Genomic DNA, 57,671 nt, shown 5'->3' on the forward strand with positions numbered 1-57,671 from the left:
CGGGGTCCTGATGCTACCTACAGCAGCTGTATTGGTTTATGACATACATCGAAAGAAGGTGAGAGGATTGAGCCGATCAAAACAACAAAATCATGTGGTTGTGCTTGGAGATTCCAACGAGATTATAAAATCAATTGTAATGGAGATGGACAAGAAGTATGAAATCTGCCTTGTTTCAGAATTGTATGAAACAAATCCTTTCAAAGAAAGGGTTCACTTTGTAAAGGGAGATCCTCTGGAAAAAGAGGTGTTAAGGAAGTCGAATATCGAAACTGCCAGTCATGCTATTATTGCAACTGAAAATGACAGTACAACCATCCTCGCCACAGCAATGGTTAGGGAATTAAACCCTGATGCAAACATCATTGCAACTATCGTGTCTGAAGAAAAAGTGGAGACTATAAAAACTATAGGTGCAAATCATGTGATCAATACCGATTCTGTAACCGGCCGGTTACTTGCATCAGGTGTCCATGAACCCAATGTCGTGGATCTGATATCAGATATAACCAGCTCCCTTGAAGGTCACGATGTTATAGAAGTTAACTTCCCTGCAGAATTGCACGGAAAAACAATTGAGGATGCAGTAATGCACCTGAGAGTAAATAGAGGAATGACACTTCTTGCTTTGAACAGGAATGGGAAAAACATGGTTAACCCCCCGCTTGAAAACATCATTGAAAAAGGGGATAAAATGGTTGTTCTGGCCAATTCAGGTAAGACTAACTAAGTCTTACCTGTCGGCTATTATGTAAATTGATATTTCGATTAATATTAAATTTCCATCAGCTTCAATATTATCTATTGGATTTAATATATACAATCAATGTTTGGAGAAGAAAACTTGAATCATGATCTAAAGGGTGACCTGGAACGCAAAGCCATACATGTACTCTCAGGTCTTCTGTATATCCCACTTATATACATTTCAGGTGATTTTGCACTTGAAATTTTAATACTGCTTACATTGTTATATGTTTTTGCAATACTAGTAGTTTTAATTCTTCGCAAAATGCATTACCAACCCGTTTGTGAAATGACAGAACGTTGGAGTCGTCGACATGAGAATTACATTCCTTTAAAACCAACACTTTTATTGCACATTGGTATTAGCATATCGCTGTTACTTTTTCCAACCTCTATCCTCTATGCTTCAATCGCGATAACTGCCCTGGGAGATGGGATTGCAACGATTTCTGGAAAAATGATCGGTAAGAATAAACTGCCCTATTCCAAAAGGAAATCATTTGAAGGAACAATTGTAGGAGCATTAGCTGCTTTTTCAGGAGCAGTATTTTTTGTTTCATCTCTGCAGGCACTTGTAGCAAGTACAGGAAGTATGCTGCTGGAAAGCATAATCGGGAGAGACATGAAGACTAATTCTTCTATGAGGCAAGTACTCAACCTTTTGAAAAATGACAATCTTATACTACCTATCTTTTCAGGTTATTTGATGATGTTAGTAGGATGAATTTAACCCCTTTGTATAATAAAAAGGACGTACCCTATATACATCGTCACAAAGATTATTGCTTCCCATCTTTCTAAGCTGTGTTTTTTTCCTGTAAACATGAATAAAAAACACAAAAACGTTGCTATGGCCAGGATACTTAGATCTGTGTTGACACCTGTGGGCACCATCAAAGGAGAAATCGTTGAAGAAATTCCCATTACAAGGAAGATGTTGAAAATATTCGAACCTATTATATTTCCCATGGATATGTCCATTTCCTTTTTAATAGCAGCAGAAACCGAAGTTACCAATTCTGGTAATGACGTCCCTGCTGCTATTATTGTTGAAGATATAAGAAAATCACTAATCCCCATATCTCTTGCAATAGAAACTGCACCATCCACAGTCATTCTTCCACCTATGATCAATGAAGTCAATCCACCTATAAGCATGAGTGAAATATTCATCCCCGAATATTTTTCGACTTTGTTGGAAGGACTGACTTTATTGTTTTTTATGGATTCAAATATGTAATACACGAAAATTAAAAAGAAAAAAAGCAATATGAGTCCATCCACTCTAGTAAGGACATTTATTGAATCATCAGCTAAAGCAATTTTGTTTGATAAGACCACCAAAACAAGGACAGCAAGCATTGAGAGAGGAATTTCTTTCCAAACAGTTGAACTTTGTACAGATAAAGGCGCTATTACCCCCGCAAGACCTAATATTAGAAGAGTATTGATAAGGTTACTCCCTATAATATTTCCAAATGCCATTCCGCTGTTTTCCTGAAAGGAAGCCATAATGTTTACAATAAGTTCTGGTGCAGATGTTCCGAATGCGACAACTGTAAGACCGATTACCAATGAAGATATACCAAGCCGTTTGGCAAGGGCAGACGCCCCTTCAACAAACCAGTTACCTCCCATATATAGAAAGACGATTCCAAGAATAATAAGCAGGTAACTTATCATGGTTCTTCTCCAATGTCAGTTTATACAGCATCATTGAGTTACTATATGTATAACCCCATTTTGATGCCATTCATTCCATTTAAATATGATTAATACACAACTGTTTTTATAGTAAAAAAGTTCCTTGATTTTGTTTGTACTGATCTTTTATCATTGTCATGGGTTTATATGTATATAAGAATCATGGATTATTTTCTAGAAATTAGTATAATGTTTCTATATGTTATATTTCAAAAAAGTTGTAATATTTTAGAAAAATTAACTGCTCTTTTAGATTATGGCAATTACCAAAAAAAATATTAGTTTGGGATTCATTGGCGGCCATGATGATACGAAAAAATCTGCTCATAACCTTGGCATTGCTTGGAAGTATTGTCCTTTTTAGCGGTTGTGCCGAAATAAGCAATCTTTCGACAGAGAAATCTGTTGAAAAAGGCGATATTATTACAATGAATTATACTTTGATGGATGAAAATGGTAATATTATTGAAACATCCATTGAAGAAATTGCTGTAAAAAATAATATAACTCCACCGGCATCTCCACTTGAATTTAAAGTTGGCTCAGAAAAAATGCTTTCTGGTATCAATGAGGGGGTTATAGGTATGGTTGAAGGAGAGGAAAAGATCTTGAACCTTTCAGCAAAGGAAGCTTTTGGACCCTATAAGAATAATCTTGTACAGGCTGTCACGATTGACAAGTACCAAAATGTGACCGGTACAAATACAACCCCTTCAGAAGGTAAAAAACTGAAAACACAGATGGGTATCATTACAATAAAGGACGTAAATAGTACTCATGTTGTATTGGATGCCAATTCTCCACTTGCAGGTGAAAATGTAGTTTTTGATATAACAGTGGAATCCATTGAAAAAGCGAATACTACCTCTACTAGCTTTGAGAATTCTACTGGAGATGGTAATGCTTCTAAGAATTAAAAACCTACGTTATTTTGAAGGAAATTATATCTGCTACAATCAAAGTTAACAATTTCCTCTCAATTATATTTTTTAAATAAAAATATAAAATAAAAAGTAAAAACATTCTGTTTTTAAAATATAAATCAATTTGGTCTAGTTCCCAGTTTCACCTCCGTTGTCATCTTTTCTCCGTTTCTATAGTAATCAACCTCTATAGTCTCTGATGGCCTTTTTTTGTCGATATAGGTAATTATTTGATCACTTTCATACATCTTTTTATCATCGATTGCAACTATGATGTCACCATTGACAAAAGCCATTTGATCATCGATTTCTATACTTTTAGCACCTTTCAACCCGGCATCATAGGCCGGTCCATCCTCAATGACGGCAGCGATCATAACACCTCTTGCAGCTTCATCATTGAGATTCATAAAATCTGCCATTTTAGAACTTACAGGAAGCATCTGCACCCCCAGCCATGAATGTTCATATTCACCTTTTTCAATTATAGCATTCGCAACTCTTTGGACTTTATTGGAAGGGATAGCAAACCCAAGATTATCCCCGCTCTTTGCTCTATTTACACCAACTACCTGACCTGAAAGGTCAACTAAAGGGCCTCCAGAATTTCCTGGATTTAAAGGGGCATCTGTCTGTATCATGTTTGGGATTGAAAATCCATTGGAAGTAGACATTGTTCTTCCTGTGGCACTAATTATACCATGAGTTACACTACCTTCAAGTCCATGTGGTGTGCCTATAGCCATAGCTATTTGTCCGGGCTTTATTTCGGATGAATTAGCCATTGGAAGTGGGTGAGCTGTGAAATTTTTATTAGAAGGATCTTCTTTTACCTTCAAAACTGCAATATCAGAATATTTATCGGTCCCAATAATCTTGGCTTTTCTTACGATATCGTTGCTGAAATATACTTCTACTGAATCAGCATTATCCACAACATGCTGATTTGTAATTATGTGTCCTTTTTCATCGTAAACAAATCCCGATCCTCCACTTTTAAATTGATTTCCGTTTATTTCTCCCTGTACTTTTACAGAAACCACAGAGTCAATAATTTGTTGATATAATATTTTATATGTTTCACTTGAATTTTTATTGGAACTTGTTGCATATGTTACATTGTCTATACTATTTTCTCCGGCAAAATCAACAGTACTGCCTCCCTGATAAAAAAATGTCATCAAACCTACTCCAAGCACAAATCCTATCAGGAGAAATAGTACTGCTGCTAGTGGCAGCATTTTTCCTGCTTTCCCTCTGAATAAAGATATTGGCTTTCTCATAATAGTCCCCACTGAAGGCGATATTAATATTTTTTACGGCCAATTGCAGAATCCTTGTTATAATCTTCTTTTTCAATTACCAGACTTTCTTTTTGTTTTCCTGTAAATCTCTAATAAGCATATCAGTATTATGCTTGATGGTATCCATCAGTAATGTCAATACCTCATCGCCACTATCTGTATGTTCACCATACTTTTGGCAGTTAATGTCATGCCGCATTTGCTGCAGAACCCAGCAGTTGGGCCGGTGGTGGTGTCACAGAGGGGTACATTTTATAAGAATTAGTCTCTGTTTCTCATTCTCTTCATTCTCTTTCATCTCCCTTGCGATTCCAAATTCGGAGATTATGTTTAGTTTTTTGCTCACGTCCACATTTTCTGTGTAAGTTCCAGGATAAACATTGGTCGTATTGCTATAATTTGCTGCGTTTATGGCATCATGTATCGTGATGTAAGTAGTTGATCCTTGAACAGATCCAGTTGGCCATCAAGTAGGTCAAGACCATTGCAGTCAACATTGGAATATCAAAATCCCAGGGGAATGACATACAACCAATTGTGTGATCTTAAGGCCATGGGATATATCGAAGAAAAAGATGAGTATTCGATAACAGAGGCAGGAAAGATTGCTGTAATCTGATTTTTTCAGCTATTAAATCGTGAATTTGTGTAAAGTCCATTTATAGCATAGGGGATGTTTAATTACCTAAAAATTAGAAAATAAAGTTATTTATATAATTTTAGCAAAAACTCAAATTTAATATCTTTATTTTCCAGTTTATCTTAAATAGATTTCAATTAATTTTAACCATGACACCTTTTCAATATGATAAGCTAGATGCATAATTAATATAACTGATTTTTTTAAACTGAATCATATAAAGTTTATTAATTTTTAGAAGTTGTGGTTTTCTAGCCTACCTATAATTCCGCATATTATTTTGTAATTGTTAGATCATAAAATACACCTAGATGATACCAGAAAATCTTGTAAAAGACGATTTTTTCAAATTGAATCCCCATAATATATAAAGATTTAAACCAATTATACAGTATGAGGAAAATTACAACTAAACAGTTAGCAGAAGACTTGGACTACTATAAGGTAATTGATATAAGATCCATTGACGCCTATAATGGATGGAAAGAAGGGGCAGAGGCAAGAGGCGGACACATAAAGGGCGCAAAGTCACTGCCCTATAAATGGCTACACTATATTGACTGGATAGAGATAGTCAGAGTTAAAGGAATCCTGCCAGAGGATTCTCTGGTAATTTATGGGTATGACAGCCAGAGAGTAGAAGAAGTAGCAAAACAGTTTGAAAGGGCCGGATACTCCGACGTAACTGTTTTCAACGATTTTTATGAATGGGCAGAAAAAGATTTGCCCATGGAGCATCTTGAAAGATATAAGCATCTGGTTTCAGCGGATTGGCTTAACCAATTGATCACAACAAATAATGCTCCCAAATACAATAATAATAAATTCGTGATATGTCATTCTCATTACAGGAACCCTTCGGATTATGATGAAGGCCATATTCCCGGAGCAATCCCAATTGATACAAACTCCCTTGAGTCTCCAGAGACATGGAATCGCCGCTCACCTGAGGAATTAAAGAATGCACTGGAAGAGGCAGGCATAGCACATGATACAACAGTCATACTTTATGGAAAATTCTCTTCACCAAATAATGATGATCCGTTCCCTGGAAGCAGCGCAGGCCATCTCGGTGCAATGAGATGTGCTTTCATCATGCTTTATGCAGGTGTGAAAGATGTGCGCATACTCAATGGCGGTCTTCAGTCATGGCTGGATTCTGATTATGAAATAACTACAGTTCCTTCTAAAAACGAGAAAGTATCGTTTGGAGTTGACATCCCTCAAAAACCCGAAATTGCTGTTGACCTTGAAGAAGCAAAAGATATTCTTTCATCCCCTGACAAGAACCTGGTGAGTGTCAGAAGCTGGAAGGAGCATATTGGAGAAGTAAGTGGTTATAATTATATTGAAAAGAAGGGGAGGATTCCGGGAGCATTATTCGGTGATTGCGGAACAGATGCCTACCACATGGAAAACTACAGGAATCTGGACCATACCATGCGTGAATACCAGGAAGTTGCAGCTAAGTGGAAGAAGATCGGAGTCACCCCCGACAAGCGCAATGCATTCTACTGTGGAACTGGCTGGAGGGGCAGTGAAGCCTTCCTTAATGCCTGGCTCATGGGCTGGAATAAAGCAGCTGTCTATGACGGCGGATGGTTTGAATGGAGCAATAATAACCTTCCTTTTGAAACCGGGGTCCCTGAAAAATGATCATAGACGATTTTATGCCCAAAGTTGGAGAAAGTTCCATCCGCGAAGAGCTCATCAATTGCCTGAGGGGAAATCCAAAAACACTTCCTTCTATGTATTTTTACGACCATCATGGGTCTGAGTTATTTGAAACAATCACCAAACTGGACGAATATTATCCTCCAAAGGTCGAGGTCCCATTGCTCAGGTCAACTGCTCAAAAATTGAAACATGAATTGGAAAACTGCGATCTTGTAGAGCTTGGAAGCGGGGACTGTTCAAAGATTTCTGTATTTCTTGATGAAATACCAGAAGAGATTCGCCGGACTATAGTATATTACCCGGTTGATGTATGCAAACAAGCTATAGAGAAATCTGCCTGTAATCTTCAGGACAGGTATCCTGAAATGAATATCCATGGGATTACTGCCGACTTCCTTGGGCATATTGAAAAAATCCCTGCAAAAAGGAGACGGTTCTTCTGTTTCTTCGGAAGCACAATCGGTAATCTTACTGAAGAACAAGCAATGAAATTCATGACAGACCTTGGCAAAGTCATGAATAATAACGACAGGCTTCTTCTGGGAGTGGATATGGTAAAAGATATTGACATCATCGAAAAAGCCTATAATGACAGCCAGGGGATTACTGCAAAATTCAATAAGAACATACTGAATGTTGCAAATGATCACCTTATGACTAATTTCGATCCGGAGGAATTTGAGCATGTTGCATTCTTCAATAAAAAATATTCCCGAATCGAGATGCACCTGAAGGCAAAGAAAGACCTGGAAGTAACAAGCCCCTTCTTAAAAAATCAGATAGTATTCAATAAAGGCGAGACCATTCACACAGAGAACTCCCATAAATATACTGTTGACGGTATCAATAAAATGGCAAATGCTGCAGGACTTTCTGTGGAAAGCATCTTTAACGATGATAAGAAATGGTTCTCCCTTGTTGAAATGGTGAAACAATGACAGGTTTTGCAAAAGATTTCCCAATACTTGATAAAGAAGTCTATGGAAAACAATTGGTTTATCTTGATAACGCAGCAACAACCCAGAAACCAAACTCTGTGATTGATACCATATCTGATTTTTATAAGACAGATTACAGTAATATCCATAGGGGAGTGCATTACCTGAGTGAAAGGTCCAGTGAGAAGTATGAAGAAGCAAGGAAAAAGGTAAGTGACTTCATAGGTGCTCGCAACCCCGGTGAAGTGACATTTACTGCCGGGACTACCGATGCTATAAATCAGGTCGCACGTTCGCTTGAACCTTCCTTAAAGGGAAATGAAGTCCTGGTAACAGGTGTGGAACACCACTCAAATATCGTTCCCTGGCAGATGGCAGGAGCAAAACTAAGGGCAATTCAGATGGATGAGGATTGCAATTTGCTGTTGGACTCTATAGATATCACAAAGGAGACAAAATTGATTGCTATAAGTCATGTCTCAAATGTTCTTGGTTCTGTAAACGATATCAAGAAGATAACTGAAATTGCAAAGGATCATGATGTCCCGGTTCTGGTGGATGCAGCCCAGTCAATACAGCATTTGCCCCTGGATGTAAAAAATATCGGTTGTGACTTTTTGGCTGCTTCGGGTCACAAGATGTATGCAGATACCGGGGTGGGAATGCTTTATACAAGCGATCGCTTCAGTGATCTCATGCCGGCAAAAGGCGGAGGAGGTATGGTTGATAAAGTAAGTCTTGAAAAAACAACATACCAAGAGCCTCCTTTAAGATATGAAGCAGGCACACCGCACATTGCAGGAGCAATAAGTATGGGTGCAGCAATTGATTACATGCAAAAAAGAGGTCTGGATAATATAGAAAAGCATGAGAGTGACGTTTATTCTTACGCAAGAGACAGACTGCTGGAGATGGATAATGTGACTGTTTACGGAAATACTGACCGGATGTGCGGGTCAATCTCCTTTAATCTGGATCAGGTTCACCATTATGATGCAGGTCTGATAATGGATAAAATGGGAGTAGCTGTGAGAACAGGGCATCATTGTGCCCAGCCATTGATGAGATCCTTCGCAATAGAAGGCACAGTACGAGCAAGTTTTGCATTGTATAATACAAAAGAAGATGTGGACAGGCTTATTGAAGGGATTGAAAAAGTAGAGATGATGTACACGTGACAGATGCTATCCAGGATGAAATAATAAGGGAATTTGATGGCCTTGAATGGCTTGACAGGTATGACCTCCTTATCACTTCGGCCAAAGAACTTGAACCCATGGATGAAGATTCCAGGACCGACGAAAATACAATCAGCGGATGCCAATCCAGAGTTTGGATTCAAAGTTATAAGAGAGATGGCAAACTGAACTTTAATCTCGATAGTGATGCCATGATAACCAAAGGGATCATGGCCCTTTTACTCAGGGTCGTAAACAATCGGCATCCTCAGGAGATTGCAAACATTGATCTTTACTTTATTGAAAGAATCGGATTGAAATCAAATCTCTCACCCGCAAGATCGAATGGATTGGAGTCAATTATCAAGAGGATAAAAGAAATCGCTAAAAATGAGTTTGACCAGAGCACCGTTCAATAATGACAATATAATTTCATAATCCCGGTCATAGAGAATCTGCATTTACAATAAAAACCAAGAACACAGCCAACAAAAATATAAATTATTAATCATTATGAATACTAGAGGTTGAAACAATGGAAGATGACTACGATGAACTCGACGATGTAATTATGCAGAAACCATCAAAAGGTGAATCTGTCAAAAAAGAGCATGACATGTTAAATAAAGCTGCATCCCATCCATTAAGAAGGGAAATAGTCAAAACTATAGGTGCTTTTGGAATCAACACAGATGAATTATCCGCAAACATCGATGAAGAGCCTTCTGTACTGAAATACCACATCGATTTCCTGCTCAACGGGGAACTGGTCAGGATTGAAAATGATGAATACAGGCTGACAGACAAGGGCATTGAGTTACTTTCCGACTGCCAGTCCGGTAAATCAAATCCTAAATGTTAAAATTGGTTTGTAAACTTTCCAGATATAAATCTCCACAAACCTCTTTAACTTTAACACCAATTGGAGTTATGGAGGAGTTTTATGAGTTGTGCTATTTGCGGAGCAGAAGCAGACAGTGAATACTGCAAGAAATGTGAAAAAATCCTGGATGAAATTATTCACCGTGTCGGTGAAAAACGCTGGAGTGCAATGGATGATTGCAGCTACATTTACCCTATGATCAAAAGAGCTGCAAAGGGGGAGCTATCGGTCAACGATATAATTAATGCAATGGAAGTAGAAGACTAACCTCAATACAGGGGAGTGAGATTTCATGAAAGAATTTACACCGGATGGTCTGGCCAAATACAATGGGAAAGACAGGGATGAAATCTATGTTGCCTATAATGGCAAGGTCTATGATGTAACAAACAGTGAGTTATGGATGGCCGGGGATCATCAGGGCATGCATGAAGGTGGCATCGACCTTACAGAAGAAATGGAAGAGGCGCCTCATGAGGAAGACGTATTCAATGAATTCGAAATAATCGGCATATTTGTGAATAATCATTGAAAGTACATCGGGGATGTTTTACCAAAAGAATCCCTTTCTTTTTTCCTTAAAGGAAATTCCTGCTGGCTGAAAGGACAAGATATATAAGACCACCAGCAAACTCCATTATATGGACAAATACAGACTCATCTGCCCAAAATGTGGCAAAACTTATGGCAAATATGACATGCTATGCCCCCTTGATGGCTCCCTTTTAAGAACTGAATATTCAAAAAAGCAGTTCGAATCCTGTGACCTTCCCGGAATATGGAAATTCTACAATTGGTTGCCTGTGGAAGGCGTAATCAAAAAAGGTAGCAGCAAAACAAGAACCTACAAAAGTGAGAAACTTGCTGATAAACTCGGCCTTGAGAACCTTTTCATAAGCTTTAACGGTTACTGGCCTGAAAAAGAAGCCTATATGAGAACCTGCAGTTTCAAGGACCTGGAAGCATATCCCACTATGCAGAGGGTAAGCGAGCAGAAAAAAGAAAGGATACTGGTAGTTGCCTCCGCTGGCAACACTGCCCGGGCCTTTGCACATGTATCTTCTATTACCGGACTTCCTCTGCTTCTGGTAGTACCTGAAAATGCCTTGGAAAAACTCTGGATTCCTGCAAAATCCACATCTTCCATCTGTGTTGCAGTGGTAAAAGGGGATTATTATGACGCTATCTCCATTGCCGCACAAATCACCGATAGGGAAAAATTCATGCCGGAAGGCGGTGCCAGGAACGTAGCACGCCGTGATGGCATGGGAACAGTAATGCTGGATGCAACACTGACCATGAAACATCTGCCGGACCACTATTTCCAGGCAGTGGGCAGTGGAACCGGCGGGATTGCTGCCTGGGAAGCAGCTATGCGCCTGAAAAAGGACGGCAGATATGGAGATAAATTGCCACAGTTACATCTTGCCCAGAACTTCCCCTGTGCTCCATTGATACAGTTACATGAGGGGGTTGCTGTGGATCCGAAATGTCCAGAAGGAATGTACGACACCGTGTTGTTTAACCGCAAACCTCCGTATGCGGTGGGCGGGGGAGTGAGAGATGCCCTTGAAGCCACAGGAGGGGACCTTTACGGGATTACCAATGAAGAGGCCGAAGAAGCCAGGTTGCTATTTGAAGAACTTGAAGGTATCGACATTATGTACTCAGCAGCTGTGGCCACAGCTGCCCTGATAAAAGCTGTCAGGAATACAAAGGTATCAAGATCAGAACTCATAATGCTCAATATCACCGGCGGAGGAGTTAAAAGAGCTTTAAAAGAACTTGCCACAATCAGGCTTGAGCCTGATCTCGTAGTATCCCCTGAAGACAGTGAAGCGCCCGCTAAAATCATACAAAAAGCTGAAGACAAATTCGAATAAAGGAATGAGGCTACATGGACCCGTCCGAGGAAGTATTCAAGGGTATAAAGGAATCAGGTATTGATTTTGTTGTCAGCGTACCGTGTGCCAACCTCCAGAAACTCATTCCCATGGTCGACAGTGATCCGGACATAATCCACGTTCCCGCCACCCGGGAGGAGGAAGGCATAGGAATCTGCGCCGGGGCCTATATGGGAGGGAAAAAACCGGCCATAATGATGCAAAATTCCGGAATGGGAAATTCCATCAATGCCCTGGCATCTCTCAATCGCCTATACAACATCCCTTTACTGATAATTATAAGTCACAGGGGAATTGAAGGAGAGCCCATCTGCGCCCAGGTACCAATGGGTGAAAAAACACCTCACCTACTCGAAGTCCTGGATATACCTGCATACAAACCACATCTTGTACAGGCCAAAAAAACCATCGAAAAAGCCACTAAAAAAGCATTTGAAGAAGGAAAGCAAGCAGCTATCCTGTTGAGTATAGGTTTCTGGAGGGAATCATGATACGCTACGGTGCACTTGAGATTCTTGCTGAAAAAGAGGGAGATAAAGATACTCTGATCATTGCAAATATCGGATTCCCCTCAAAAGAATTATACGAAATATGTGACAGAAAGGCAAATTTCTACATGCTTGGTTCAATGGGCCTTTCTTCTTCCATCGGGCTCGGGCTGGCCCTGGCAAGACCGGACAGGAAAGTTCTCGCAATTGATGGTGATGGGTCGGTCCTGATGAATATGGGAAGCCTGGCAACAATAGCCAACCAGCATCCGGATAATTATCTCCTTGTAATCATCGATAACGGTGCATATGGCTCTACGGGCAATCAAATAACTGCGACAGCAGGATTGACAGACCTCAAAGAAGTTGCTTTGGGAGCCGGCGTACAAAATGTTGCCATGGTGTCCGATAAGTCAGACCTTAAAGAGAAACTGGATACAATGGATAGTGGTGTCCTGGTAGTAAAGACCGAACCCGGCAACAAGAAGGTGCCTGTTATCCACCTCTGTCCTGCAGATATAATTAAGCGGTTTATGGAGATATCCTCTCCACCATCCCATTCAAGATGAATGTACCGTCCTTTATACTGTCCCTTAATTTTTCAGCCATTATGAGTGCACGTTTGCGATCTGACTGGCGCACAACAATAGGGACATCCATATTTTTCCCTTCATAATCGAATTTAAGACTGCCCAGGTCTGCCCTGAAAACATCGCTACATAGAGTGGAGCAGAGACCGCAGTTAAAGCATGTGTGCCTGTTCAGTACTACTTTGTCCCCGTTGAAATAGATTGATTCCATAGGACATTTTTTCATGGGTTCACATACATCACATCCACGACATTTGCCGGGATTGAAAGCTACCTCAATATCTACATCTTTCCATGCATCTGCATAACTTGTTATTGCAACCTTTACCCTGCGATCAGCATCCATCACAGGAAGCGGGATTTCACCATCTGTTTGCCTTATAGCATCGAATACTGAATCATCAACTACAGGCACTGCAACTGCCCAGGAAACAATGCATTCCGGACCTGCAGACGTAGCAAAACCTCCCATATAATCAGCCTCCATGGAATGCATATCCGCAGTTGCTATCAGATTGGGTTTTTCCGGGCTGCTACGCGTTCCTGAACCCAGGATGAAACCTTCCGCACCATTGAGAAGAATGCGACTTCCCACGCCGATACCATGGAGCTGTGGGTCGTTCTTTACAGGGTTTATTTGCCCACACCCCGACAGGGTGGCTTCGGTGGCATCTGGTGCAAAAGTGGTTGCATGGAAAATAGTGGAAACAGTAGACGGAGAAAAATTCACAAAGGCACTGTAATTCTTAAATGCATGACGCGTTGCAAACAGCCGGGCGTATGGCATATCTTCAATGGATACTGTATCTGAATATTTCTTCCCTTCATCGGTAACTACATCGACATCCACAGGATTACCTTCCACAATATCCCGGAAAAGGTGGCCTCCTCCGTAATTTTCCCTATCATGGCTGTGTGCAGTACCAAAAACCATCAAGTCCAGGATACCCAGCCTTTCATTGGGACATGGACCCACATGGGAATCCACTCCATTTATGGTTACAGCTGATGCGCGGGTGAATTTTTCCCCGGTTTTTACCGGAAATGAGAGGACTGCATAAGTTCCACTCATTATCGCTCTGGTGGCAGCAGTCACCACATCAACATCCCCAAAACCAACATCATCCCCTGCATCAATTATATCACAAACTTCCTGAGAGGTGAGAACTGTTGCTTCTTTACGGTTAATTTTCTCAAGAATAGGCCCTACTTCCCGCTCCATATTATTCCTCAGTATCTTTTGTGTTTTTTTCACTTAGATCCGTGAAAAAGTCTCCTATTTCTTTCATATCTTCATGACTTCCCAGTAACACAAGAATATCCCCTTCCAGAATACGTATATCCCCTCCGGGATTTGTGATAATTTCCACCCCTCTCCTAATTGCCAGGACTGTAATTCCGAATCGTTGTCTGAGGGAAAGGTCTTCAAGGGTCATCCCTACCACATCAGCCCTCTGTGGCACACGGAGAGAGACTATATTCACATCCGGGATGTCAAACTGCATTTTCTCATAACTTAAGGGGTTATGCGAAATACTGCGAAACATGTCATATCCATCAGCTCTGACATCTTCTATAAATTTTTTTATCTGGTCCTCCGGAACAAGGTAACGTCTGAGCAGGCGGACAAATATTTCCACAGAAGTTTCAAATTCTTCCGGTATAACCTCATTAGCCCCCTGTTCATAGAGTGGACCCATCTCCTGTAAATAACGTGTTCGTGCAATGATATGAATGTTGGGGTTCATTTTCCTTGCAAGCCAGATTACTCTGCGGGTTGCCGTTGCATCGGAGATACCAACAATCATTATTTTTGCCGAATCAATATCAGCCTTTTCGAGTACACCTTCCTGGGTCGCATCCCCATAAAAAATATTTTCTCCTTTTGAAATACCTTCTCTTACACTTTCTGGATTGGTTTCAATAACCAGATAAGGAATACCCGCTGCCTTTGCAGCTTTTGCCACTGTTTTACCATTAAAACCAAAACCTACGATGATAAGATGGGAAGACATTTTTTCCTTTTTATCGTACATCTTTGTGACATCTTTACGGGCAAAACCGTACTTGAGCTGATGTGGTATAGGTAGTTTGAGAATATTGGCAGCCACAGAAGGAGAATAGGAAATGGAAAAGGAAGTAGCTGCCATTGTGAGAATGGAAATATCCAGAAACATTTGGTATAGGTAGTTGTCCAGGAGACCATACTCAACCCCGAAATTTGAAAGGACGAAAGAGAATTCACCCACCTGAGCAAGTGCCATACCGGTTAGAATGGAATTGCGAAGGGGATATCCCAGAACAATAGAAACAAAACCACTGACAATTCCCTTGAATAACATAACCCCAATAGTTACAAGTAATATAAGTAAGGAGTTTTCCAGAAAAAATTGTACATTAAGCAGCATTCCTATTGATACGAAAAAAATACTCAAAAAAACATCCTTAAAGGGCAGAATATTGTTCAGTGCCTGATGACTGTATTCAGATTCAGATATCACAAGGCCTGCAAGGAAAGCCCCCAATGCCAGGGACAGTCCCGCCCTGTAAGTAAGCATGGCAATAGATAGACATATGACAATCACAGACAGCAAGAACATTTCAGGATTACGGGTTTTGATAATGTGATGTAGGATATGGGGGATCAGCCATCTGGCAAAAAACATAATGAATATAATAATTGCCAGAGATTTCAGAAGAATCATAATAATTGAGTTTGCATCATTTCCACCAACCCCTGCCAAAAACGGAGTTGCCACAATCATTGCCACTACAATGACATCCTGGAACAATAATATAGAAAGGATTGTGCGACCGTGCAAGCTATGCAATTCGGCTCTTTTTTGGAGTGTCTTGAGCACAATTGCTGTACTGCTCAGAGATATCAAAAAGCCCAGGAAAAGGGATTCACTGAAACCAAAACCAAGATATGTAGCTGCAAAAAGAGTTCCAAGGGTTGTAAAAAGAACCTGAAGTCCTCCTCCAAGTATCACAGAACGCTTCATATTCCAGAGTTCTTTTAGAGATAATTCCATTCCGATGGTAAACAGCAAAAGAATAATGCCTATCTCAGCAAGGATATTGATATCATCAGGATTATTTATGAATCCCAGCCCATCAGGACCCACCAGAATACCAGTTACCAGAAACCCGACTATAATAGAAATATGAAGTTTGTTACATATATAAAGCACAAAAATAGATATTCCAAAAACAATGATAATATCATTAAGTATAGCCAATTCCATAAAAATGAATTATGAAAAGATATCTAATAAAGATATTCATTTCAGAGATTTCTAAAACTGGAAGCAAGCCCATTCTAAATACTAGAAATACAGTGGTTTTGCAGGACAAAATCCTTATGTGGCCGATGCCAAACAATCTATAGAGGATTCTGATCAACGTTCCTCTTCCAGAACTTCTATAAAATTTGTTCTTATTATCACTCTACTAGCCTGTTTCCCGGACAATTATTCTGAAATATCTGCTTATTTTTAGATAGCTTCCGCCCTCAGTCCACCACCTTTTTTCTTTTTAACATCCTCATTTGATGCAAATTGAAACAAAACGCCGTCACCATCATCGCATTAATTCACAGATTTAATGGGAGTTCCAAATTTTCAATCTGAAACAAAACACATTCATGACCTTTGTGTTTTTATGACCAAAATTACATTAGCAAAAAATCAATGTAATAAATAATAATATGTCAACAAGAATAAAGGGAAAGGCCCTTTACAGAGCCTAAATTTAGCTGTTTTATATTCCTTCTCTTCATAAATTATCCTTGAACAGGTAATGGCAGGTTTAGGGGATTTTATGCAATTATCTGGCTACAGGTCTTGGTTCAGGACGCCTGTGGGCATTATAATAAATCATTTCTCAGCCGGTTTCCTGAAATTACATCTTCTTCAGTAACCTCTACTTCTTTAATCATACTTGTGTTTGCATCTGCTGTGATACTATAGTTTTCTACTTTAGCATTGTATGGTGTGCCTGTTGTTGAATATGGGAGGGTTAACTCATACCATCCAGATTCATTTGTGGTAGCTGTATTCCAGTATTCAAAAATGCGTCCATTACTCAGGGTTACATTTGTTTTTGCATGGACTTCCCTGTCAGGTCTGGCAAACCCTTCAACTGTGGCGCCGGGTACATATTCAAAAATTTTGATGTTACTGATGTTTTCATAGTTATCGATTCTGGATCCAAGATGCATACTCTGAGAAGTACTGTTGGATTCATATATCAGCCGGAGATTGCTAATTTGTGCGGTGTCTGAAATATGTAATTTTGCCAGGTTCGTATCCATGAATTGCTCACTCATGTAAAATCTTTCGAATTCATTATTAGTAAAAGAATTACCTGTTGCAATATTCATTATATGTGTGAACTTTTCTGCAACCATTGAAGTGTCAGTGATTACATATCTTACATTTCTTTTCTTCAATATTGATACGCATTCCGATTCATTTGAACTTGCAAAAAATCTGGCTGAATCTTTCAGTCCTGTCTGGAAATTATTGGCAACAGGCGGTCTTTCTGCCATATAGAGAATCCAGTTCCCATAGTCCCACCAGCTTAAGACCCCGTATTCAGGTTTTTCTACAGGGTCCAGATAATATGATGTTTTTGGGCTGTTGGATTCCAGCCAGTCAAGGGATTCCTCCCAGTCAGATGGTGGAACCCCGGGGTTTGTCAGGATACTGATAGTAGGTCCAAAGAATAGCAAGCCTACAACTAAAATAAATATTATTGAAATGCATGTGCCATACCCAATTTGCCAGAAAGAAATATTAGATGATGTGTTTTTTGACCGTTTTTTCTTTTTCTTTTTGTCCTTGTCTGAGTCATCCTTAAAAAGATCAAAGACTGCAATTATAAAGTATCCTGTTAATATTGCGATGTTTATGGAGAGCAGATATGTAAACCTTGTCTGGGATAATGCAAGTATTGTTACAATAAAGGACCAGATTATGAAGAATACCATTTCCGGGGGATATTTATCTTTGATTGCATTTCTGAGGATAAGGCTAAAACCAATTACTGCAGTTATGCTGAATATGACGAAGGTATGCCAGAGAGGGGTTAATGTAAAACCATCGTCATAGATGAGCGGCTGTGCTTCGGTGATCATTCCGAGGACTTCTCCCCATCCTAAAAGATAGAGAAGGCCTGAAGTCAGGCTTTGATATAACTCCGGTGAGATGAATGAAAGAGCCGCTGTTCCGGTACCGGCCACCATTATGACAACCACAGGATAGTACCACCATTTCAGACCCTTTGAGCCGATAATCCAGGAGATTGCTCCAAGTACAATTATGGATGCCAATAGGACCGCCACATACAGTACGTGGAACCAGGAAAGGAACATTCCGCTGAATTCGTAACCCGGGCGGATCAGGGTGGAGATGAAAGGTGTGATAACAATAAGGGTCACCAGGTAGGTGGTGAGTGTATTGATCACAAGATATTCGGAGGATACCTTCTGCCGTAGATCTAGCATGAACTGGACCAGCGCATACAGTACAATCAGGCCGATAAATATGGGCGATCCCAGCCATGTGAATACAGAAAGAGCCAGGACGATGCCTGCGGCCCCTGCAAAAACCAGTGGTTTTGCAATTGACCTCTGTGAACCTATTTTTTTGATGCTGGAGAATGAAAGATTTGCATCCTTTCCGTACTTCAGGGAGAGCATGAAAAGGGCATATGCGGTTGTAGAGAGCAGGATTTCGGCCACGTGATGATCGGTAGCCCCAACTCTTGAGACTGCCAGGTGCGCCGGTATAAGGGAAATTACAGCCGCACTTAAGAGGGCTGTCCTTTTATCAAAGAGGCTGGAGGCAATAATATAGATGGGTATGATGGTCAATGCTCCCAGCAGGGCGGGAAAAATAGCACCTGCGACCTCGATAGTATGGATGTCCGGGTTCCCGAAACCAAGTACCATAGCAAACAACGCAGCTGCCTGATCATAAAGGGGAGGCCAGCCTATATCAAAACCATATGGGTAATTAAGATATGAATCAAAGGTTAAAGTAGAGGGAAAGTTCAGAGTAGTGTATATAATTCGTCTCATGTGGTAAAAAGGATCCATCCCGGTAAAGGTTACCTTTCCATCTGCAAAAACTGTCAACGAGGAAATTGCTCTGATGGCAAAGGATGCCAGTACCAGAAATAAAAGTGTTAGTTTGCTGTGTATAATTTGGTTGCGATCGATCATAGGCTCAGCCCAATAGCATTCTGGCTGATTATAGATCTGCACATATAAATATATTTCCAGGTCATCTAAATAATATATAACAATCTTTTAATATCTAAAATTTCATTCTCTATCTTCCCTGATGTAGGTATGTATATCTGAATAGTGGATGCAGATCTAAAAACAATAATATTATGATGGTGCAGGATTTCTCTCGCATAAATGTGGGTGGCTGTGAATGTACTGTTTAAAGAGAGATTATGAAACCAATAGTATATATTTATATAACAAAAAATATTCAATTGTGTGTAATGTGTTCCCAATCAAAAGGTAATAATTGAGTGAATCATCAATGGATTGAGGTCATAAATATTAAAGGAGAAAATTCATGAAATGGAAAAATCGGAATGTGTTGATTACAGGTGTAAGTGGTTTTGTGGGCTCTTACCTGGCCCGGTATCTTATTGATTAGGAGGCAAATGTATACGGGCTTATCAGAAGAAAAGCAGACGGTACAATTCCAAAAAATATAAGCTACAAAAATATCCAGAATGGAATTAATTTTGTTGAAGGAAACCTTGAGGATATCACGGGATTAGCTCATGCTCTGGATGTTTCACAACCGGATGTGATCTTCCATCTGGCAGCTCAATCCTTTGTACCCCGATCATTTTCACACCCCATTGAAACATCTCAGATTAATTCACTTGGTACACATAATTTATTAGAGGCAGTGCGAATTAAAGGAGTAAATCCTACTATTGTCTTTGCAGGATCCTCCGAGGAATACGGCCTTGTGTTTAATTCAGAAGAACATTACAGCCTTATGAAAGAAAAATATGGCAAAATATTCCCGGAACCTGAGATCCCTGAAGTCCCCATAAAAGAAACAAACCCCCTTCGTCCAATGTCTCCCTATGCTGTCAGCAAGGTATATGGTGATTATCTGATGAGGAATTATCATTATACATATGGTCTTAACACTGTCGTATCAAGAGCATTCAATCATGAAGGAGCAGGCAGGGGTATCATGTTTGTTACATCAGTTGTGACAAACCAGGTAGCGGAATTAAAATCCGGAAATCTGGACAAAATAACCATCGGAAATGTCAATGCATTTCGTGATTGGTCTCATGTGATGGATATAATTAATGGTTATTGTGTACTTGCTGACAAGGGCCAGTATGGGGATGTGTACAATCTGGGATCCATGCGCACAACATCTGTGCTGTCCTATATCCTCCTGAGTCTTGAAAATGCAGGTATGCCTGTTGACAGAATTGAAAGTATGAATAACAATAAAGTTATTGATAATCCAATTGATCGGGATTACTCTGAATTTTATGGTGTAGCCTTTGAGAAAACCAACGTTGATAAAATGCTTCTTGAGGGTTCACTGGAATTCTTACTTGAGGATAAAGGGATAATTGCTCACTGCGGTGAGAAGAGGGTCCCTATTGAATTTAATCCGGAAAGATTCAGACCTTCTGAAGTTCCAATTCTCTTTGCTGATACGACAAAGGTGCAGGAACTTGGATTTAAGGCTACATACAGTGTTGAAGATATCATAAGAGACCAACTTAACTATTTTCTGGATGAGAAGAAGAGAGCATGAAGATAGCAATATTTCATGATTATTTCGGAGCTATTGGAGGCGGGGAAAAGGTTGTTTCCACTATCTCTGATTTATTTGATGCAGATGTAATTACTACAGACACCGACGCGGTGGATAAACTGGGTTTAAAGGGGAATGTAATCTCCCTGGGAAGTACCAGAAAAATCCCTCCATTAAAGCAGATATCTGCAACCAGGAAATTCTATTTCAGTGATTTTTCTGAAGAATATGATTTTTCGATTTTCACCGGTAACTGGAGCCATTATGCAGCTCATACGCACCATCCGAATATGTGGTATTGCTATACTCCTGTCAGGGCCTTTTACGATCTATATGACAATTTTTTGCAAAGACAGAATTTTGTAAAAAGACAATTATTCAGAGCCTGGGTGTATGGCCACCGGCATCTGGATCAACATTCTGTGAAAGATATTGACAATATAGTTACTATATCAGGGAATGTCCAGAGGCGAATTAAGAAATATCATAAAAGAGATTCCGAGATAATTTATCCTCCAATTGATGTTTCTATGTTCAGGTGTGAGGAATATGGCGATTTCTGGCTTTCTGTGAATAGATTGTATCCTGAAAAAAGAATTGATTTACAAATAGAGGCTTTTAGGAAAATGCCTGATGAAAAACTTGTAATTGTAGGCGGGTATGCAAAAGGGGATCATGCGGAAAGCTATGCCAGAACCCTGTATAATGACCTTCCCGAAAATATTAAAATAATTGGGGAAATTAAGGATGATGAACTTAGAGATCTCTATTCCAGATGCAGAGGTTTCATTTGCACTGCCATTGATGAAGATTTTGGACTAACCCCTGTAGAAGCAATGGCAAGTGGAAAGCCGGTTGTTGCAGTAAATGAGGGAGGCTTTATGGAGACGGTAACGGAGGATACAGGTCTACTGGTTGATGCAAATTATAGAAGTATCAAAGAGGCTGTACAACTCATATCGAAGGAACCTGATATGTACCGGGATGCATGCATTGAGCGTTCAAAAATGTTCGATGTATCAATCTTTGAAAAACAGATTAAAAATGTGATTAATAATGGTCTTCAAGCACCTGAATAATCTTTACGCTTACAGGGAACTTATCTGGCAGCTGGCATGGAGCGAATTCAAGCTCAGATACAAGAATTCAATTTTGGGATATTTCTGGTCCCTTCTGGAACCCATGCTGATGCTTACAGTTCTATACGTAGTATTTTCCAATCTAATGAGGGTGCAGGTGGAGTATTTCCAGCTTTTCCTGCTTCTTGGTATAATTCTCTGGAACTTTTTGAGCAGGGCGACAAGTATTGGGATGAATTCCATCGTCGGGAAAGCGGATATGATTAAGAAGATCTACTTTCCCAGAGACATCTTTGTAATTTCTTCCTGTATAACAGCCCTTCTAATGAGCATATTTGAATCCCTTATATTCATTTCATTTATGGCTATCTTCAGGGTTCCGATATCTACCAATTTAATTTATGTACCATTTATCCTGATTTTCCTCTTTTTTATATCTCTGGGTCTGACCCTGGCACTTGCTGCACTGAATGTTTTCTACAGGGACGTACAGTTCATCTGGCAGGTCATTTTGCAGGCAGGATTTTTTGCGACACCTATCCTTTATACTATAGATATATTCCCGGCATACCTGCAGAAAATAGTATTGTTGAACCCGGTTGCAATAATGATAATATCAGCCCGTCATACCATCATATATTCATCGCCTGCTACAGTCGGGAATCTGACATTCATGCTGATTTCATCAGTAATTTTCCTCATTATGGGTTATGCTATCTTTAATAGACTGGAACCAAGATTTGCAGAGGAGATTTAATGCCGGCAATTGAAGTTGAACATTTATACAAATCATTTCGCATTCCCCATGAAAAAAGAAACACTTTATTCGAAGCATTGACCGGTGTTTTCAAGCCTGCACCCTATGAGACATTTCAGGCGCTGAAGGATATCAATTTCACAGTTGAGGACGGAGAAGCAATCGGTATTATTGGTGAAAATGGAAGTGGTAAAAGCACTCTGTTAAAACTAATAGCCCAAATCCTGGATTCTACCAGAGGGAAGGTGAATGTCAATAGAAAGGTCACACCTTTCCTGGAGTTGGGGGTGGGTTTCCAGCCTGAACTTACAGCGGCAGAGAACGTGAAGATCTATGCCACAATTATGGGGATGCCAAAAAAAGAGATCGAGAGCAAACTGGATGATGTTCTGGATTTTGCAGGACTTGAAAGATTCAGGGATACGAAATTGAAGAATTTTTCCTCGGGTATGCAGGTAAGACTGGCTTTCTCAACCGCTATACAGAACGACCCGGAGATCCTCCTGCTCGATGAGGTCCTGGCTGTAGGGGATATGGAATTCCAGCAGAAATGCCTGGAGGTACTAAAACAGTACAGGGAAAAAGGAGTTACAATTGTATTTGTCTCCCATGACCTGGGTTCTGTGCGCAGGTTCTGTGACCGGACATTGCTTCTCAACCACGGAGAACAGGTGGCTCTTGATGATACTGAGAAAGTGATAGACCAGTATGTATATGGGGAAGACGCTTCTAACATGTCTAGCAGTGATACAGAAGCAGATACATCCCCTGCAGAAGAGAATTCCGAAGAAAGTACACACCAGAGTAATAAGAAGGTGGAGATTACCGATGTTAAGTTTTACGACAAATTCGGGAATGCATCTAACAGGTTTAATTCGTCTGATCCGATGGTGATCAGAATATTTTATAATGCCCATAAGAAGGTACTGGATCCGGTATTTGGTATTTCACTTTATTCAGAGAATGGGGAACATTTGTTCGGTACAAACACAGAGTTAAGAAAAGTATCAATCGATCATGTAGATGGCGAGGGGTATATCGATCTTGAGGTTGAGAAGATCCCGATGCTTACGGGTCAGTTCCTCCTGACAGTTGCAATACATACCCATGATCAAAAAACGTATGATTGGCATGACAGGCAATATGCATTTGATGTGATCCCGACAAGTATGGATGCAGGACTTATTGAGATTCCCTGTCAATGGAAGATATGATGGAAGTGAGATAATGGACACATTTGAAATTCACGATGATGAGATTGATGTTGAAGAGATCATGAAAAAGATCAAAGACAATATCCGCATGAGAAAGGAAGCTGGTGTTTATCCACAAGACGGGATAGAAATGGGTCCTGCCGGGAATAGCCCTGAATGTAGCACAAATGTTCAGCGAGACCTTGAATACATCAATGCAAACTGGGATATCCAGAACAACAGTTATTTCATCAGTTCACATCGGCCTGTTGTAGGGAAGCCTCTGGTTAAAGGGCGAGAGCTTGTTCATGGTGAGGTGAGAAGATATGTCGATCCCATTATCTGGAAACAGACCGAATTCAACGGAAGCACTGCCCGTTATCTCAACAATGTCAATGAGAAAATCAATGCTTTTGAAAATGTTATAGGTAATGAGATAGAGCAATTGAGACCTGAGATTGATGATAAGATCGAGCAGTTGAGACCCGAGATTGATGATAAGATCGAGCAATTGAGACCCGAGATTGATGGTAAGATCGAGCAGTTGAGACCTGAGATTGATGATAAGATCGAGCAGTTGAGACCTGAGATTGATGGTAAGATCGAGCAGTTGAGGCCCGAAATAGATGGTAAGATCGATCAGTTGAGGCCCGAAATAGATGATAAGATCGATCAGTTGAGATCTGAAATCAATGATTTGATTGAAAGTCAGGTTAGTTCCGTAATTTCTTCGATGAACTCAGACATCGAGAATAAAGCGTGGCTTGCCAATATTTTGGAAAAAAGAAATTCAGATAATAAACCTATTAATTTTGATGATGAAATATCAAAAGAAAGTTCGATTAATTATTTTACATTCAGTGAAGAAGTAAGCAAAGCATGGACAAAAGAAGGTGGAAAACCTATTGATGTCCCTAATATGTATGAGGACTTATTGCCTTTTTTTAACAATTGCAATAATGTATTAGAAATTGGATCGGGGACAGGTTATTTTTTACAATTGCTCAAAAATAATGGTGTCGGAAGCTATGGTATTGATATAAATGAGGACTATGTTCTATATTGTGAAAAATTAGGGTTAAGTATTCAAAATATTGATGCATTGAGTCATTTAATGACTATTGATGATAAATCAATAGATGGTATATTTATGGGACAAGTTGTTGAACACTTAAACATTAATGAACTATTTCAAATATTAAAATTATGTTATGAAAAATTGCAATTTGGATCATATATTGCGATGTCTATGCCAAATATATTGAGTGTTTTAGTCTCAACGAATTTGTTTAACATGGATCCTACTCATGAAACCTATATTCATCCAGAGGTAATTAAATTTTTATTAAAGTCATGTGGTTTTAGAGAGATTCAAGAGAATTTTTATCAGCCGGTACCGGATGAAAGCAAATTAAAAAGAATCGACCCCAGTAATATTCCAAACGAGCAAATAAATAATGAAATTTTGGAAACTTTAAATTTCAATATAAATTTTTTAAATAATTTTTTGTTTGGGTACAGGGATTATTTAGTCATTGGAAAAAAGTGAATATCTATGCAGATTAATCAGGTCTTACCAGCTTTGAGTTGCCATGATGCGGTGAGTAATGATGCAATTGAAATCATGAAATTCTTGCGAAAGCAAGGATTTGATTCCAATATTTATGCAAAACATACACATCCTAAAGTGTCAAAATATACAAAATCGATAGATAAATACCATGGAAACGATCAAAACATTTTGATTTATCATTTTTCATTATATAGTGAGGATGTGACCGATTTTGTTAAAAAATTGCCTGACAAAAAAATATTACTCTATCATAACATAACTCCTCCCAAATTCTTCGATGGACTTTGTGAAACATTAAGCTATAGTTGTGCGAAAGGCTTAGACGAACTTAAAGATTTGTTCAGACATTTCCAAGTTGGAGTTGGAGTCTCTGAATATAATCGCCTATGTCTTGAAAATTATGGCTTTAAAAATACCGATGTTTTACCCATATTAATCAATATAAACAAATTTGAATCACATAATGAAAAAAACCTTAAAAAAAGATCTTATATTGATTCTACAATTAACATTATATTTGTAGGTAGAATTTCACCAAACAAGAAACATGAAGATATTATTAAAACATTTTATTATTATCAGCGTTACATAAATTCAAATTCAGTATTATATCTTGTTGGAAACGAACAAATATCCAGCTATTCAGAATATCTAAGGAATCTAATCGATACATTAGGACTTAGAGATCATATTATATTTACTGGAATGGTAACAGATGAGGATCTTGTAGAATATTATAAAAAAGCACATCTCTTTTTGTGTATGAGTGAACATGAAGGATTTTGTGTTCCTCTTTTAGAAGCAATGTATTTTGAGATTCCCATTATCGCTTACAATTCCACTGGGGTTCCCTATACATTAGATAATTCTGGAATTTTGGTTAATAAAAAACAATATAATAAAATAGCAGAATTAATTAATCTTTTAATTGAAGAAAAGGTTATTCGTGGAAGAATAATACAAAAACAAAATGAAAGACTAATGGCTTTTGATAAAGAGAAAACTGGCAAGAAGTTGATTAAGATTATTGAAGGTTTGAATAATAAAAATTAATTCAATGATATCAAATATGGTGTTATGAAATGCAATATCCGTTTGTTTCTATTGTTGTTTGTACTTATAATCGTAGTAACTATTTAGATGGATGTATTAAATCATTATATAAGCAAACATATCAGAATAGAGAAATTATTGTTGTAAATGGACCCTCAACTGATGATACAGATTGTATTTTGAATAAATTTAAAGATGTTCTGGTAATTAGACAAGAAAAGTTAAATGGATTATCTTATGCAAGAAATTTGGGTATAAGTTACTCTAAAGGTGATATTATTGCATTTATTGATGACGATGCAACAGCTGATGAAAATTGGTTGAAATATTTAGTTGACAAATATACTAATGATTCTGTAGGAGGAGTTGGAGGTCTTGTTTATGGTCCTCAAAAGTCACATATTCAATTTGCTAATGGTGTTATCAATAAATGTGGGATACCTAATGCAGTCAGAGATGATACTAAAAAGTTAAGAAAAGGTGAGTTCCAAATACTTATGGGAACTAATTGTTCATTTAAAAAAAGTGTATTATATGAAATTGGTGGATTCGATCCATACTTTAAATATTATCATGATGAAAGTGACCTTTGTACACGGGTAATTAATAAAGGCTATCAAATTGTGTATCAAAGAGAATCTTTTGTGATACATGATATGGTGGAAGGTCATAATAGAAAGTCACCTTATGATCTAAACTGGGCTGAAATAATAAAAAATGTTATTTATTACACAATGAAAAATTTTGGTAACACGCTTTCTTCTTATACAACACGACCTGTTTATTCTTTATATTGTTGGATAATATATTTTGTTACACCATTCTTTAACAATGAACTTACTTTAGGTTCTATATTAAATATTTATCAACAAATATTAAAGGGTGCGTTTCGAGGTTATAAAGATGGTTTGAGTTTGAATTTATTTGATAAAAATAAGGATATTTCATATCTCGATTTTAACATAGAAAATGAAAAGAAATCAAAAAAACATTCTATAACTGAATATCCTATTAATATTGAAGCAAATGGGTTGAGTAATAAGCTCAATATCGCATTGTTAAGCCAAGAATACTCTAAAAATTGTAATGGAGGAATATGTCGATATACACATGATTTAGCACATGGACTCGCTGACCTGGGCAACGAAGTGCATATAATTTCCAAATCTGAAAATGATAGGGAATATGATTATATGGATGAAAATGTCTTTGTACACAAAATTAATCCTCAAAAAATAGATTTTTTACCTTTGTCACCTGAGATGGACATCTCTCACAAAAACATTTCCTACAGCTATGAAGTATGTCTAAAATTGAATAATTTGATTGAAACCAAAAATATTCAGGTTGTTGAAGCTCCCTTGTGGGATGCAGAAGGGTTCGTTTTCTCTCTTATAAAGAACATTCCGTTAGTTGTTCGAGTTGAAACTCCATTATTCAAAGTAAGCGAAATCCAAAAATGGGATGTAAATAAAGATTTTAAGTTGGCAAATTGGATGGAAGGAGAAGCTGTAAGGCGTGCTGATCGAGTTATCGCAATCAGTAGTGCCATTGGAAAGCTAATTTGTGATCATCACAACGTCTCCGAAAATAATATCGATGTCTCTCCTCTTGGAATCGACCTTCCTATTGAAAGTCAGGCTTTTGACGATCAAGATAACGATATTCTTGAAGTGTTGTTTGTTGGTCGTCTTGAGAAAAGAAAGGGAATTGATACATTATTTAGAGCGATTCCTGCTGTAGTCAGGCGGATTACGAATGTTCGGTTCACTATCGTGGGTAGTGATACAAAAACAGCATCATTTAATGGTTCATATAAAAAACATCTATTAAACATTCTCGATAAAAAATATCATAAATATGTATATTTTATTGGATATGTTTCTAATGATGATCTTGAAAACTATTATAGAAAATGCAATATCTTCGTAGCTCCTTCTCTTTATGAGTCATTTGGACTTATATACTTAGAAGCGATGGCGTGGGGAAAGCCTGTAATTGGATGTGATGTTGGTGGTGTACCGGAGATTATTGTTGATGGCGAAACAGGGATTATTGTTCCTCCTGATGATGCCTCATCACTTGCTGATGCAATCTTAGAGTTACTTGTCGATGAAGAGAAAAGAAAGATTTTAGGGGAATTGGCTATAATGCGGATGAAAAAAAAATATGCGAAAGATATTATGGTAATGAGTTCACTGAATATATATAATTCAATTTGCAGAAAAAGAGGAATTCTATGAAAGAATATTTAGATATTGCATCTAAAATTTCAAGTCCTATTCAAGTGGAAAACGATATTAATATGCGACTTGTTGAAAGAAGGTCATTAAATCGTCTTTGTGATATTGGGGATTGGGAAGTAGGGGGTGCATTAAGTCAGATTATGAGTGATTTAAAGGAAGGTAGTTACATCCATAGAAAATCTTGGGAATATGCTATGTGTATATATGGACTTGAATCCCTTGGAGTTGTAACCTCAGAAAGTCATGCAATAGCGGTAGGTGCAGGTTATGAAAGACCATTGTTTTATTTTGCAAACAAAATTGAAAAGATGGTTGCAACTGATTTGTATAACAGTCCTTCGAATGAAGGTGATCCAAGTATGTTGACTACACCGTCAAATTTTGCACCATTCCCTTATTTAAGAGATAATCTCAAAGTTTCACAAATGGATGGAACAAATTTAGAATTTAATAATAATACTTTTGATTTTGCATTTTCACTTTCATCTATTGAGCATTTTGGTAGTAGGGATAACATTATAAAAGCCATGTCAGAAATGTTCCGTGTTTTGAAACCGAATGGTATTTTATGTTTGGCAACCGAATTGATTCTCAATAATGCTCACCATCCAGAATATTTTACTTTCAATGAATTGAAAAAATATATTCTTCAATCAACTGACTTTAAACTAGTTGGAGGAGATATTGATTTCAGGATATCTAAATCTCTTCTCTTAAATCCTATTGACTTAGATTTAGAAAAGAATCTTAACATAAGTCCGCATATTGTACTTAAGCAGGGAAATGTAATTTGGACTTCTATCATTTTATTTATGGAAAAAAAGTTGGTTGATTAATTATAAATTTGATGTGGTAGGTAGTTTAATATTTGAGAATACTGGAGTAATTTCACATAAGATGGAGTAATATTTCCAGTATTTCTTATTTCTCAAAAAAATTATATATCATTCATATAGTAAAATAAGTTTTTCGTATACAATGTCCCATTCATATTTCCCGGCCTTTTGAACTGTATTTTCTACACACATTTTTTGGAATGAATCATCTAATAGTATCTTCTTTAAAACAGAATCGATCTGATCAGAATCAAGTTCTACAACAAATCCATTAACACCTTCATCAATCAGGTCCTGTGCTGCATTTCTCTTTTCACTAACAGTGATAACAGGAACCCCGCATGCGAATGCTTCTATTACGATTATTCCGAAACCTTCACGGCTTGAAGGTAGGACAAATACTCTGGAAGATTTGATCCGGGCAATGAGGGCATCATATTTCAGGAACCCGGCAAACTCAACATTATCGGCTATTTCAAGTTCCTGGGAGAGTTTTAACAGCCTGTCCTTTTCAGGCCCATCTCCGATGATGCAGCATTTAAGTTGCGGGAGGTTGGCTTTTAATCTGGCCACTGCATTTAATAGAACATCGATATTTTTCTCTTTTATGAGCCTGCCTGCAAAAATTATGTCGCAAGTTTTGTTTGCAGGTTTTATACCTGTTATTTTCTGGAGATTGATTCCGTTCGGAACAACCTGTATCTTTTCCGGGTCCGTTCCAATAGAGATGAGTTGTTTTTTTGTCCACTCTGAAACAGCAATATTTTCTGATGATATTTTCGCAACAATCCTCTCTATAATTTTCCCAAAAAATCCCCTCCTCCCCATATACTCATACCAGTAGTCATCCCAGACCTCATGCCATGTGAAAAAGGCCGGGGTTTTTCTGAGAACAGATACTGTCCTTACGGTGAAGCAGGAAAAATACGGGAAGACACTTACATCAATAACATCAAATTTCTCTTTTAATAAAGGCTTGAAGAGTTTCACTGAAAAAATCAGGGCCTCAGAGATCGACCGCTTTCCATTGATATACAGTTCCCTGGCCGCACATACGCCATGGAGGGTCATACCCTCGTATTCAATAATATTCTCGCCTTCCCACCATTTGACCCCAAAAAGATGGACTTCGTCTCCACGTTCAGCAAGGCGTTTTCCGATCTCATAAATGCGCTTTTCAGCACCCCCTTTGACCCAGGGGTATATCGCATCATAGACAAAAGCGACCTTCAAGAAATCACCTATCAATATCGGTACCAAGAAGCATTACACTCAGGAAAATGGAACCAAAGATCATCTGCAGTCCCAGTGCGGCAAGTACCATTACCACAATAGCGATTTCGACCTCTGACAGGGACCCATAGCCAGTGCTTGCCCAGGTATACACAATCCAAAGGCCCAATATAAAGCTCAGTATCAGCAAACCGGAGCCTATGAACAGCTCCTTTTCCAGAGAGTGGTAACTTAACATCTTCCTGAATACGTCATTCTTTTTATGGTATATGCCATGAATAAGACCATAGGCCTTCATATAGGAGCCAGTGGCGAGTATCTGTCCGCCCACAATAAGCAACATACCTCCCAGAATAAAAGAATGCAGTCGTGTTTCCACTACATTACCCTGCAGGAGAGAAAGAGCAGTAAGTAAAAAGCCTACCAGAAATACAAGAAAGCCCGGCACAAACATAAATTTCAGAGGTTGATACAGCATCATGAATCTTACATGCCGCCAGCCGTCCTGCAGCGACCGGAGTTTGGACGGGGCATAACGTACATGATAGCTGATAGGTACCTCTTTGATCCTCAGGTCATTATAGGACGCCTCTATGACCATCTCCGAGGCAAACTCCATGCCATGGGTCTTGAGTTTCATCTTATCAAGGGCTTCCCTTGTAAATGCCCGCATTCCGCAATGTGCATCCGATATATCTGTTTTAAACAATAAATTCAACATCCGGGTCAGCAAAGGATTCCCAATATACTGGTGGAGCCACGGCATGGCCCCCTTTTGAATATTACCTCTCAACCTGCTTCCAATAACAAAATCCGCCTCTCCATTGATCAAATACTTCATAAATCCGGTTAATTCTTCCAGATCGTAGGTATTATCGGAATCCGCAATCGCAATATAATCACCTGTTGTGCTTGAGAGGCCCGCCATATAGGCATTTCCATAGCCTTCCTTGCCTGAAATGACCCGGGCACCCATGGATGCAGCAATCTCAGGAGTCATATCAGAAGAGTTGTCAACCACGATAATCTCCCCCTCAAGGTTGCATTTTTCAAAAACCTTCTTCGCTTTTGTGATGCAGATCCCAATGGTCTTTTCCTCATTCATGGAAGGCATCACAACGGACAATTTGGGCATGTGGATTGTTAATGAATATGTTGGTTTAAATATTTTTTTATGAACGCAAAAAGATGAATTCAGTTACCCAGAGATAATACACGTAAACTTAGTAACAATATATCTAAAGACATCTGGTAATTTCAGAATTATTGTTAGTTTCAATATTTCCTGGAATTTCGAGGATTTCTACAGAGCCATATTTGATATGCTTAACTAATTGTATCTTTCCTATCTGTTTTGCCTGTTGGATATATCCATTTCAAGTCAACTACCCCTCCCTTACGGCAAGGGGCTTGAATGTCAATTAAGCATTCGTCCGGGTGGCTGACAAGCACCCCTGAGATTCCAGGATATACCTGTAATCCCGTGTTCTGTGTTCAATATTCATTGCATCTATCAGATCGGCATTGTTCTCATACCAACATCTATACCCATGAAAGTAGAAGCATCTGTTATTTGTTTATCAGGAACTTCTTTCTCCACACATAAATGGAAATAATAATCTCCGTCTTTATGTTTTACAACTTTGGATGCCTGATATTTCCATGAACCATCAAAATACTGTTTAGCGTAATCATAATTCAAAATGGAATAAGATTTTCTTCCATTAATAGTGGTTATTTTGACCGTATCTTCACTAACAGTAAAATCTCTTTTGTAAGAAAAAGTCATTGATGACGGCGAAAACTCTACTTTTTGCCCTTTTCTGTTTATGTAATGTTTTGTAACATCCTGCAACTTGTCGTGGGATATTACAACTCATCTGGGATTTTAATTTTAATATTTCACGAAGATAGAAGTAAACTTCTGTAATTTCATTGCTGGAATCGGTTTACCTTTGTCAAAAACAAATTTGGAAGCATAATTCATTCCATCCGAATATTTCTGCATAGTTTCCACCAAATCATTATCAGGATTTGCCATTTTCAGGATAACTGTTTTAGTAAGAAACATACACTACTATATTCACTTACTTATTATAAAAAATTACTTTTCTGAATATCAGGCGCATTCCTCTCCTACCTTACGGAAAGGAACTCCTGCTCGATGAGTTGAAGTTACTTTTGACAATTCGTATTTTTGACTAACTTCGAAATTATTCAGTTTTTGAATATATCATTGAATTACTGCAATTATTCTACCAGGCAATTCCACTCCGATCATCTCTTATAGTAAAAATAATATCAATGATCAAATCATTTTGCAGCAAAAACATTAGCATTATCCGCAGGGTCGGTCCATGTCAGAAAAAGCAATACAAAAGATACTGGTAACAGGTGGTGCAGGTTTTATCGGCAGCCATCTGGTAGATCGCCTGTTGTCTGAAGGTTATGAAGTCACAGTTTTTGATAACCTGAGTTCAGGGAACAAGAAATATATCGAACCCCATCTAGACAAACCAAATTTCACATTTCTGGAAGCCGACCTGCTAGATGAACCCGCTATCAACAAAGCCTGCTGTGGCATTGATATGGTCTATCATGCTGCTGCAAACCCCGATGTCCGGCTGGGTGTGGAAAATACAAAGGTACATTTCGACCAGAACATCAGGGCTACCTACAACTTGCTGGAGGCCATGCGCAAAAACGAAGTGCCAAATCTTGCCTTCACATCAACCTCCACAGTCTATGGTGAAGCAACAGTAATACCAACCCCGGAAGATTACGGCCCACTTGTCCCGATTTCCCTCTACGGTGCCTCCAAACTGGCCTGTGAGGCTCTGATTACTTCATATTCCCATACTTTTGACATGAACTGCTGGATATTCCGTTTTGCCAATATCATAGGAAGCCGAAGTAATCACGGCATAATCTTTGATTTTATCAACAAACTTCGCGCCAATCCAAAATCCCTTGAAATTCTGGGAGACGGTAAACAATCCAAATCCTACCTCCACGTTCCAGAATGTGTCAAGGCCATTCTCTTTGCAGTTGAGCATTCCAGAAACACAGTGAATATCTTCAACATCGGTTCAGAGGACACCCTCAGTGCTACAGAGATAGGTGAAGTTGTGGCTGAAGAGATGGGTCTGCAGGACGTTGAATTCACTTATACAGGTGGTTCACGTGGCTGGAAAGGTGATGTGCCGAAAATGAGACTGGATGTGGCGAAGTTGAGGGAGATTGGTTGGAATGCCCGATGTACTTCTCAAGAGAGTGTGAGGAATGCTGTGCGGGAGTTGCTGTGAATTAACATAATATATAAATACACAATGCAAAATACCATAAATCAATCAAAGTAAGTAGAATCTCCAGTGATTATAATATGAAATCGATAATCCTTGCCGGTGGAACTGGCACACGTCTCTGGCCCCTGAGCCGCTCGCAGTATCCCAAACAGTTCTTGAAGTTTGGAAAACATTCCCTGTTCCAGGACACTGTATTGCGCTGTCTTGAGATATCGGATATTTCTGAAATTTTCGTGGTCACCAATTCAACTCAGCAGTTTTACATCAAGGGTCATATCCAGGAATTGGGATACGATCTGCCGGAGGAAAATCTTCTGATCGAGCCTGAAGGCAAAAATACCCTGCCAGCCATCTGTTTTGGGATGAAGGTGATCGAGAAAAAATATGGCAAATCCACTGTAGGGGTCTTTTCATCGGACCATGTAATGGCTTCCTCTGCAATGCAGATTATTGCAGAGGCAGAAATACTCGCAGAAAACCATCTGGTAACCTTCGGTGTAACTCCCACATCGCCTAACACCGGTTATGGTTATATCAAACCTGCAGAACAGATCAATATGGGCTTCAGGGTCTCTGAGTTCAGGGAAAAGCCGGATGTTGAGACTGCAGAACATTACATTGCAGAAGGTTGTCTCTGGAATAGCGGGATGTTCCTTCTTAATACTGAAACTTTTTTCACAGAGATCAAGAAACATGCTCCAGAGTTTTATAACGCTTTTAATTCCTCGGCAAACATGCAGGAAACATACAACAATCTTCCTTCGAAGTCGGTGGATTACGGCATAATGGAAAAATCCGACAACGTGGTCGTGGTCCAGCTTGATGCAAAGTGGAGTGATCTGGGTAATTTCTCTGCCATCTATGAAGAAATGCTAAAGGACCAGGAGGGTAACGTGATTAATGACTGTGACCAGATGAACCTGAATTCCAGTAATAACCTTATCCACTCAAAACCTGGCAAAATGGTAAGCCTCATAGACACAAATGACATGGCAGTGGTGGACACTCCTGATGCCCTTCTCATCTGTCCCAGAAACAGCAGCCATAAGGTCAAGCAGGTAGTTAACCAGCTGAAATCCAGAAACGATCCCAGAGCCAGCATCGGCCAGACTGTCTACCGGCCATGGGGGTCTTATACTGTGCTTGAATGGTCTGATGCTCATGTAATCAAAAAGATACGGGTTTTGCCTGAGCAAAAACTCAGTCTCCAGTTACATTATCACAGGAGTGAGCACTGGGTGGTTGTGACAGGTATGGCAGAGGTCCATGTAAACGGCGAAGAATTCTTTGTCAGGCCAGGCGAGAGTACCTTTATCCGTGCAGGAGAGAAGCACAGGCTGGGCAATCCTAGTACTATCCCACTTGAAATCATTGAGGTACAGCTGGGAGAATATGTGGCAGAGGATGATATTGTCAGGTTTGACGATGAATATGGAAGGAATTGATTCAATCTTTCTTTAGGCTCTACATCAGGCCAAATCCTAAAATATTTGCAACAAAAATATCAGATACACTAAAATATATCGTCTGCCATTGCATCTTCATACTTAATACCCAGATTGCTTCCAAAAAAATCCATTATTCTAAAGTATTGCTAGATGATTTTACTCCTGTATATGTATTAAGCACTGATTATAACTTTCTTTTTTGGATTACTAGGTCAATCAGTTCCAAAATATCATATACTGATATGAAATCACTTGTCTGTTTTCTATCCCCTAAAGTGGTCGGGGATTGTTTGGCCTTTATACTTTCTATGAATTTTGAGATTAGCCCCAAAGAAGGGTTAGAGGAAATCATGTTGGAGATTGTAGATATTGAAAGGACGAATACAAACTATAATAGGTATTCCAAAAGAATGGTGATACACCTAGCGTATTTTCATCAGCCAGTTTACTTACTCAGTAAGGGGATTTGAGTTTAAATATGATATCAATAAAATAATCAAGGTAACCAGTTTTTTCTTTTGTGTTTTTCGCTGGAATTACGGATAGATTAAACTTCTCTTTTTTGTTTATGATAGAAAAGGATACGTATGAATAGAAAGATTTCGGTCTCTGTAGAAACTCTTTCTTCTAACTTTCACTAATGTATTATTTATATAAGAAAAGTCCCAATGTAATTTTGGCTAAAATAAACACAAAGGGAGTGAATATATTTTGTTCCAGATTTAAGATCTGGAACTCCCATTATATCTATAATTGAATGGCATGTCAAAAGATTAATTAAAATTTATCGATTCAGTTATGTCTGTAGCTGGAGGATCACATCTTTCGATTTAACTTCAAGAATGACACAACCTGAATGCATGGCATATGTCATGCCCTGAAAAAAAACGGATCTCATACCAGTGGTACATTTTATTCTCAAGTATGCATCAAAAATTACTGGAATATTTCTGGGTGATTTATGCATCCGGCAGTATTCGACTCCTCAAAACCGGACAATCACAATTTACCTCACTCACATCCGTTTTTCGTACAGGCCTTTACCGTTGCAGTGCTATCATCCCTTTTCTTCCCGGTCCCCCCGATCTCCAGCACCTGCTCTGCCTTGCTTCCATAACGGTAAGCAGCAATTCCCTTACACTTCAACCGGTAGGCCAGCATGTAGATCTCCCGGAAAGCCTCCTCCGTAGCCTCATGAGGCAGGTTCACGGTCTTGGCAACAGCATTATCCACATGCTTCTGGAAAGCCGCCTGCATCCTCACATGCCAGCGGGGTTGGATCTCCAGGGCGGTGGCAAAAACCCGTCTGGTATTTTCCGGTATATTCGGACTGTTCTGGAGGGATCCGGTTTCGGCAACTTCCTCCATCAGCTGTGTGCTGTAGAACCCGTGTTTCCTTGCCATCTCCTCAAAAACAGGATCGATCTCTGTCAGCCGGGTTCCCATCACATTGCGCCTGTAGGTGAGGGCAAACATCGGTTCAATTCCTGAAGTGGTATTTGCAATTATGCTCAGGCTGCCTGTGGGGGCCACGGTATTCACCGTTGCATTGCGCATTGCAGGATAATCCCTTGCAAGAGTACTCCTGTGAAAATTCGGGAAACTGCCCCGTTGCTCACCGAGTTCCACAGATTTTTGCACGGCTTCTTGCCGGATGAACTTCATCACTTCTTCCGCTGTCGCGATTCCTTCCTCACAATCATAGGGAATGCCCAGGCGTGCCAGCATGGCGGCAAATCCCATAACACCCAGGCCGATCTTGCGGTTTTGTTTTGTCCTCTGCTCGATTTCCGGCAGGGGATATTTGTTGGCATCGATCACATTATCCAGGAAATGTACTCCTGTATGGACCGTTTCCTTCAATTTCTGCCAGTCGATAGCCCCTCTCCTGACCATCCGTGCCTGGTTGATCGAGCCGAGGTTGCAGGATTCATAGGGCAAAAGAGGCACCTCTCCGCAGGGATTTGTACTCTCGATTGTGCCGACTGCACTCAGGGGATGTCTGCGGTTGATCTCATCCAGGAAAAGCAGGCCGGGATCTCCGGTCTGGCAGGCACACGTCACTATCCGGTCAAATACATCCCGCGCCTTTAATCTCTTCTCAACTTTACCGGTTCGGGGATTTACAAGGGCATAATCCCTGTCCTGGCTGACAGCCTCCATAAATTCATCCGTCACACCCACCGAGAGATTGAAATTGCGCAGCATATCCTCCTTTTCCTTGGCCCCGATGAACTTGCAAATATCCGGATGGTCAACTCTCAGTACTCCCATATTGGCTCCCCTGCGCCTGCCGCCCTGCTTGATCACATCCGTTGCCTTGTCAAAGATCGTCATAAAGGAAAGGGGTCCGGAAGCCACGCCTTCTGTGGAGCGCACAGGGTCTCCCTCCGGTCGCAGGTCTGAAAAGGAAAATCCTGTGCCACCGCCGGATTGATGGATGAGGCTCATATCCTGCAGGGACTTGAAGATACTTTTCAGGGAATCTTCCACAGGCAGCACAAAACACGCACTCAATTGCCCCAGTTCGGTGCCTGCGTTCATGAGGGTGGGGGAATTGGGAAGAAACTCCAGATCTGCCATTACCTGATAAAAATTATCTTCAGTTTTTTCCACACTGTATCCGTAGCTGCTGTCGACTCTGGCAATAGCCTTTGCAACTCTGCTGAACAACTCGTCGGGCTTTTCTGCGACTTTCCCCTTTGCATTCCTTAAAAGGTAGCGCTTTTCCAGCAACGTTTTTCCATTGGCGGACAATTTGGATTCGATTGCTTTATCCTCTTTACCCATACAAACCCCCATTTTAAGATTGGGCTAAGGTGCTTTATAATTACTTCGCCGTTTCAGGAGCAATCCTGGCATTCATCACTTTCCCTTCTCTGTATCAGGGAATAGGTGATCATTATTGCCAGGAGCAACGCAAAGAAAGTTTTCACTTCTGCAGGCAGCAGGTCACTTGCACTTCCCGCAATGGTCGTTGCCTCAATTCCCATTCTAATGTATATGAGGTCGAGCAACATCCCAAATACCAGCGCAAAGAGGGCTATCATTGCAAGATAAATGGTAACAGCCTTTTTGCCCATAAACTTCGTAACCATTGTAATGGTTGCAGCATTGGTGGCCGGCCCTGCAAGCAGGAACACAAATGCGGTACCCGGGCTCATCCCTTTGGCGATAAGGGCGGCTGCCAGGGGCGTGGAAGCGGTGGCGCAGATGTAGAGGGGAATCCCTACAAACAGCATCAGGATCATCGAACCGATCCCGCCTCCAAGGTAGCCTCCCACAATTTCCGCCGGGACAATATAGGAAATCACTCCTGCTATCAGCAGCCCCACAACAAGCCACTTTGCAATATCTCCCAGCAGTTCCACGTAAGCATATTTTATGGCATCAATGGCTCGCTCTTTCAGGCCTGCTTGGCCGCAATCATCACCGCCGCAATCACAACCCGGATTTGTTGCCTCTTCCTTTTTTGAAAGCATAGTGGGGTTTGAGAGTGTATTTGTCACGTCCTTTTCCATAATATTGCTTGTAATTCCTGCTCCCAATGCGGTTATGAAGGTAGCAACAGGTCTGAATACTGTCATAACGGGATCAAGCAGGGCATAGGTGATTGCGATTGAGTCAGCTCCGGTCTGGGGCGTCGATATCAAAAAGGACAGGGTGGCACCATTGTTTGCTCCTCTTTTTTTCAGGGACATTGCCGCAGGTATCACACCACAGGAACATAGGGGCAGGGGAATGCCGGCAATAGAAGCTTTGAGGACCGAACTGAATCTCCCGGCCCCGCTGCCGAGATGCCCGATAATCTTCTCATTGGAAACCACAAGTTCCAGCAGTCCCGCAATTCCAAAACCCAGGAAAAGATAGGGTGCAGCCTCTTCGAAAAGGTACCAGGTCTCGTGTATTATTCCGGCCAGAATTTCCATAACGTTTTGTGCAATGCTCATCGGTATTCCTCAATAATATGCTGTCTGCATGTTTCGATCAGCAGCCTGACATGTTCATCTGCAATGTAGTAGACCGCAAACCGCCCCTCCTTCCTGACCCTCACAAGGTCTAGCTGGCGTAGTATCCGCAGATTGTGGGATATTGCAGACTGTGAGGCTCCAAGTGCTTCACTGAGTTCACATACGCACATATCCTTTTTTTTGAGTAAGAACAGGATATTCAGGCGTGCTGATGATTGCAGTGCCTGAAATATGGCAGACATGCGCGTAATTGTTTCAGGAGGGGGAATTGTGAGTTTTTCAATCTGGTTTTTATCCATGCGTTTGCAGGCTGAATTATCCATGAACACATAATCAATCCTTCATATATATAAATCTGTTTCTCTGTGGAATGGAAAAATTAACCGTAAAGTTCCTTCTCCAGTAATTATCTGAATGATTTGAGCGGAAAGTAGTATAATTGTTATATAGGGGAGTGGATAATGCAATTATTGGATATATGTTGTCTAAAGACAAGAAGGTATTAAAATGAAGGTTGTAGCATTCAATGGAAGTCCCAGGGAAGACGGGAACACCGCAAAGCTCGTCAAAAATGTATTTTCAGAACTCGAAAGGCAGGGAATTGAGACCGAAATGATTCAGCTGGGAGGCATCCCTGTCATGGGATGTACTGCCTGCATGAAGTGTTTTGAGAACAAGGACCGCCGATGTGTCATATCCAGTGACCTGATCAATGAATGTATAGAAAAGATGATTGAGGCCGACGGGATAATTATTGCAAGCCCTACATACTTTGCCGATCTGACTACGGAAACAAAAGCCCTGATTGACAGGGCGGGTTTTGTAGGCAAAGCAAACGATGAACTTTTCAAACATAAGGTCGCAGCAGCGGTTGTGGCTGTCAGGAGAGCAGGTGCCCTTCACGCATTTGATTCCATCAACCACTTTTTCTTGCTCTCCCAGATGGTCGTACCGGGTTCAAGCTACTGGAATATAGGAATGGGGCTTGCCCCGGGGGATGTAGAGTCTGATACAGAAGGAATGCAGACAATGCAAAACCTTGGCCAGAATATGGCCTGGCTTATGAAAAAGATCAATGGCTGAGTGGCCACATGTTTCCTTTTTGTGGATACGTATTTCCCGTGTATGAAAATGCGTGTCCATAAACTCTCTTATTCTCCCGTCTCATCAAGTATATTTGGACAATTCATTCCGGGCGTGAGCCAAGTTCCAGTTGTGTTGTCATTTTTTCCCCATCTCTGTAATACTCAAGTTCAATCTCATCACCCGGCTGTTTCTCACTTATATGCGCTATGATCTGGTCACTGTTGTAGACTTCAACCCCGTCTACTTCTACAATGATATCCCCGTTGATGAAGATTATTTCGTCATTGATCTTTACTTCTTCTGCACTTTTCAGCCCGGCCTCCTCGGCAGGTCCGCCTTCCACTACAACCACGACCATTACTCCTCTGGCCGCCTCCTCATTAAGGTCCATGAAATCTGCTGCCCTGGGACTTACAGGTAGCATCTGTATACCAATCCAGGAATGATCATATTCTCCTTTTTCTATTATGGCATCGGCAACCATCCGGGCTTTATTGGAAGGTATAGCAAAACCCAGATTATCTCCGCTACGGGCACGGTTGACTCCGATCACTTTCCCTGAGAGATCAATAAGCGGCCCTCCTGAATTGCCCGGGTTTAACGGTGCATCGGTCTGTATAACATTTGGGATGGAAAATCCGTTTGTTGTAGACATTGTCCTGCCCGTGGCACTGACAATTCCATGTGTTACACTTCCCTCAAGTCCGAAAGGCGTACCTATTGCCATCACCATCTGAGCAGGATTTATCCTGGATGAGTTGGCCATTGGCAGAGGATAGGGCTGGCAGGTTTCATCACAGGGGACTTCATCGACTTTTAATACCGCAATATCAGAATATACATCAGTGCCCGTGATTTCAGCATCCATTACCACTCCGTTGCTGAAATATACTTCTACGGAATCAGCACTTTCCACGACATGCTGGTTCGTTACGATATACCCTTCTGCATCATAAAGAAATCCCGATCCGCCACTTATGAATTGGTTTCCGTTAATTTCTCCTTCTGCCCTTACGGAGACAACCGAATCAAAGACCAGATTATAGAGATTCTCATATATTTCACCGGAACTGCCGTTGATTATTATGTTTGAAACATTGCTCTCAGGAATATCCGTAGCCGGTGTTTCCTCTCCGTAAAGTATTGTTGTTAAACTGATCCCGAGTACAAATCCGATAAGGAGAAACAATATTGCCATCAGGGGTAGTACGTTTCCTTTTTCTTCCCTGTGCAGAGAAACTGGAACTATCATCATGGTATCCATTGTCGGTAACATTTATTGCGTTTTCGTCTCTTAATAATCATTCTATGAAGTTCATACACAATATTACTTATACTTGTGTACTATATTTGATTGGATTTGAGTTGGCATGCATACGGAAAACAAATTCTATAAAATATGTATCTTCCTTTTTCTTTTGACTCTGCTACTATGGTTGTCTATTTTCCCTCTGAAATCCTCATTTGATACCGGAGATGTAGCTGTTGAAGGATTGTACCTGTTTTGTGCTTTACTTTCTCTTTTGATTATCTATAAATTGGATGACGCAAGGTTGGTTGCAGGCTGGTTTCTGTTTGTTTATGGTCTGTTTGTTGATTTTTTGGATGAGTTTACCCATGAACCGGATTTTCTCAGCGTTTATTTTGAAGCATTTCTCACCGCATCCGGACTTCTCATTATTGCCTCTGGTTTTTATTATCATTTGAGGGAATGGGAACAAACAAACGAACAATTGAGATATGAAATATCCTTCAAGGAAACCCTGCTGGATGTCATGCGTCATGATCTTTTGAATCTGGCAAATGTTGTAAAGGGTTATTCTGATCTCTTATCAATGACCAACCCTGATCCCGATACAACCAGATATTTAGACAAGATCCGCAAAGGGAACGATGCCCAAATAAAGATGATCAAAGATATATCAGAACTTGCACGTTTGGAATCCGTTACAGCAATCACATTTCAGGAGATGGATTTATCATTAATCCTGAAAGAGGCCCTGAATGAATCGGCATTCCTGTATCATGAAAGAAATATACAGATTATCAATGAACTTGAGGGAGCCTATCCGGTCCATGCGAACAATATTCTGAAACAGGCATTTGTCAATATATTATCTAACGCTGCCAAATATTCTCCGGAGGGCAGTTCTGTCAGGATATATGCAGAAGATGTGGATGCATACTGGAGGATAAATATAGCAGATAGCGGCCCGGGTATTGCTGATGAAGATAAAGTTCATATCTTCAAACGCTTCAGCAGGGCTCATAAAGGCAGCACCAGTGGCAGTGGCATAGGCCTTGCAATTGTGTGGCACATCATCCTGTTGCATAAGGGTTCGGTGAACGTGCATGATAATCCTGCAGGTGGCTCAATATTCAGTCTGGAAATTCCTAAAGTCAATTCAGAATTTTGAGTGAATGACTGAAGCGAGTTGTTCGAGTTCCTCCCTGTCAGGATTGGAATCCACAATGGTATGCATTGATCCTCCGCCGTCATTTTCATAACGAGGAATTATATGCACATGGACATGGGGTACAGTTTGCCCGGCAACCAGGCCATTGTTAATCCCGATATTAACCCCCGGCGCCTCAGTAACTGCAATGACTTTTTTAGCGATCCTGTTGACAGAAGCGAATAATTCGGCTGTCTTTTCCTCACTCATTTCCAGGAAACTGGTTATGTGTTCCTTTGGCAGGACGACTGTATGTCCTCTGGATGTGGGATAGATGTCGAGGAACGCATAGGCATGCTCATCTTCATACACTTTGTGGGAGGGAACTTCTCCGGCTATTATTTTGCAAAATAGACAATCCATGTTTTTCACCTACTTCTACTGGTTGCTTTTATTTTATAACAATTCTGGACTCTCTATTTTAGGCAATACGAAACTTTTAAATCATATAGAAAATATGCAGGACTATAAGTTAGGATACCCCAACATTAGGATGTTGTGAAATGAGCAATAAAACATTGGATTTATTGGATGCGGGTCAAAATGCCCGTGTAATCCAGGTAAAAGGCAAAGGTCCTTCCAGGCGGCGCCTGCTTGAAATGGGGATGGTACCGGGAGTTGTCCTTAGCGTGACAAAGAAGGCCCCGATGGGTGACCCGGTGGATTTCAAGTTGAAAGGCTACAACCTTTCCCTGCGCAAACAGGAGGCACAGATGATTGTCGTAGAGGTTACTGGAGGAGTAAAATGACATCAAGGATCCCTCTTGCAATGTATCCAACCGGGCAGACATGCCGGATTTGCGATGTGTGTGCCGGAAAAGGGCTAAAAAGAAGACTCATGGAGATGGGTTTGACCCCTGAATCCATTATTCAGCCCCTGGGGTGTAACAGGGGGTCTTTTCTGGTATTGGTAAACGGTACACGTTATGCCCTGGGCAGGGGAATGGCCAATAAAATAATAGTTGAGCCAGTTTACGGGGAGGTGCCACAGTTTGGCTGAAAAGATAAAAGTTGCAGTGGCAGGCAATCCCAATGTGGGTAAAACCACAATCTTCAATGCTCTTACCGGAGCACGTCAGAAGGTAGGTAACTGGCCCGGTGTGACTGTAGAAAAGAAGGAGGGCACAAAGAAACACAAAGACCATATCCTGGAAATTGTAGATCTGCCGGGTACTTACAGTTTAACGGCCTATTCGGCCGATGAAGTGGTTGCCAGGGATTACATCCTTGAAGAGAAACCCGATGTTGTTGTACAGGTCCTGGACTCCACAAATCTTGAAAGAAACCTGTACCTGACATCCCAGCTGCTTGAAATGGGTACCAATTTGGTTCTTGCCTTGAACATGTCAGATCGTGCCGAAACACGGGGGGACGATATTGATATCCGCAGACTTGAAAGCCTGTTAGGTGTTTCTGCAATTAAAACCGCGGCAAACGAAGGAAGAGGTATCAATGCGCTTCTGGATTCTATTGTGAACAAAACAGAAAGTAACCCTCCCCTTCCTCATGAAATCGGCTATGGTGGCAGAGTGGAAGAAAATATCTGTGCACTGGAGGAAATTCTGGGCAGTGATCGGGAATTATCAAAAAATTATCCCTCTCGCTGGATGGCTGTGAAATTGCTTGAAGGGGATGAGAATGCCCTTTCCAAATTATCTTCAAGCAGCATTGAAGGAAAAGTGCAGAATTTCCTTTCGGATCTTGACCATGAAGAATACGAAGTTGAAATGGCAGATAAAAGGTATGAGTTTATAGGTACCCTGCTGCCCCAGGTCTGCACAACCTGTGCTGAAGATGTATCTCCCTCGGATATGGTGGACAAAGTCATCACCAACAAGTATCTGGGTATTCCTATCTTCCTCACCCTGATGTGGGGTATGTTCGAACTGACCTTTGCTTTTGCCACTCCTTTTATGGAACTGATCGACATGTTCTTCGGGTGGCTGGCGGCAGCGGTTACCTCAAACATTGAAACTGTTTGGCTTGCTTCCCTTCTGGGTGATGGTATTGTTGCCGGTGTGGGATCTGTCCTGCTCTTTGTGCCCAATATTTTCATCCTGTTCTTCGTCATCGCCCTGCTTGAAAGCAGCGGCTATATGGCAAGAGCTGCCTTCATAATGGACAGACTGATGTATACAATGGGATTGCAGGGCAAGTCATTCATTCCCATGCTCACAGGCTTTGGGTGCTCCGTTCCTGCTATAATGGCAACCCGTACTTTGGAGGATGAAAAGGACAGGCTCATCACGATGCTGGTTACGCCCTTCATGTCCTGTGGAGCCAGGTTGCCGGTGTATATTCTGCTTGCGGGAACATTTTTCAGCAGGCAGGCAGGTTCGGTAATTTTCGGTCTGTATGTATTGGGGATACTTGTGGCTATTGTTTCGGCCAAACTCTTCCGGACATTCATCGCTAAAGGCCAGCCGTCTCCTTTCATCATGGAACTCCCTCCTTATACCAGGCCTTCACTGAAGGATTCCCTGCAACACATGTGGAATCAGGGCTACCTCTACCTCAGGAAGGTCGGGACAATAATTGTCGGTGGGGTCGTGCTCATCTGGCTGTTGGCCTACTTCCCGCAGGGGGCAGACTATGGTAGTGCTGATAGTCTGATAGGCTCACTGGGTAAATTGATCGAACCCCTTGTAGCCCCTCTTGGATTTGACTGGAAAATAGCCGTTGCACTGGTCTTCGGATTTGTGGCCAAGGAAATTGTAGTGGGTTCCCTGGGGACCCTGTATGGTACAGGGGAAGGTGAGGCTCTGTCCTCTGCCTTGGTGGCAGACCCGGGTTTCACTCCTGCAATAGCCCTGGGGCTAATGGTGTTCACTCTGCTCTATGTGCCCTGCATAGGAGCTGTTGCAGTTATCAAGAAAGAAACGGGTTCATGGAAATGGATGTTTTTCCAGGCGGCATATTCAACAGCAGTGGCCTGGATACTGGCACTGGTGACAATAGGTGTTGGAAATATAGTTCTTTAATGAGGTGAGTTTAATGGAAAAAAATCATAATGGTTTGAAGTATATTTCCCTGCTGTGGGGAATACTGTATATGGCCGCAGGCCTGGTTCAGGTCGCCAAGGGAGTGGGTCTTCTGCCCGCTTCCCTTGTATCCTCCAGTCTGTTACCTGCTGAGCTGGCCGGGGGTCTTGTGCTTGTGGTAATCGGTGCGGTATTTTTCGTCGCAACCTTTGAGTTTTCAAAGGACTCCTTTGAAGGATCCGCCTATGCCTATGTGGGAATATTGCTCTGCCTGGTGTTCGGCACCCTGTATTTCCTGAGTATGGTAGCAGATCTTATCAATGCCTATATACTTGCCATGGAAGGTTACGAAAAATGGACATTTGTTGACAGTTTCAAACCAGCATTGTATCTGGGCATTTTATCCGGGGTTGTATATGCTGTCTGGAAAAACAGGTTTAAACCGGTAAATCAGGGAGGATTTTAAGATGGTTCTGGGATACAAGTATGTATTGAAAAAAATGGCAGAAATGGATAGAAGGGGCAGCATCTCCTTCAATGCCCTGTCTGCGGAAATGAATATGAACACCCGGCAACTGAAAGGCATGCTTGAATTAATGGAAAAAATGGGGCATGTCAGGAAAATCGGAGACATTAATGAAAACCCCGAGCTTCTTTCCTGTGGCACCTGTAAATCCTGTGGATGCTGTAATCGTGGGATTTCCTATGGTACTACATACCAGCTTACCGATAAAGGTCGGAGGGTGTGCAGTACCTGATTACTTTGATTGGTCCGGCCAGCAGTTGAATGGTATGATATCACTCCCTTTTTGCAACAGCGCCATTTCTCCGTTTGGCAAACGAGCTTCCGGCCGGATCATTCATCTTTCTTATTTAGGTCGATTGCTGAAAAGTCTTAATCCACAGGCCTTCTGACCAGGGAGCCGTCACGCATCTTGATCGTTATATATTTGCCTTCTTCTCCGGCTTCGTATTTATTGTAACGCAAAACCTCAAATCTGCCGGCATCTGTGAGTTTCCTTATTGTGCGTATATCTTCGTGGCCGATTTTCCCTTTTTTTGCAGGTGGGTCAATATTGGCCTTTTTCTTTGAATATATGGTCCCGCCTTTCATGTCCGCCCCGACATGGCTGCCTGCATCATCTGCCAGCAGTATTCCGTTTTTCATATATGCACCGGCAAAGGCTTCACATTTACCCTCTACGTAAACTGTTCCGCCATTGAGATGGGCTGCAGTATTCATGCCGCTATCCCCTTTGATTAGCAACATTCCTCTTTCCATCAGCAATCCGTTTCCGTTGCCTGCATCTCCTTCTACTGTAATGCTGGCCTCACAATTGCAACGGGCTGCCAGGGTATTGCGCAGGATTCCATCATTGAGCAGGAGATTATTTCCTTCCAGTTTGTTTAGCAGCAGTTTTTCCTGCAATTCCTCGCAGACCAATTCCGTGATTGACACGAATTTGCGATATCCTTCCCTATCGGATTCAACTTCCACTATATTTCCCATGGGTTTTCCGATGTCGCCCATTATGTATAGGTTGCCGGATACCATTCCCATCCCTGCTTCAGCGCCAACATCACCGTCTATTATGATGTTGCCGGCATTTTCTGTCTTCCCGCTGCCTCCAAGGTGGGATATGCTGGTGCCCATTCCCTGAGCAAGCCGTTTTCCGACATCACCGATAATCTGTACAGTACCTGTCTTTTTGAGATGATCGACTATTTCCCTGTATGTGTACTCTGTGCCTTGCTGGTGGGGGATGACAGAATCCGGATTGAAATCACTATTCCAGCAAAAGTTGTAAGTGTAATCGCAGAGGTTGTCCGGCGGATTTGATAGTTCGATCGTGATCATGTTTCCACCCTTAACCATGAATGAGTGCAGGCAGACAGCGGGTACAGACCCAGATGCTTTCTTTTCCATGTCTCAGGGGCATCAGGTATCTCTCATTTTCATCCCTGTCACACTTAAAGCAGTGTATTGACCCGGCTTCGGTATATTTTTCTTCATTCTCCTGCATTTCTTTAACTGCCTGCGGATTGAAATCCATGGTCTGCCTTTCTTCAATGGATATTGCATCCTGTGGACAGACCCCGATACAGAATCCCATGCCATCGCACAGTTCTTCAGATACGACTTTAGCTTTACCATCTATTATCCGGATGGCACCCTCGGCACAGGGGCTGACACATTTGCCACAACCATTGCATTTTTCCTCGTCTATTTTGACTATCATCCGATTTATCATTTTCAAGCCTTCCGTTAATGATGTGTACCTTCCACAACTTCAATTCCTGTATTTTCCAGTGTCTGCCTTATTGAGTCCACATGAGGACATTCCGGATAATTTTCCATTTGCATACAGGAACTGAGATGTACTGTTTCCACTCCGTGTTTTTTCAGGGACCGGGCAAGCCTGAACACCCTTCTCCCCGGGCATCCGCCGCATGTGAAAAATGCGGTCATATCCGTATTTTCATCGTAATCACTGAAAGCGACTGTTTTTTCATTGAATGCCTTGAAACATCCTATCCCGGGGCAGGTTTCTGCAACGATAGCACAGCGAACTACTGCTATTTTCTTGTTATCTGGCATTTGTATTCTCCTTTTGTGCATTATCCAGTGCAGAGCCCACACTTTCCCGGACAATATAGCCTGCTTTGTGCAGTATGGTATCCCCGATTTCAGGATCATTATCCATACTTGCAGTACAGGGATATGCATGATGGGCAGAGGAAACCGTTTCCTTGAAATCTGCAGCTTCGGTATAGACAAGTTTACGGGCAACAAACCATGTGCATCCGCAGGGAGCATCCCTGATTACCCGTGCGGTTGTGATTTCCTCATTATCAAGTATTATTTCGATTTTGGGTTTCCCAAACCCTATTTCCACGAATCTGTCAATTACATGTTGGCCTGTTTTCTCAAGGCTGCAGAAAGGCTTGGGGAAAGCATATTCGATTCCCTCTTTCTGAAGTTTTTCTGCAACCTGGCGGACAAGGCCTGCCGGGGCGTGTTTGGGATTTTCAACAGGTGCTATCACGCCTTTTGCATGTGCTTTTTTCGCAACTGTCGGCAGGCCGGCAAATAAATCCGGATGCAGATCCATTGCAAGGAACAGATCACAGGGTTTCAGGTCAGCAGGCAGGTATTCTTCCGGCTCTTCCACAAATTCAGGCAGATCTGCGGGCAGTTCATGGATTTCTGTAAGGAACCCGGAATAGGATTTGCGTCCCTGTCGACAGTGATCGCAGGCTTCCCCGCAGGATGTGCAGAACTGATCGGAATTTATGAGATTGCCCAGCACCTTTTTCCCGAATTCCCCGCTGTACAGGACACTTATTCTTATTGGTTGCGGATCTGCTAAGGTACGACCTCCTGGATATATTTTGTATATCAGGTATATTAGTAATACTGGCATATAAAGAAGGGAGTATCTATTCAGATACCGCCCAATTCAGGAAGCCAGGCAATCCTGATTATGTACAGGAGAACCAGAATCAATATTGCCAGCAGGATCAATATTTTCATTTTGCAAAAGAAAAATCCGGCAGATTTGCCTATCCTGAATATAAAATCCATTCCCCACTATTACCACCTATTGTTTTCACTCTTCCACTACACGCAGGCGGTTCATTACATCGCCGGGTTTGATTTTATATACAACGTCCATTCCATCAATGACTTTTCCAAAAACCGTGTGCATACCGTCCAGGTGGGATTGGGGGGAATGGGTTATGAAGAACTGACTTCCCCCGGTATCCTTGCCTGCATGGGCCATTGACAGGGCGCCCTTTGTATGCTTGCGGGGATTTATTTCGCATTTGATCGTGTAACCCGGCCCACCTGTTCCATCGCCCTTGGGGCATCCTCCCTGTATCACAAAATCAGGAATAACCCTGTGAAAGTTCAGGCCATTATAGAATCCCTGCTTGATAAGTTTTTCAAAATTGGCAACCGTTCGGGGTGCATCATTCTCGAATAATTCAAGCACGATGTCTCCCTTGTCTGTCTCGATAATGGCTTTTTTCATTTTGAAACTCCGTTTTAATGTCGTTTTGAAATTTGAATAATGAGTTTATAGTTATTTCGCTGTTATTATTGTATGTGATATCGGAATCCGTCAGGTTTGTGAATCCGGACAATCTCACCCCCTGTCCCCACAACATCCGATACACCGCTTTCATCGGCCTGCAAGTATCTCCCTCTCCACATGATAAAAATCCCTGCAATGTTATACCGTAACCGTAATGTGTCCTCTTTTATATTTAAAGATACTATTAATATAGACACTGCAAGGTTTGAGAACTAATTATAAGAGAATGCCCGGGATAAAAAAAGAATATGGAAAGGAGAGTAGATAAAAGTAATACCCGGAGGTATTACTTTGCAAGATCGTAGTTCTGGTTTACGATCTTTAAGGCACAGAAGTTTCCGCACATGGTGCATGCATCTGTGTCTTCCGGTGCACGGCTGTTCCTGACATCACGTGCAAGTTCCGGATCAAGTGCCAGACTGTACATCTTTTCCCAGTCAAGGTCACGGCGTGCCCTTGCCATTGCCAGATCCTGATCACGTTTGTTTAGTTTGACCATGTCACCAACGTGGGCTGCAATCTTGGATGTCTTTACACCTTCGATAACATCTTCCTTATTTGGCAGGGCAAGATGTTCTGCAGGAGTTACATAGCACAGGAAGTCACAGCCGGCTGCTGCGGACTGGGATGCACCGATTGCGGTGACGATGTGGTCACGTCCCGGGGCAACATCTGTGACAAGTGGTCCGAGCATGTAGAATGGCTTGTGGTCACTCATGGATTTCATGAGTTTCACATTCATATCGATCTCGTCCAGTGGTACGTGACCGGGACCTTCTACAATAACCTGGAGGTCATATTCGTCGTGGGCCCTCTGGGCACATTCGGAGTTGATGATCAGTTCCTGGATCTGTGCACGGTCGGTTGCATCATGAACTGCGCCGGCACGCATTCCGTTACCGGTAGAAAGGGTAACTTCGTGTTCTTTGAGGATTTCACAGAGATAATCGAAGTCCTTGTAAAGGGGGTTTTCGGCTTCATTGTGGAGCATCCAGGAACTCATGAAGGCACCGCCACGGGAACAAAGTCCGCCATAGCGGCCATGGGCTTTAAGCCTGTCCAGTACGATGTTGTTGATACCGGTATGGATAGCCATGAAGTTTGTACCGAGTTTTGCCTGTTCCTCGGTTGCGTTCCACAGATCGTCTTCTGTCATGTGGACGATGGAACCGTCCCTTTTGGCTGCTGAGATAAAGGCCTGGTAGAGTGGTACTGAACCTACAGACAGATCGATTGCGTCACAGACCTTTTTCCTGATTCCGAGGAAATCCCCGCCGGTACCCAGTTCCATAAGAGTATCTGCACCGGCTGCCTGTGCTGCCTTTGCCTTCTCGACTTCCAGTTCCTCATCGACAATATCCGAAGAAGCTCCGATGGAAGCGTTCACTTTCGTAGTGAGGCCTTCTCCAATACCACACACTCTGATGTCCCTGTAGGGGGTAACAGGTATTACGATTCTGCCGGCTGCGACTCCACGGCGCACGAATTCAGGTTCCACGCCCTCAAATTCTGCAACCCTTTTCATCTCTTCGGTAATAATTCCGTTCTTGGCATCTGTTACGATTGACATGTTTTTACCTCGTTTTAATGATGGGAAATGGGTACATATTTTATTTAAACCTTATTAAAAAATCAAGTTGCATTGATGTAAAGTGATTTTGAGTTTGATGCATGTCCTGATTGGGCTGTACATGTATAATTAGTTAGCAGCAAGCAGGTATTGCTTTTGAGTGTACATGCATAATAAGAGAATCACATATAAGTAACAAAATATTGCTTCTAAAAAGTAAAGTGAAGTTGTTTTATCCTCCCTTCTGGCAAAAATCATCTTTGCTGACGGCGAAGGGTACGCATTGTTTCCCTGTGGAGGGATACTACGAGATCACTCAGCATTCCGAATATGAACATCTGGATTCCCGAAATAATGAGCAATGCTGTCAGGGTAGTCATTGGTATATGGGTAATACCTATCATCCATTCGCTTACGACATAGATTCCCAGTAATATGCCACTAAGAGTAAGTATGGCGCCCATTATCCCGAAATAGAACATCGGATTGTGAAATTTGGCCATTTTATAAATCGTACTGCCAATCCCAAAACCATCCTTCAGTGGGTTGAGTTTCGTATCTCCTTCATCAGGACGCGGCCTGTAGGTGATTGGAACAACTTCTACGCGGTGTTCTTTTTTCATACTGTCAACAGCAATCTCGGATTCGATCTCAAAACCCGTCTCATGAAGTTCCAGTTCCCGGATTGCCTGGTTTGTGAATCCCCTGTAGCCAGACAGGATGTCTACAAGATTTTTCCTGTATATGACACTAAAAAATTTGTTAAGTATCTTGTTACCGATAAGATTCAGTTTTGTAAAAGCACCCGGATCAAAATCTGCAAACCGGTTGCCAATAACATGGTCCGCCCTTCCTGCTTCCAGTGGTTCAAGCATTGAATGAACATCTTTTGCAAGATAGGTTCCATCCCCGTCGATCATAATGACATAAGGGTCATCTATCATCGCAAGGGCATCCTGGACAGCCTGACCTTTTCCTTTACCGGTCTGGGCAACAACTCTTGCACCCATTTTATTGGCAATTTCCTGTGTATCATCAGAGCTATTGCCATCAATAACAAAAATATTCCCGAAACCTTCGGTATTAAAATCTTCAATAAGCTGGCCGATGGTGGCACCCTCATTCAATGTGGGTATGAGGATGCAAACATCTTCCCTGTAATCTTCAGTCACACTTTTCCCTTTAAAGGAGGCCCATATTGTCCAGCTGTTGTCTTACTACTTCTACTCCTTCTTCGCAGTTTTCCGGGGATTTGCCACCGGTAACCACCAGTTTGCCGGAACTGAAGATTAGTACGACAACTTTTGGCTCATCGATCCTGTAAACGAGTCCGGGGAATTGTTCAGGTTCATATTCAATATTCTCAAGGCCGAGTCCGATTGCAATTGCATTAAGATTGAGCACAGCTTTGAGATCAGCGGATGCAACAATGTTCTGTACGGTTATATCCGGTTTTTCGAGGGTATCTATGCCAATACCGTTGAGTTTTTTGGCCATATCCGCAATTACAGTGTGTACATCATCTACGTTTTTGGCACCTGTACAGACCACTTTCCCGGAAGTGAAAACAAGAAATGCCGCCTTTGGGTTTGATACGCGATATACGAGACCGGGGAATTTCTGCTTGTTATATTCTGCTCCTTCAAATTCAGCTTCGATCTTTGTAAGGTCGAATTCCTCGGCAAGTTTGGTGGAAGCTACCACATTTTCTATTTTAATGTTATAATCTGTCATATTCTCAGGTCCTTGGAAATTGAAGCAAATAATTCCAGATAGTTTATATATTCTTATTGTTTCTTAATTTAAATACCTATTTAAATAGCTTTACCTTCTTCTGCCTTCCGCAGACCCTTGATAACAGCATCATACTTGCTTTTGACTCTCTCTATAAGGCCACCTTCCAGGTTACGATGGCTTGGGACAAGGATATCCGCTTTTCTTCCGATTTCCTCACCAGAAGTGTTTGTTTCATAATCCGGGGCAATCAGTATTCCATCTTTTGAAACACCGATATGCAGATCTTTAACAATGCGTGCCACCATCTCGGTTTGCGGGGTGACCCTGGCACTTATGGTCATGGCTCTTGATCGGTATTCATTCTTTAGTTCCTCGAGCAGCTCCAGGGTTTCTTTTACCCTGGCCGGGTCTCCCTCGCTTTTCAGTATATTGACGGCCTCTGCAAGATCATCAAACGTAGTGGATCCGGCTTCGATAATCTCTCCTGAATAATGTTTTTCCACCTCTTCCTTATATCCCCGGGAAATAACCATTTTGTAAACCGTATCAAGGGTCTGAAGTTCTTGCTCGGTGGGATTATAAGCATCTACCATGCGGTAATCTTTGATTCCACACATCTGTGCCAGCGATTCATACATGGGAGTAAATCCGACAAACCTGCGTCCAAGCCAGCGGTCAAGTCCTTCTTTGCCACTTTGCTGTTTTGAAAGTTCTATCATCTTGTTGCGGATAAGTTCGGGTTTATTTTTCTCAAGACCGAAATAATCTGCAAAAAGAGGGGTGGTGGAGAGCAGTTTTGTCCTGCCGTGGGGGGTACTTTCGATAAATCCCCGATCTTGCAATTCCCGGATATGATCATATGCCTTGTTGCCGCGCATATCTACAATATCCGATTGTACTACAGGCTGATGATAGGCTATCATGGAAAGGGTGCGTAGCATGGGAGAATTAAGCTCCCGGGGTGCAAAGGGACGGATAATATCGGAATACTTTGACCTGACCTGCATGACATATCTTTCACCCAGGTCCACGATCTCCAGCCCGGATTCTCTTTTTTCATAGTCCCGGATGAGGGTTTCTACAATTTTTGTGACCTGTTTTTTATCTTTGTCAAGTATTTTCTGCAGTTTTTGTATCTCAACTGCACTACCTGCTGCAAAAAGTGCAGCTTCAACGATTTCCCTGTCGGACATTTTTCAAACCAACCCCTTCAAACAGGCTGCTCTTTATTTCCATAAGAGTATATATACAATTCTTCGAAGAGTTCATCCTGTCTCAAACAGATTTTCCTCTGTGAAGCCATGAAAAGGAGGGACAGATACGTCATTACCCTTTCTGAACGGGAGGGTATGGGATCTATGATCTCAGTAAAAGTGACCGTTTCTTTCCCGTGCAGCATCTCTTCAATTATTTCTTCCAGGTCTTCGACACGCCCCTTTATGTCTTCCTCATGAGCAATACCAAGCACATCTTCAGTGGTAGGCTCCTCTTCCATGTGGAGGACACGTTTTTGTCGCCTCCGGGTTCTTCTGGATTCAACATTTTCTGCCTTTTTCAATTCGTTTATAAGTTCCTGCAGGGTGACAGGTCTTGTAGCAGCACGCCTAATCGGCAATTTGGGTACCGGATAGTCTTCTTCATTCTGGAATTCGAGATCATCATCAGGTATCTCTTCATCGGGTTCTTCATCTTCTTCCTGTATGATACCTGTGGATTTCATTCTGAGGAGAATGGAAGCATAAAGCAGTGTTCTGCCTGAGATCCTGAGATCCATTATCTTCATTTCTTCTATTTTTTCCAGGAATTTATCCGTAATCTCTACAATATCAATATCCCAGGGATTGATACTTTCACTTTTTGCAAGGTTTACGAGGATCTCTACAGGTTCACAGAGCACATCATCTGATAATTCCAGTTCTTCTTCGTCAACACCCAGTTCCTTCAAGGTTTTCAGGAATTCAGGGTCAATACCCTGTCCTATGTTTTCCAGCAACGGGATTTCATCGTTTTTTACCGATGTACTGTTCACCGTATTTTCACACCCGTAATACTTGTGATATTATCCTGCTGCATTGTTACGCCTATTGTGCGCTCGGCAGCTTCTATCATCGGTTTTCTCAAAGAGACAACTATGAACTGGGCATTGCTTGCCGCCTTTTTAACACGCCTGGCAACCCTTTCAGCATTTGCTCCGTCAAGGAACATATCGATCTCATCAAAAGCATAGAAGGGTGCGGGACGATATTGCTGGATAGCAAATAAAAATGCAAGTGCTGTGAGACTCTTTTCTCCACCTGACATCGCTTCCAGTCGTTGCAGGGTTTTGTCCCGGGGCTGGGCTTTGAGGGTCATGCCTCCGGAGAAAGGGTCTTTTTCATTGTCCAGCACAAGTTCCCCGACACCATCGGAAAGTTCATTGAAGATTTCCTTGAAGGCATCATTAATGCCATTGTAGGTTTCCATGAATGTTTCTTTTTTAAGGTTATCATACTGGTCGATACGATCCAGGATCTGCTCTCTTTCATTGAACAGTATTGCCCTGCGGCTTTTGAGATCAACAATTCTCTGCTCTACTTCCTCATATTCATCTATTGCCCGCATATTCACAGGTTCCAGGGCTTCCATTGCCTTTTCAATCGAAGTTATCCTTGTACGCACGGTTTCGTAACCAGGGACTTCATCAGTCTCTTCAAGGCCACGGCGTGTGATCTCTTCGCGGAGCTGTTCAATTTGTTCCTTCACGGCATCCAGTGTGGCCTCAAGTGCCATTTTCTGATTCTCTGCCTTTTCATAGCGGCTCTTGACCCTGTCAACTTCATCACGTTGGGTTGAGTAGGCCATTTCCTTATTCTTTCTTTCTCCCTGAAGCTGGCGCAGTTCACCTGTGAGTTCTTCTTCACGTTGTTTCTTTTCTTCCAGTTCGCTTTCCAGGGATGTGATCTTATTCTTGAGTTCTTCTATGCGCTCTTTTAGTGTACGCTTTTTCTCATCCATCTGGGCGATTTGTTCCCGATTTTGTTCCATTTTCTCGGTTGCGTATTTTTTATCGAGTTCAAGAGCATTGATCTGCCCGTCAATATCCCTTATTCTTCCGTCCAGGCGGCGCAGTTCCTCATCCAGGGATTCTGCCTGCTTATTGAGCTCGGGAATTTCCGAATCGGCGAGTTTTTCCTCGATCTGCGTTATGTTCTGTTGCAGGGATTGTTCCCTTTCTTCCAGATGCTCTTTCTTTTCAACGGTCTCATTCATCTCCGTTCGCATCTGCTGGCGTTCTTCCTCGATCTGCCTGAGTTCCTTATCCTTGGTATTGAGCAACTTTTCAAGCGTCTCTCCGCGCTTACCAATCTCCTCGAATTGCATCTGTTTGCGTGCGATCTCGTTCTCATACTGCTGGATTTCCTTGTTGGTGTTTGAAATATGCCCCTCGGTAGTATCCAGTTTATTGATCGCATTGCTTCTGCGTGATTCCAGTTTGGTAAGTTCTTCGGATATCCTGACAAGTTTATCTTTTTCAGAGGCTGCAAATGACAGGCCGGACTTGCGCTGGGAGCCACCGCTCATTGCCCCGCTTTTCTCAACAATCTCGCCTTCCAGGGTTACCATACGCAACCCGCCCATCAGTTTTCGGGCGTTTTCAAGGGTATCGACAACAAGGGTGTCCCGGAATACATACCAGAAGGCTGCTTCGAACTTCGGGTCAAAATCGATAAGATCAATAGCATAACCTATTACACCTTCCCTGTCGGAGAGGTTTTTGTAGGGTCTGCGTGCTTCCATCTTATTCAGGGGCAGGAAGGTTGCCCTGCCCGATCTCTGGCGTTTCAGGTAAGCAATAGCCCGGGAAGCATCTTCGTCCGTATCCACCACAACAGCCTGCATTCGTCCTCCTGCAGCGATTCCCAGGGCGGTTGAATATTTCTGGTTTACTTTCCCCAGCTCTGCTATGGTGCCATAAATACCGGGCAGGCCATGTTTGTCTTTTTCCTTGATTACCGCGTCTACTGCCCTGGAATACCTGCTTGTATCCTCTGCTGCCCTCACACGGGCTTCAAGCATTGCGTAGTCCTGTTGTTTGCTGCGTATGTCACTTTCAAGGTCGTTGACAACCTTTTTTATCTGAGAACGATTGCTTTCCAGGTCATCCAGGTCTTTTGTCAACCCTTCTATCTTTTCGTTGAGTTTGTCAATATCATACTGGACGGATTTAGTATCGCTTTCAGAGGACTTGGCCTTCTCCTTTGCCTGCCG

At 41.5% G+C, this 57,671-nt stretch carries 56 protein-coding genes and 2 pseudogenes (2 of these 58 cut by a window edge); 30 read left to right on the forward strand and 28 right to left on the reverse strand.

Annotation, left to right across the window (positions count from 1 at the left end; genetic code table 11):
• Together CP947_RS04150 and CP947_RS04155 are read left to right on the forward strand one after the other, a co-directional pair.
• Nucleotides 1-730, forward strand: the 3' portion of a protein-coding gene (locus CP947_RS04150) for a potassium channel family protein (RefSeq protein WP_096711987.1). 257 nt of this gene lie to the left of the window's left edge; only the last 730 of its 987 coding nucleotides appear in the window; its start codon lies off the left edge, out of view; it ends in the stop codon at nucleotides 728-730.
• A 114-nt stretch (nucleotides 731-844) separates the two neighbouring features.
• Complete coding sequence (locus CP947_RS04155) at nucleotides 845-1,471, forward strand: diacylglycerol/polyprenol kinase family protein (protein WP_132130926.1); 627 nt, start codon at nucleotides 845-847, stop codon at nucleotides 1,469-1,471.
• A 2-nt stretch (nucleotides 1,472-1,473) separates the two neighbouring features.
• Here CP947_RS04155 and CP947_RS04160 read toward each other — a convergent pair whose 3' ends face one another.
• On the reverse strand, nucleotides 1,474-2,430 hold the full coding sequence (locus CP947_RS04160; protein WP_096711989.1) for a calcium/sodium antiporter: 957 nt from the start codon (nucleotides 2,428-2,430) through the stop codon (nucleotides 1,474-1,476).
• Nucleotides 2,431-2,756: 326 nt separating this feature from the next.
• Between CP947_RS04160 and CP947_RS04165 the strand changes: the two genes are divergently transcribed.
• The gene (locus CP947_RS04165; RefSeq protein WP_241645835.1) at nucleotides 2,757-3,368 is read left to right on the forward strand and encodes an FKBP-type peptidyl-prolyl cis-trans isomerase; all 612 of its coding nucleotides are present in this window, start codon (nucleotides 2,757-2,759) and stop codon (nucleotides 3,366-3,368) included.
• 125 nt (nucleotides 3,369-3,493) lie between these two features.
• Here the strand turns inward: CP947_RS04165 and CP947_RS04170 are convergent, their stop codons facing one another.
• Both CP947_RS04170 and CP947_RS11020 read right to left on the reverse strand, forming a co-directional pair.
• Nucleotides 3,494-4,657, reverse strand: a complete 1,164-nt coding sequence (locus CP947_RS04170; RefSeq protein WP_096711991.1) for a S1C family serine protease — start codon at nucleotides 4,655-4,657, stop codon at nucleotides 3,494-3,496.
• Between the two features lie 156 nt (nucleotides 4,658-4,813).
• Nucleotides 4,814-4,888: pseudogene (locus CP947_RS11020) on the reverse strand (hypothetical protein); the annotation flags it as partial.
• An 823-nt stretch (nucleotides 4,889-5,711) separates the two neighbouring features.
• Here CP947_RS11020 and CP947_RS04175 point away from each other — a divergent pair.
• The 10 genes from CP947_RS04175 to comE all read left to right on the forward strand — a co-directional run bounded on the left by CP947_RS04175 (nucleotide 5,712) and on the right by comE (nucleotide 12,955).
• Complete coding sequence (locus CP947_RS04175; RefSeq protein WP_096711992.1) at nucleotides 5,712-6,974, forward strand: rhodanese-like domain-containing protein; 1,263 nt, start codon at nucleotides 5,712-5,714, stop codon at nucleotides 6,972-6,974.
• Nucleotides 6,971-7,933 (forward strand): L-histidine N(alpha)-methyltransferase, encoded by a 963-nt coding sequence (gene egtD / locus CP947_RS04180; RefSeq protein WP_096711993.1) that lies wholly within the window; start codon nucleotides 6,971-6,973, stop codon nucleotides 7,931-7,933. The genes CP947_RS04175 and egtD overlap by 4 nt, the downstream gene beginning before the upstream one ends.
• Nucleotides 7,930-9,111 carry a cysteine desulfurase gene (locus CP947_RS04185; RefSeq protein ID WP_096711994.1) on the forward strand — a complete coding sequence of 394 codons (1,182 nt, stop codon included), beginning with the start codon at nucleotides 7,930-7,932 and terminating at the stop codon, nucleotides 9,109-9,111. Before egtD ends, CP947_RS04185 begins: the two co-directional genes overlap by 4 nt.
• Nucleotides 9,108-9,530 (forward strand): SufE family protein, encoded by a 423-nt coding sequence (locus tag CP947_RS04190; RefSeq protein ID WP_096711995.1) that lies wholly within the window; start codon nucleotides 9,108-9,110, stop codon nucleotides 9,528-9,530. Before CP947_RS04185 ends, CP947_RS04190 begins: the two co-directional genes overlap by 4 nt.
• A 116-nt stretch (nucleotides 9,531-9,646) precedes the next feature.
• Nucleotides 9,647-9,973: a winged helix-turn-helix domain-containing protein gene (locus CP947_RS04195; RefSeq protein WP_096711996.1), complete on the forward strand. Its 327-nt coding sequence runs from the start codon at nucleotides 9,647-9,649 to the stop codon at nucleotides 9,971-9,973.
• A gap of 81 nt (nucleotides 9,974-10,054) precedes the next feature.
• Nucleotides 10,055-10,261: a hypothetical protein gene (locus CP947_RS04200; RefSeq protein ID WP_072360651.1), complete on the forward strand. Its 207-nt coding sequence runs from the start codon at nucleotides 10,055-10,057 to the stop codon at nucleotides 10,259-10,261.
• Nucleotides 10,262-10,286: 25 nt separating this feature from the next.
• On the forward strand, nucleotides 10,287-10,526 hold the full coding sequence (locus CP947_RS04205) for a cytochrome b5 domain-containing protein (protein ID WP_096711997.1): 240 nt from the start codon (nucleotides 10,287-10,289) through the stop codon (nucleotides 10,524-10,526).
• Nucleotides 10,527-10,635: 109 nt separating this feature from the next.
• On the forward strand, nucleotides 10,636-11,877 hold the full coding sequence (locus CP947_RS04210; RefSeq protein ID WP_096711998.1) for a cysteate synthase: 1,242 nt from the start codon (nucleotides 10,636-10,638) through the stop codon (nucleotides 11,875-11,877).
• A 14-nt stretch (nucleotides 11,878-11,891) separates the two neighbouring features.
• A complete protein-coding gene (comD, locus tag CP947_RS04215) occupies nucleotides 11,892-12,389 on the forward strand; it encodes a sulfopyruvate decarboxylase subunit alpha (RefSeq protein ID WP_096711999.1) in 498 nt (165 codons plus the stop codon).
• The gene (gene comE / locus CP947_RS04220) at nucleotides 12,386-12,955 is read left to right on the forward strand and encodes a sulfopyruvate decarboxylase subunit beta (RefSeq protein ID WP_096712000.1); all 570 of its coding nucleotides are present in this window, start codon (nucleotides 12,386-12,388) and stop codon (nucleotides 12,953-12,955) included. The genes comD and comE overlap by 4 nt, the downstream gene beginning before the upstream one ends.
• Here the strand turns inward: comE and CP947_RS04225 are convergent.
• The 3 genes from CP947_RS04225 to CP947_RS04235 form a co-directional block, all read right to left on the reverse strand.
• On the reverse strand, nucleotides 12,918-14,198 hold the full coding sequence (locus CP947_RS04225; protein WP_096712001.1) for a methanogenesis marker 16 metalloprotein: 1,281 nt from the start codon (nucleotides 14,196-14,198) through the stop codon (nucleotides 12,918-12,920). The genes comE and CP947_RS04225 overlap by 38 nt on opposite strands.
• Before the next feature lies 1 nt (nucleotide 14,199).
• Nucleotides 14,200-16,224, reverse strand: coding sequence for a cation:proton antiporter domain-containing protein (locus tag CP947_RS04230; protein ID WP_096712002.1), 2,025 nt, complete (start codon nucleotides 16,222-16,224; stop codon nucleotides 14,200-14,202).
• Nucleotides 16,225-16,844: 620 nt separating this feature from the next.
• Nucleotides 16,845-19,205 carry an oligosaccharyl transferase, archaeosortase A system-associated gene (locus tag CP947_RS04235; protein ID WP_096712003.1) on the reverse strand — a complete coding sequence of 787 codons (2,361 nt, stop codon included), beginning with the start codon at nucleotides 19,203-19,205 and terminating at the stop codon, nucleotides 16,845-16,847.
• A gap of 469 nt (nucleotides 19,206-19,674) precedes the next feature.
• Here CP947_RS04235 and CP947_RS04240 point away from each other — a divergent pair.
• The 8 genes and pseudogenes from CP947_RS04240 to CP947_RS04275 all read left to right on the forward strand — a co-directional run.
• Nucleotides 19,675-20,799 (forward strand): annotated as a pseudogene (locus tag CP947_RS04240) (GDP-mannose 4,6-dehydratase); the annotation flags it as partial.
• Entirely contained in the window at nucleotides 20,796-21,878 is a 1,083-nt protein-coding gene (locus tag CP947_RS04245) for a glycosyltransferase (RefSeq protein ID WP_096712004.1), read from the forward strand. The pseudogene CP947_RS04240 and the gene CP947_RS04245, both read left to right, overlap by 4 nt.
• Nucleotides 21,856-22,635 carry an ABC transporter permease gene (locus CP947_RS04250; protein WP_164909006.1) on the forward strand — a complete coding sequence of 260 codons (780 nt, stop codon included), beginning with the start codon at nucleotides 21,856-21,858 and terminating at the stop codon, nucleotides 22,633-22,635. The genes CP947_RS04245 and CP947_RS04250 overlap by 23 nt, the downstream gene beginning before the upstream one ends.
• Entirely contained in the window at nucleotides 22,635-23,849 is a 1,215-nt protein-coding gene (locus CP947_RS04255; protein WP_096712006.1) for an ABC transporter ATP-binding protein, read from the forward strand. Before CP947_RS04250 ends, CP947_RS04255 begins: the two co-directional genes overlap by 1 nt.
• Before the next feature lie 13 nt (nucleotides 23,850-23,862).
• On the forward strand, nucleotides 23,863-25,377 hold the full coding sequence (locus CP947_RS04260) for a methionine biosynthesis protein MetW (RefSeq protein WP_164909005.1): 1,515 nt from the start codon (nucleotides 23,863-23,865) through the stop codon (nucleotides 25,375-25,377).
• 6 nt (nucleotides 25,378-25,383) lie between these two features.
• Nucleotides 25,384-26,454: a glycosyltransferase gene (locus tag CP947_RS04265; protein WP_096712008.1), complete on the forward strand. Its 1,071-nt coding sequence runs from the start codon at nucleotides 25,384-25,386 to the stop codon at nucleotides 26,452-26,454.
• A 29-nt stretch (nucleotides 26,455-26,483) separates the two neighbouring features.
• Nucleotides 26,484-28,697 (forward strand): glycosyltransferase, encoded by a 2,214-nt coding sequence (locus CP947_RS04270; protein WP_096712009.1) that lies wholly within the window; start codon nucleotides 26,484-26,486, stop codon nucleotides 28,695-28,697.
• Entirely contained in the window at nucleotides 28,694-29,536 is an 843-nt protein-coding gene (locus CP947_RS04275; RefSeq protein ID WP_096712010.1) for a class I SAM-dependent methyltransferase, read from the forward strand. Before CP947_RS04270 ends, CP947_RS04275 begins: the two co-directional genes overlap by 4 nt.
• Nucleotides 29,537-29,644: 108 nt before the next feature.
• On the opposite strand, the gene CP947_RS04280 is transcribed toward CP947_RS04275, so the two are convergent.
• From CP947_RS04280 to CP947_RS10725, 4 genes are all read right to left on the reverse strand, one after another.
• A complete protein-coding gene (locus tag CP947_RS04280) occupies nucleotides 29,645-30,769 on the reverse strand; it encodes a glycosyltransferase family 4 protein (RefSeq protein ID WP_096712011.1) in 1,125 nt (374 codons plus the stop codon).
• Nucleotides 30,770-30,773: 4 nt separating this feature from the next.
• Nucleotides 30,774-31,904, reverse strand: a complete 1,131-nt coding sequence (locus CP947_RS04285; protein ID WP_096712012.1) for a glycosyltransferase family 2 protein — start codon at nucleotides 31,902-31,904, stop codon at nucleotides 30,774-30,776.
• Nucleotides 31,905-32,282: 378 nt separating this feature from the next.
• Entirely contained in the window at nucleotides 32,283-32,624 is a 342-nt protein-coding gene (locus tag CP947_RS10720) for a transposase (protein WP_128754127.1), read from the reverse strand.
• A 39-nt stretch (nucleotides 32,625-32,663) separates the two neighbouring features.
• Entirely contained in the window at nucleotides 32,664-32,840 is a 177-nt protein-coding gene (locus CP947_RS10725) for a hypothetical protein (RefSeq protein WP_164909004.1), read from the reverse strand.
• Between the two features lie 286 nt (nucleotides 32,841-33,126).
• Between CP947_RS10725 and CP947_RS04295 the strand changes: the two genes are divergently transcribed.
• Nucleotides 33,127-34,074, forward strand: a complete 948-nt coding sequence (locus CP947_RS04295) for an NAD-dependent epimerase/dehydratase family protein (RefSeq protein WP_096712014.1) — start codon at nucleotides 33,127-33,129, stop codon at nucleotides 34,072-34,074.
• Between the two features lie 77 nt (nucleotides 34,075-34,151).
• On the forward strand, nucleotides 34,152-35,519 hold the full coding sequence (locus tag CP947_RS04300; RefSeq protein ID WP_096712015.1) for a mannose-1-phosphate guanylyltransferase/mannose-6-phosphate isomerase: 1,368 nt from the start codon (nucleotides 34,152-34,154) through the stop codon (nucleotides 35,517-35,519).
• Nucleotides 35,520-35,706: 187 nt separating this feature from the next.
• On the opposite strand, the gene CP947_RS11025 is transcribed toward CP947_RS04300, so the two are convergent.
• The 4 genes from CP947_RS11025 to CP947_RS04320 all read right to left on the reverse strand — a co-directional run bounded on the left by CP947_RS11025 (nucleotide 35,707) and on the right by CP947_RS04320 (nucleotide 39,816).
• Nucleotides 35,707-35,874 carry an NAD-dependent epimerase/dehydratase family protein gene (locus tag CP947_RS11025; protein ID WP_123151386.1) on the reverse strand — a complete coding sequence of 56 codons (168 nt, stop codon included), beginning with the start codon at nucleotides 35,872-35,874 and terminating at the stop codon, nucleotides 35,707-35,709.
• A 659-nt stretch (nucleotides 35,875-36,533) separates the two neighbouring features.
• On the reverse strand, nucleotides 36,534-38,312 hold the full coding sequence (locus CP947_RS04310) for an adenosylcobalamin-dependent ribonucleoside-diphosphate reductase (protein WP_243641519.1): 1,779 nt from the start codon (nucleotides 38,310-38,312) through the stop codon (nucleotides 36,534-36,536).
• Nucleotides 38,313-38,365: 53 nt separating this feature from the next.
• On the reverse strand, nucleotides 38,366-39,472 hold the full coding sequence (locus CP947_RS04315) for an SO_0444 family Cu/Zn efflux transporter (protein ID WP_096712018.1): 1,107 nt from the start codon (nucleotides 39,470-39,472) through the stop codon (nucleotides 38,366-38,368).
• Complete coding sequence (locus tag CP947_RS04320; RefSeq protein ID WP_096712019.1) at nucleotides 39,469-39,816, reverse strand: ArsR/SmtB family transcription factor; 348 nt, start codon at nucleotides 39,814-39,816, stop codon at nucleotides 39,469-39,471. The genes CP947_RS04315 and CP947_RS04320 overlap by 4 nt, the downstream gene beginning before the upstream one ends.
• 184 nt (nucleotides 39,817-40,000) lie before the next feature.
• On the opposite strand from CP947_RS04320, the gene CP947_RS04325 reads away from it, so the two are divergent.
• Entirely contained in the window at nucleotides 40,001-40,576 is a 576-nt protein-coding gene (locus CP947_RS04325; protein WP_096712020.1) for a flavodoxin family protein, read from the forward strand.
• 103 nt (nucleotides 40,577-40,679) lie between these two features.
• On the opposite strand, the gene CP947_RS04330 is transcribed toward CP947_RS04325, so the two are convergent.
• Nucleotides 40,680-41,834, reverse strand: coding sequence for a S1C family serine protease (locus CP947_RS04330; protein WP_096712143.1), 1,155 nt, complete (start codon nucleotides 41,832-41,834; stop codon nucleotides 40,680-40,682).
• A gap of 163 nt (nucleotides 41,835-41,997) precedes the next feature.
• Between CP947_RS04330 and CP947_RS04335 the strand changes: the two genes are divergently transcribed.
• Complete coding sequence (locus CP947_RS04335) at nucleotides 41,998-42,996, forward strand: sensor histidine kinase (RefSeq protein ID WP_165868980.1); 999 nt, start codon at nucleotides 41,998-42,000, stop codon at nucleotides 42,994-42,996.
• On the opposite strand, the gene CP947_RS04340 is transcribed toward CP947_RS04335, so the two are convergent.
• Nucleotides 42,985-43,398 (reverse strand): HIT family protein, encoded by a 414-nt coding sequence (locus CP947_RS04340; protein WP_096712022.1) that lies wholly within the window; start codon nucleotides 43,396-43,398, stop codon nucleotides 42,985-42,987. The two genes, CP947_RS04335 and CP947_RS04340, sit on opposite strands and share 12 nt — an antisense overlap.
• A 140-nt stretch (nucleotides 43,399-43,538) precedes the next feature.
• Between CP947_RS04340 and CP947_RS04345 the strand changes: the two genes are divergently transcribed.
• Genes CP947_RS04345 through CP947_RS04365 form a run of 5 tightly spaced genes read left to right on the forward strand, consistent with a single transcriptional unit; the run spans nucleotide 43,539 to nucleotide 46,774 of the window.
• Complete coding sequence (locus CP947_RS04345; protein ID WP_096712023.1) at nucleotides 43,539-43,784, forward strand: FeoA family protein; 246 nt, start codon at nucleotides 43,539-43,541, stop codon at nucleotides 43,782-43,784.
• Nucleotides 43,781-44,035 (forward strand): FeoA family protein, encoded by a 255-nt coding sequence (locus tag CP947_RS04350; protein ID WP_096712024.1) that lies wholly within the window; start codon nucleotides 43,781-43,783, stop codon nucleotides 44,033-44,035. The genes CP947_RS04345 and CP947_RS04350 overlap by 4 nt, the downstream gene beginning before the upstream one ends.
• Nucleotides 44,028-46,016, forward strand: a complete 1,989-nt coding sequence (gene feoB, locus CP947_RS04355) for a ferrous iron transport protein B (RefSeq protein WP_096712025.1) — start codon at nucleotides 44,028-44,030, stop codon at nucleotides 46,014-46,016. Before CP947_RS04350 ends, feoB begins: the two co-directional genes overlap by 8 nt.
• Nucleotides 46,017-46,029: 13 nt before the next feature.
• Nucleotides 46,030-46,482, forward strand: a complete 453-nt coding sequence (locus CP947_RS04360; protein WP_096712026.1) for a hypothetical protein — start codon at nucleotides 46,030-46,032, stop codon at nucleotides 46,480-46,482.
• A gap of 1 nt (nucleotide 46,483) precedes the next feature.
• Entirely contained in the window at nucleotides 46,484-46,774 is a 291-nt protein-coding gene (locus CP947_RS04365) for a FeoC-like transcriptional regulator (protein ID WP_096712027.1), read from the forward strand.
• A 137-nt stretch (nucleotides 46,775-46,911) separates the two neighbouring features.
• On the opposite strand, the gene CP947_RS04370 is transcribed toward CP947_RS04365, so the two are convergent.
• The 12 genes from CP947_RS04370 to smc all read right to left on the reverse strand — a co-directional run.
• A complete protein-coding gene (locus CP947_RS04370; protein WP_096712144.1) occupies nucleotides 46,912-47,874 on the reverse strand; it encodes a formylmethanofuran dehydrogenase in 963 nt (320 codons plus the stop codon).
• Nucleotides 47,875-47,884: 10 nt separating this feature from the next.
• Nucleotides 47,885-48,268, reverse strand: a complete 384-nt coding sequence (locus CP947_RS04375) for an ATP-binding protein (protein ID WP_096712028.1) — start codon at nucleotides 48,266-48,268, stop codon at nucleotides 47,885-47,887.
• Between the two features lie 14 nt (nucleotides 48,269-48,282).
• The gene (locus CP947_RS04380; protein WP_096712029.1) at nucleotides 48,283-48,615 is read right to left on the reverse strand and encodes a CGGC domain-containing protein; all 333 of its coding nucleotides are present in this window, start codon (nucleotides 48,613-48,615) and stop codon (nucleotides 48,283-48,285) included.
• Nucleotides 48,605-49,441: a DUF166 domain-containing protein gene (locus CP947_RS04385; RefSeq protein ID WP_394328814.1), complete on the reverse strand. Its 837-nt coding sequence runs from the start codon at nucleotides 49,439-49,441 to the stop codon at nucleotides 48,605-48,607. The genes CP947_RS04380 and CP947_RS04385 overlap by 11 nt, the downstream gene beginning before the upstream one ends.
• Before the next feature lie 20 nt (nucleotides 49,442-49,461).
• Nucleotides 49,462-49,602, reverse strand: a complete 141-nt coding sequence (locus tag CP947_RS10500) for a hypothetical protein (protein WP_164909002.1) — start codon at nucleotides 49,600-49,602, stop codon at nucleotides 49,462-49,464.
• A gap of 25 nt (nucleotides 49,603-49,627) precedes the next feature.
• Nucleotides 49,628-50,053: a peptidylprolyl isomerase gene (locus CP947_RS04390; protein WP_096712030.1), complete on the reverse strand. Its 426-nt coding sequence runs from the start codon at nucleotides 50,051-50,053 to the stop codon at nucleotides 49,628-49,630.
• Between the two features lie 349 nt (nucleotides 50,054-50,402).
• Nucleotides 50,403-51,686: a phosphomethylpyrimidine synthase ThiC gene (gene thiC / locus CP947_RS04395; protein ID WP_096712031.1), complete on the reverse strand. Its 1,284-nt coding sequence runs from the start codon at nucleotides 51,684-51,686 to the stop codon at nucleotides 50,403-50,405.
• 254 nt (nucleotides 51,687-51,940) lie between these two features.
• Nucleotides 51,941-52,858, reverse strand: coding sequence for an S-layer glycoprotein N-glycosyltransferase AglJ (gene aglJ / locus CP947_RS04400; protein WP_096712032.1), 918 nt, complete (start codon nucleotides 52,856-52,858; stop codon nucleotides 51,941-51,943).
• 10 nt (nucleotides 52,859-52,868) lie between these two features.
• Nucleotides 52,869-53,420 (reverse strand): TATA-box-binding protein, encoded by a 552-nt coding sequence (locus tag CP947_RS04405; RefSeq protein WP_013038250.1) that lies wholly within the window; start codon nucleotides 53,418-53,420, stop codon nucleotides 52,869-52,871.
• Between the two features lie 80 nt (nucleotides 53,421-53,500).
• Nucleotides 53,501-54,616: an SMC-Scp complex subunit ScpB gene (gene scpB, locus CP947_RS04410; protein WP_096712033.1), complete on the reverse strand. Its 1,116-nt coding sequence runs from the start codon at nucleotides 54,614-54,616 to the stop codon at nucleotides 53,501-53,503.
• A 17-nt stretch (nucleotides 54,617-54,633) separates the two neighbouring features.
• A complete protein-coding gene (locus CP947_RS04415) occupies nucleotides 54,634-55,452 on the reverse strand; it encodes a segregation and condensation protein A (RefSeq protein ID WP_096712034.1) in 819 nt (272 codons plus the stop codon).
• Nucleotides 55,449-57,671, reverse strand: partial view of a chromosome segregation protein SMC gene (gene smc / locus CP947_RS04420; RefSeq protein ID WP_096712035.1) — the 3' portion only. It continues 1,299 nt past the right edge of the window; the window shows 2,223 of its 3,522 coding nt (coding positions 1,300-3,522); its start codon lies off the right edge, out of view — the gene reads right to left on this strand; the stop codon is at nucleotides 55,449-55,451. Before smc ends, CP947_RS04415 begins: the two co-directional genes overlap by 4 nt.

The organism is Methanohalophilus euhalobius, from assembly GCF_900215215.1.
Taxonomy (GTDB): domain Archaea; phylum Halobacteriota; class Methanosarcinia; order Methanosarcinales; family Methanosarcinaceae; genus Methanohalophilus; species Methanohalophilus euhalobius.

Coding starts and splice junctions, on each gene's coding strand:
- CP947_RS04285 (WP_096712012.1), bottom strand. CDS start 31,904: ATGCCCAAATTGTCCGTTGTGATGCCTTCCATGAATGAGGAAAAGACC.
- comD (WP_096711999.1), top strand. CDS start 11,892: ATGGACCCGTCCGAGGAAGTATTCAAGGGTATAAAGGAATCAGGTATT.
- CP947_RS11025 (WP_123151386.1), bottom strand. CDS start 35,874: ATGATTTCCTCTAACCCTTCTTTGGGGCTAATCTCAAAATTCATAGAA.
- CP947_RS04170 (WP_096711991.1), bottom strand. CDS start 4,657: ATGAGAAAGCCAATATCTTTATTCAGAGGGAAAGCAGGAAAAATGCTG.
- CP947_RS04310 (WP_243641519.1), bottom strand. CDS start 38,312: ATGGGTAAAGAGGATAAAGCAATCGAATCCAAATTGTCCGCCAATGGA.
- CP947_RS04225 (WP_096712001.1), bottom strand. CDS start 14,198: ATGGAGCGGGAAGTAGGGCCTATTCTTGAGAAAATTAACCGTAAAGAA.
- CP947_RS04260 (WP_164909005.1), top strand. CDS start 23,863: ATGGACACATTTGAAATTCACGATGATGAGATTGATGTTGAAGAGATC.
- CP947_RS04295 (WP_096712014.1), top strand. CDS start 33,127: ATGTCAGAAAAAGCAATACAAAAGATACTGGTAACAGGTGGTGCAGGT.
- CP947_RS04345 (WP_096712023.1), top strand. CDS start 43,539: ATGAGCAATAAAACATTGGATTTATTGGATGCGGGTCAAAATGCCCGT.
- CP947_RS04275 (WP_096712010.1), top strand. CDS start 28,694: ATGAAAGAATATTTAGATATTGCATCTAAAATTTCAAGTCCTATTCAA.
- CP947_RS04265 (WP_096712008.1), top strand. CDS start 25,384: ATGCAGATTAATCAGGTCTTACCAGCTTTGAGTTGCCATGATGCGGTG.
- CP947_RS04175 (WP_096711992.1), top strand. CDS start 5,712: ATGAGGAAAATTACAACTAAACAGTTAGCAGAAGACTTGGACTACTAT.
- CP947_RS04255 (WP_096712006.1), top strand. CDS start 22,635: ATGCCGGCAATTGAAGTTGAACATTTATACAAATCATTTCGCATTCCC.
- thiC (WP_096712031.1), bottom strand. CDS start 51,686: ATGTCAATCGTAACAGATGCCAAGAACGGAATTATTACCGAAGAGATG.
- CP947_RS10725 (WP_164909004.1), bottom strand. CDS start 32,840: ATGTTTCTTACTAAAACAGTTATCCTGAAAATGGCAAATCCTGATAAT.
- CP947_RS04250 (WP_164909006.1), top strand. CDS start 21,856: ATGGTCTTCAAGCACCTGAATAATCTTTACGCTTACAGGGAACTTATC.
- CP947_RS04270 (WP_096712009.1), top strand. CDS start 26,484: ATGCAATATCCGTTTGTTTCTATTGTTGTTTGTACTTATAATCGTAGT.
- CP947_RS04300 (WP_096712015.1), top strand. CDS start 34,152: ATGAAATCGATAATCCTTGCCGGTGGAACTGGCACACGTCTCTGGCCC.
- comE (WP_096712000.1), top strand. CDS start 12,386: ATGATACGCTACGGTGCACTTGAGATTCTTGCTGAAAAAGAGGGAGAT.
- CP947_RS04330 (WP_096712143.1), bottom strand. CDS start 41,834: ATGATGATAGTTCCAGTTTCTCTGCACAGGGAAGAAAAAGGAAACGTA.
- CP947_RS04230 (WP_096712002.1), bottom strand. CDS start 16,224: ATGGAATTGGCTATACTTAATGATATTATCATTGTTTTTGGAATATCT.
- CP947_RS04360 (WP_096712026.1), top strand. CDS start 46,030: ATGGAAAAAAATCATAATGGTTTGAAGTATATTTCCCTGCTGTGGGGA.
- CP947_RS04160 (WP_096711989.1), bottom strand. CDS start 2,430: ATGATAAGTTACCTGCTTATTATTCTTGGAATCGTCTTTCTATATATG.
- CP947_RS04315 (WP_096712018.1), bottom strand. CDS start 39,472: ATGAGCATTGCACAAAACGTTATGGAAATTCTGGCCGGAATAATACAC.
- CP947_RS04185 (WP_096711994.1), top strand. CDS start 7,930: ATGACAGGTTTTGCAAAAGATTTCCCAATACTTGATAAAGAAGTCTAT.
- CP947_RS04235 (WP_096712003.1), bottom strand. CDS start 19,205: ATGATCGATCGCAACCAAATTATACACAGCAAACTAACACTTTTATTT.
- CP947_RS10500 (WP_164909002.1), bottom strand. CDS start 49,602: ATGGATTTTATATTCAGGATAGGCAAATCTGCCGGATTTTTCTTTTGC.
- CP947_RS04405 (WP_013038250.1), bottom strand. CDS start 53,420: ATGACAGATTATAACATTAAAATAGAAAATGTGGTAGCTTCCACCAAA.
- scpB (WP_096712033.1), bottom strand. CDS start 54,616: ATGTCCGACAGGGAAATCGTTGAAGCTGCACTTTTTGCAGCAGGTAGT.
- CP947_RS04365 (WP_096712027.1), top strand. CDS start 46,484: ATGGTTCTGGGATACAAGTATGTATTGAAAAAAATGGCAGAAATGGAT.
- CP947_RS04195 (WP_096711996.1), top strand. CDS start 9,647: ATGGAAGATGACTACGATGAACTCGACGATGTAATTATGCAGAAACCA.
- CP947_RS04165 (WP_241645835.1), top strand. CDS start 2,757: ATGATACGAAAAAATCTGCTCATAACCTTGGCATTGCTTGGAAGTATT.
- CP947_RS04370 (WP_096712144.1), bottom strand. CDS start 47,874: ATGATCACGATCGAACTATCAAATCCGCCGGACAACCTCTGCGATTAC.
- CP947_RS04245 (WP_096712004.1), top strand. CDS start 20,796: ATGAAGATAGCAATATTTCATGATTATTTCGGAGCTATTGGAGGCGGG.
- CP947_RS04350 (WP_096712024.1), top strand. CDS start 43,781: ATGACATCAAGGATCCCTCTTGCAATGTATCCAACCGGGCAGACATGC.
- egtD (WP_096711993.1), top strand. CDS start 6,971: ATGATCATAGACGATTTTATGCCCAAAGTTGGAGAAAGTTCCATCCGC.
- CP947_RS04385 (WP_394328814.1), bottom strand. CDS start 49,441: ATGCCAGTATTACTAATATACCTGATATACAAAATATATCCAGGAGGT.
- CP947_RS04325 (WP_096712020.1), top strand. CDS start 40,001: ATGAAGGTTGTAGCATTCAATGGAAGTCCCAGGGAAGACGGGAACACC.
- CP947_RS04205 (WP_096711997.1), top strand. CDS start 10,287: ATGAAAGAATTTACACCGGATGGTCTGGCCAAATACAATGGGAAAGAC.
- CP947_RS04390 (WP_096712030.1), bottom strand. CDS start 50,053: ATGAAAAAAGCCATTATCGAGACAGACAAGGGAGACATCGTGCTTGAA.
- CP947_RS04380 (WP_096712029.1), bottom strand. CDS start 48,615: ATGCCAGATAACAAGAAAATAGCAGTAGTTCGCTGTGCTATCGTTGCA.
- CP947_RS04340 (WP_096712022.1), bottom strand. CDS start 43,398: ATGGATTGTCTATTTTGCAAAATAATAGCCGGAGAAGTTCCCTCCCAC.
- CP947_RS04200 (WP_072360651.1), top strand. CDS start 10,055: ATGAGTTGTGCTATTTGCGGAGCAGAAGCAGACAGTGAATACTGCAAG.
- CP947_RS04210 (WP_096711998.1), top strand. CDS start 10,636: ATGGACAAATACAGACTCATCTGCCCAAAATGTGGCAAAACTTATGGC.
- CP947_RS04375 (WP_096712028.1), bottom strand. CDS start 48,268: ATGATAAATCGGATGATAGTCAAAATAGACGAGGAAAAATGCAATGGT.
- CP947_RS04320 (WP_096712019.1), bottom strand. CDS start 39,816: ATGGATAATTCAGCCTGCAAACGCATGGATAAAAACCAGATTGAAAAA.